The organism is Streptomyces sp. NPDC001270 (assembly GCF_042896695.1).
Taxonomy (GTDB): Bacteria; Actinomycetota; Actinomycetes; order Streptomycetales; family Streptomycetaceae; genus Streptomyces.
Map to the genome: position 1 here is coordinate 1 of NZ_JBIAXM010000016.1, position 56,734 is coordinate 56,734.

At 71.1% G+C, this 56,734-nt stretch carries 49 protein-coding genes and 5 pseudogenes (1 of these 54 cut by a window edge); 24 read left to right on the forward strand and 30 right to left on the reverse strand.

What is annotated here, in order from left to right:
* Positions 1-223: pseudogene (locus ACFY2B_RS25760) on the forward strand (hypothetical protein); the annotation flags it as partial.
* Positions 224-583: 360 nt separating this feature from the next.
* Here the strand turns inward: ACFY2B_RS25760 and ACFY2B_RS25765 are convergent.
* Positions 584-1,150, reverse strand: coding sequence for a TetR/AcrR family transcriptional regulator (locus ACFY2B_RS25765; protein ID WP_390765440.1), 567 nt, complete (start codon positions 1,148-1,150; stop codon positions 584-586).
* A 100-nt stretch (positions 1,151-1,250) separates the two neighbouring features.
* Here ACFY2B_RS25765 and ACFY2B_RS25770 point away from each other — a divergent pair, with 100 nt between their 5' ends.
* The gene (locus tag ACFY2B_RS25770) at positions 1,251-3,473 is read left to right on the forward strand and encodes an MMPL family transporter (RefSeq protein ID WP_390765441.1); all 2,223 of its coding nucleotides are present in this window, start codon (positions 1,251-1,253) and stop codon (positions 3,471-3,473) included.
* 163 nt (positions 3,474-3,636) lie between these two features.
* Here the strand turns inward: ACFY2B_RS25770 and ACFY2B_RS25775 are convergent, their stop codons facing one another.
* The gene (locus ACFY2B_RS25775; RefSeq protein ID WP_390765442.1) at positions 3,637-4,050 is read right to left on the reverse strand and encodes a zinc-binding dehydrogenase; all 414 of its coding nucleotides are present in this window, start codon (positions 4,048-4,050) and stop codon (positions 3,637-3,639) included.
* Here ACFY2B_RS25775 and ACFY2B_RS25780 point away from each other — a divergent pair.
* The gene (locus ACFY2B_RS25780) at positions 4,012-4,911 is read left to right on the forward strand and encodes a zinc-dependent alcohol dehydrogenase family protein (protein WP_390765443.1); all 900 of its coding nucleotides are present in this window, start codon (positions 4,012-4,014) and stop codon (positions 4,909-4,911) included. The genes ACFY2B_RS25775 and ACFY2B_RS25780 overlap by 39 nt on opposite strands.
* 76 nt (positions 4,912-4,987) lie before the next feature.
* On the opposite strand, the gene ACFY2B_RS25785 is transcribed toward ACFY2B_RS25780, so the two are convergent.
* Complete coding sequence (locus tag ACFY2B_RS25785) at positions 4,988-5,116, reverse strand: hypothetical protein (RefSeq protein WP_390765635.1); 129 nt, start codon at positions 5,114-5,116, stop codon at positions 4,988-4,990.
* A 110-nt stretch (positions 5,117-5,226) separates the two neighbouring features.
* A complete protein-coding gene (locus ACFY2B_RS25790) occupies positions 5,227-6,093 on the reverse strand; it encodes an oxidoreductase (RefSeq protein ID WP_390765444.1) in 867 nt (288 codons plus the stop codon).
* Positions 6,094-6,202: 109 nt separating this feature from the next.
* Here ACFY2B_RS25790 and ACFY2B_RS25795 point away from each other — a divergent pair, with 109 nt between their 5' ends.
* From ACFY2B_RS25795 to ACFY2B_RS25805, 3 genes are all read left to right on the forward strand, one after another.
* Positions 6,203-6,850 carry a TetR family transcriptional regulator gene (locus tag ACFY2B_RS25795; RefSeq protein WP_390765445.1) on the forward strand — a complete coding sequence of 216 codons (648 nt, stop codon included), beginning with the start codon at positions 6,203-6,205 and terminating at the stop codon, positions 6,848-6,850.
* 163 nt (positions 6,851-7,013) lie between these two features.
* A complete protein-coding gene (locus ACFY2B_RS25800; protein WP_390765446.1) occupies positions 7,014-7,475 on the forward strand; it encodes a hypothetical protein in 462 nt (153 codons plus the stop codon).
* Positions 7,475-12,010, forward strand: coding sequence for a cation-translocating P-type ATPase (locus tag ACFY2B_RS25805; RefSeq protein WP_390765447.1), 4,536 nt, complete (start codon positions 7,475-7,477; stop codon positions 12,008-12,010). The genes ACFY2B_RS25800 and ACFY2B_RS25805 overlap by 1 nt, the downstream gene beginning before the upstream one ends.
* Positions 12,011-12,286: 276 nt before the next feature.
* On the opposite strand, the pseudogene ACFY2B_RS25810 reads toward ACFY2B_RS25805, so the two are convergent.
* Positions 12,287-13,023: pseudogene (locus ACFY2B_RS25810) on the reverse strand (glucose 1-dehydrogenase).
* Positions 13,024-13,229: 206 nt separating this feature from the next.
* Between ACFY2B_RS25810 and ACFY2B_RS25815 the strand changes: the two are divergent.
* The 3 genes from ACFY2B_RS25815 to ACFY2B_RS25825 all read left to right on the forward strand — a co-directional run bounded on the left by ACFY2B_RS25815 (position 13,230) and on the right by ACFY2B_RS25825 (position 14,175).
* Positions 13,230-13,412 carry a hypothetical protein gene (locus ACFY2B_RS25815; RefSeq protein ID WP_390765448.1) on the forward strand — a complete coding sequence of 61 codons (183 nt, stop codon included), beginning with the start codon at positions 13,230-13,232 and terminating at the stop codon, positions 13,410-13,412.
* 5 nt (positions 13,413-13,417) lie between these two features.
* Positions 13,418-13,756, forward strand: coding sequence for an ArsR/SmtB family transcription factor (locus ACFY2B_RS25820; protein WP_390765449.1), 339 nt, complete (start codon positions 13,418-13,420; stop codon positions 13,754-13,756).
* Positions 13,757-13,947: 191 nt separating this feature from the next.
* A complete protein-coding gene (locus ACFY2B_RS25825; protein ID WP_390765450.1) occupies positions 13,948-14,175 on the forward strand; it encodes a DUF6126 family protein in 228 nt (75 codons plus the stop codon).
* Between the two features lie 294 nt (positions 14,176-14,469).
* On the opposite strand, the gene ACFY2B_RS25830 is transcribed toward ACFY2B_RS25825, so the two are convergent.
* The 6 genes from ACFY2B_RS25830 to ACFY2B_RS25855 all read right to left on the reverse strand — a co-directional run bounded on the left by ACFY2B_RS25830 (position 14,470) and on the right by ACFY2B_RS25855 (position 18,811).
* Positions 14,470-14,820: an ArsR/SmtB family transcription factor gene (locus ACFY2B_RS25830; RefSeq protein ID WP_376529112.1), complete on the reverse strand. Its 351-nt coding sequence runs from the start codon at positions 14,818-14,820 to the stop codon at positions 14,470-14,472.
* A 232-nt stretch (positions 14,821-15,052) separates the two neighbouring features.
* Positions 15,053-15,478 carry an ATP-binding protein gene (locus tag ACFY2B_RS25835; protein WP_390765451.1) on the reverse strand — a complete coding sequence of 142 codons (426 nt, stop codon included), beginning with the start codon at positions 15,476-15,478 and terminating at the stop codon, positions 15,053-15,055.
* Positions 15,478-15,891 carry a pyridoxamine 5'-phosphate oxidase family protein gene (locus tag ACFY2B_RS25840; RefSeq protein WP_390765452.1) on the reverse strand — a complete coding sequence of 138 codons (414 nt, stop codon included), beginning with the start codon at positions 15,889-15,891 and terminating at the stop codon, positions 15,478-15,480. The genes ACFY2B_RS25835 and ACFY2B_RS25840 overlap by 1 nt, the downstream gene beginning before the upstream one ends.
* Positions 15,888-17,612, reverse strand: coding sequence for a SulP family inorganic anion transporter (locus tag ACFY2B_RS25845; RefSeq protein ID WP_390765453.1), 1,725 nt, complete (start codon positions 17,610-17,612; stop codon positions 15,888-15,890). The genes ACFY2B_RS25840 and ACFY2B_RS25845 overlap by 4 nt, the downstream gene beginning before the upstream one ends.
* A complete protein-coding gene (locus ACFY2B_RS25850) occupies positions 17,609-17,950 on the reverse strand; it encodes an ArsR/SmtB family transcription factor (protein ID WP_390765454.1) in 342 nt (113 codons plus the stop codon). The genes ACFY2B_RS25845 and ACFY2B_RS25850 overlap by 4 nt, the downstream gene beginning before the upstream one ends.
* 222 nt (positions 17,951-18,172) lie before the next feature.
* Positions 18,173-18,811, reverse strand: coding sequence for a TetR/AcrR family transcriptional regulator (locus ACFY2B_RS25855; protein WP_390765455.1), 639 nt, complete (start codon positions 18,809-18,811; stop codon positions 18,173-18,175).
* Positions 18,812-19,326: 515 nt separating this feature from the next.
* On the opposite strand from ACFY2B_RS25855, the gene ACFY2B_RS25860 reads away from it, so the two are divergent.
* Together ACFY2B_RS25860 and ACFY2B_RS25865 are read left to right on the forward strand one after the other, a co-directional pair.
* A complete protein-coding gene (locus ACFY2B_RS25860) occupies positions 19,327-19,986 on the forward strand; it encodes a nuclear transport factor 2 family protein (RefSeq protein WP_390765456.1) in 660 nt (219 codons plus the stop codon).
* Between the two features lie 555 nt (positions 19,987-20,541).
* Positions 20,542-20,934: a peptidase inhibitor family I36 protein gene (locus ACFY2B_RS25865; protein WP_390765457.1), complete on the forward strand. Its 393-nt coding sequence runs from the start codon at positions 20,542-20,544 to the stop codon at positions 20,932-20,934.
* A 382-nt stretch (positions 20,935-21,316) separates the two neighbouring features.
* On the opposite strand, the gene ACFY2B_RS25870 is transcribed toward ACFY2B_RS25865, so the two are convergent.
* Positions 21,317-21,793: a MarR family winged helix-turn-helix transcriptional regulator gene (locus ACFY2B_RS25870; protein WP_390765458.1), complete on the reverse strand. Its 477-nt coding sequence runs from the start codon at positions 21,791-21,793 to the stop codon at positions 21,317-21,319.
* 47 nt (positions 21,794-21,840) lie between these two features.
* On the opposite strand from ACFY2B_RS25870, the gene pip reads away from it, so the two are divergent.
* Positions 21,841-22,824, forward strand: coding sequence for a prolyl aminopeptidase (pip, locus tag ACFY2B_RS25875; protein WP_390765459.1), 984 nt, complete (start codon positions 21,841-21,843; stop codon positions 22,822-22,824).
* Positions 22,825-23,011: 187 nt separating this feature from the next.
* On the opposite strand, the gene ACFY2B_RS25880 is transcribed toward pip, so the two are convergent.
* Together ACFY2B_RS25880 and ACFY2B_RS25885 are read right to left on the reverse strand one after the other, a co-directional pair.
* The gene (locus ACFY2B_RS25880) at positions 23,012-23,821 is read right to left on the reverse strand and encodes an alpha/beta fold hydrolase (RefSeq protein WP_390765460.1); all 810 of its coding nucleotides are present in this window, start codon (positions 23,819-23,821) and stop codon (positions 23,012-23,014) included.
* 46 nt (positions 23,822-23,867) lie between these two features.
* Entirely contained in the window at positions 23,868-24,326 is a 459-nt protein-coding gene (locus ACFY2B_RS25885) for a cupin domain-containing protein (protein ID WP_390765461.1), read from the reverse strand.
* A gap of 122 nt (positions 24,327-24,448) precedes the next feature.
* Between ACFY2B_RS25885 and ACFY2B_RS25890 the strand changes: the two genes are divergently transcribed.
* A complete protein-coding gene (locus tag ACFY2B_RS25890; RefSeq protein WP_390765462.1) occupies positions 24,449-25,054 on the forward strand; it encodes a TetR/AcrR family transcriptional regulator in 606 nt (201 codons plus the stop codon).
* Positions 25,055-25,222: 168 nt separating this feature from the next.
* Positions 25,223-25,387, forward strand: a pseudogene (locus tag ACFY2B_RS25895) (aminoglycoside phosphotransferase family protein); the annotation flags it as partial.
* A 279-nt stretch (positions 25,388-25,666) separates the two neighbouring features.
* Here the strand turns inward: ACFY2B_RS25895 and ACFY2B_RS25900 are convergent.
* On the reverse strand, positions 25,667-26,263 hold the full coding sequence (locus tag ACFY2B_RS25900; RefSeq protein ID WP_390765463.1) for a TetR/AcrR family transcriptional regulator: 597 nt from the start codon (positions 26,261-26,263) through the stop codon (positions 25,667-25,669).
* Positions 26,264-26,427: 164 nt separating this feature from the next.
* Between ACFY2B_RS25900 and ACFY2B_RS25905 the strand changes: the two genes are divergently transcribed.
* The 4 genes from ACFY2B_RS25905 to ACFY2B_RS25920 all read left to right on the forward strand — a co-directional run bounded on the left by ACFY2B_RS25905 (position 26,428) and on the right by ACFY2B_RS25920 (position 30,006).
* Positions 26,428-27,684 carry a cytochrome P450 gene (locus tag ACFY2B_RS25905; RefSeq protein ID WP_390765464.1) on the forward strand — a complete coding sequence of 419 codons (1,257 nt, stop codon included), beginning with the start codon at positions 26,428-26,430 and terminating at the stop codon, positions 27,682-27,684.
* Positions 27,684-27,881, forward strand: coding sequence for a ferredoxin (locus ACFY2B_RS25910; RefSeq protein ID WP_390765627.1), 198 nt, complete (start codon positions 27,684-27,686; stop codon positions 27,879-27,881). The genes ACFY2B_RS25905 and ACFY2B_RS25910 overlap by 1 nt, the downstream gene beginning before the upstream one ends.
* 6 nt (positions 27,882-27,887) lie before the next feature.
* On the forward strand, positions 27,888-29,078 hold the full coding sequence (locus tag ACFY2B_RS25915) for an NAD(P)/FAD-dependent oxidoreductase (RefSeq protein WP_390765465.1): 1,191 nt from the start codon (positions 27,888-27,890) through the stop codon (positions 29,076-29,078).
* A 208-nt stretch (positions 29,079-29,286) separates the two neighbouring features.
* Positions 29,287-30,006 carry a hypothetical protein gene (locus ACFY2B_RS25920; RefSeq protein WP_390765466.1) on the forward strand — a complete coding sequence of 240 codons (720 nt, stop codon included), beginning with the start codon at positions 29,287-29,289 and terminating at the stop codon, positions 30,004-30,006.
* A gap of 127 nt (positions 30,007-30,133) precedes the next feature.
* On the opposite strand, the gene ACFY2B_RS25925 is transcribed toward ACFY2B_RS25920, so the two are convergent.
* Positions 30,134-33,019: an AAA family ATPase gene (locus ACFY2B_RS25925; RefSeq protein WP_390765467.1), complete on the reverse strand. Its 2,886-nt coding sequence runs from the start codon at positions 33,017-33,019 to the stop codon at positions 30,134-30,136.
* Positions 33,020-33,193: 174 nt separating this feature from the next.
* Here ACFY2B_RS25925 and ACFY2B_RS25930 point away from each other — a divergent pair, with 174 nt between their 5' ends.
* From ACFY2B_RS25930 to ACFY2B_RS25940, 3 genes are read left to right on the forward strand one after another with little or no spacing between them, the layout of a single operon-like run.
* Positions 33,194-34,108 (forward strand): MBL fold metallo-hydrolase, encoded by a 915-nt coding sequence (locus tag ACFY2B_RS25930; protein ID WP_390765468.1) that lies wholly within the window; start codon positions 33,194-33,196, stop codon positions 34,106-34,108.
* A 22-nt stretch (positions 34,109-34,130) separates the two neighbouring features.
* Entirely contained in the window at positions 34,131-35,609 is a 1,479-nt protein-coding gene (locus ACFY2B_RS25935; RefSeq protein WP_390765469.1) for a carboxylesterase/lipase family protein, read from the forward strand.
* Between the two features lie 41 nt (positions 35,610-35,650).
* Positions 35,651-35,887 (forward strand): Rid family hydrolase, encoded by a 237-nt coding sequence (locus ACFY2B_RS25940; protein WP_390765470.1) that lies wholly within the window; start codon positions 35,651-35,653, stop codon positions 35,885-35,887.
* A 14-nt stretch (positions 35,888-35,901) separates the two neighbouring features.
* Here the strand turns inward: ACFY2B_RS25940 and ACFY2B_RS25945 are convergent, their stop codons facing one another.
* Complete coding sequence (locus ACFY2B_RS25945; RefSeq protein ID WP_390765471.1) at positions 35,902-36,900, reverse strand: helix-turn-helix domain-containing protein; 999 nt, start codon at positions 36,898-36,900, stop codon at positions 35,902-35,904.
* A 227-nt stretch (positions 36,901-37,127) separates the two neighbouring features.
* Here ACFY2B_RS25945 and ACFY2B_RS25950 point away from each other — a divergent pair, with 227 nt between their 5' ends.
* On the forward strand, positions 37,128-38,012 hold the full coding sequence (locus tag ACFY2B_RS25950) for an aldo/keto reductase (RefSeq protein WP_390765472.1): 885 nt from the start codon (positions 37,128-37,130) through the stop codon (positions 38,010-38,012).
* Between the two features lie 461 nt (positions 38,013-38,473).
* Here ACFY2B_RS25950 and ACFY2B_RS25955 read toward each other — a convergent pair whose 3' ends face one another.
* The 3 genes from ACFY2B_RS25955 to ACFY2B_RS25965 form a co-directional block, all read right to left on the reverse strand.
* The gene (locus ACFY2B_RS25955; RefSeq protein ID WP_390765473.1) at positions 38,474-39,637 is read right to left on the reverse strand and encodes a twin-arginine translocation signal domain-containing protein; all 1,164 of its coding nucleotides are present in this window, start codon (positions 39,635-39,637) and stop codon (positions 38,474-38,476) included.
* 271 nt (positions 39,638-39,908) lie between these two features.
* Positions 39,909-40,775 (reverse strand): GNAT family N-acetyltransferase, encoded by an 867-nt coding sequence (locus tag ACFY2B_RS25960; RefSeq protein ID WP_390765474.1) that lies wholly within the window; start codon positions 40,773-40,775, stop codon positions 39,909-39,911.
* 122 nt (positions 40,776-40,897) lie between these two features.
* The gene (locus tag ACFY2B_RS25965; RefSeq protein WP_390765475.1) at positions 40,898-42,589 is read right to left on the reverse strand and encodes a protein kinase; all 1,692 of its coding nucleotides are present in this window, start codon (positions 42,587-42,589) and stop codon (positions 40,898-40,900) included.
* Positions 42,590-43,297: 708 nt separating this feature from the next.
* Here ACFY2B_RS25965 and ACFY2B_RS25970 point away from each other — a divergent pair.
* Positions 43,298-44,203 carry a MerR family transcriptional regulator gene (locus tag ACFY2B_RS25970; protein WP_390765476.1) on the forward strand — a complete coding sequence of 302 codons (906 nt, stop codon included), beginning with the start codon at positions 43,298-43,300 and terminating at the stop codon, positions 44,201-44,203.
* A gap of 9 nt (positions 44,204-44,212) precedes the next feature.
* Here the strand turns inward: ACFY2B_RS25970 and ACFY2B_RS25975 are convergent.
* Positions 44,213-45,698, reverse strand: a pseudogene (locus ACFY2B_RS25975) (NF041680 family putative transposase).
* 109 nt (positions 45,699-45,807) lie between these two features.
* On the opposite strand from ACFY2B_RS25975, the pseudogene ACFY2B_RS25980 reads away from it, so the two are divergent.
* Positions 45,808-46,243: pseudogene (locus ACFY2B_RS25980) on the forward strand (glutaredoxin domain-containing protein).
* 64 nt (positions 46,244-46,307) lie between these two features.
* On the opposite strand, the gene ACFY2B_RS25985 reads toward ACFY2B_RS25980, so the two are convergent.
* From ACFY2B_RS25985 to ACFY2B_RS26025, 9 genes are all read right to left on the reverse strand, one after another.
* Positions 46,308-47,342: an alpha/beta hydrolase gene (locus ACFY2B_RS25985; protein ID WP_390765477.1), complete on the reverse strand. Its 1,035-nt coding sequence runs from the start codon at positions 47,340-47,342 to the stop codon at positions 46,308-46,310.
* A 346-nt stretch (positions 47,343-47,688) separates the two neighbouring features.
* Positions 47,689-48,264, reverse strand: coding sequence for a hypothetical protein (locus ACFY2B_RS25990; RefSeq protein ID WP_390765478.1), 576 nt, complete (start codon positions 48,262-48,264; stop codon positions 47,689-47,691).
* Complete coding sequence (locus ACFY2B_RS25995) at positions 48,261-49,658, reverse strand: hypothetical protein (protein ID WP_390765479.1); 1,398 nt, start codon at positions 49,656-49,658, stop codon at positions 48,261-48,263. Before ACFY2B_RS25995 ends, ACFY2B_RS25990 begins: the two co-directional genes overlap by 4 nt.
* A complete protein-coding gene (locus tag ACFY2B_RS26000; protein WP_390765480.1) occupies positions 49,655-50,488 on the reverse strand; it encodes an ABC transporter ATP-binding protein in 834 nt (277 codons plus the stop codon). The genes ACFY2B_RS25995 and ACFY2B_RS26000 overlap by 4 nt, the downstream gene beginning before the upstream one ends.
* Positions 50,485-51,303, reverse strand: a complete 819-nt coding sequence (locus tag ACFY2B_RS26005) for a zf-HC2 domain-containing protein (RefSeq protein ID WP_390765481.1) — start codon at positions 51,301-51,303, stop codon at positions 50,485-50,487. The genes ACFY2B_RS26000 and ACFY2B_RS26005 overlap by 4 nt, the downstream gene beginning before the upstream one ends.
* Positions 51,300-51,860, reverse strand: a complete 561-nt coding sequence (locus ACFY2B_RS26010; RefSeq protein WP_390765482.1) for an RNA polymerase sigma factor — start codon at positions 51,858-51,860, stop codon at positions 51,300-51,302. Before ACFY2B_RS26010 ends, ACFY2B_RS26005 begins: the two co-directional genes overlap by 4 nt.
* A gap of 196 nt (positions 51,861-52,056) precedes the next feature.
* On the reverse strand, positions 52,057-54,390 hold the full coding sequence (locus ACFY2B_RS26015) for a hypothetical protein (protein WP_390765483.1): 2,334 nt from the start codon (positions 54,388-54,390) through the stop codon (positions 52,057-52,059).
* A 39-nt stretch (positions 54,391-54,429) separates the two neighbouring features.
* Entirely contained in the window at positions 54,430-55,371 is a 942-nt protein-coding gene (locus ACFY2B_RS26020) for an ROK family protein (protein WP_390765484.1), read from the reverse strand.
* Positions 55,368-56,734, reverse strand: the 3' portion of a protein-coding gene (locus ACFY2B_RS26025) for a class I mannose-6-phosphate isomerase (protein WP_390765485.1). 337 nt of this gene lie beyond the right edge of the window; only the last 1,367 of its 1,704 coding nucleotides appear in the window; its start codon lies beyond the right edge, outside the window — the gene reads right to left on this strand; the stop codon is at positions 55,368-55,370. Before ACFY2B_RS26025 ends, ACFY2B_RS26020 begins: the two co-directional genes overlap by 4 nt.

Consider the following 56,734-nt stretch of genomic DNA (forward strand, 5'->3'; position numbering starts at 1 on the left):
CACCCTGCGGCTGCGGATGGCCGGCGAGGAACACGAGGTCGTCGAGCACGTCCTCCTCGGCGGGCAGGACCTCCTCGCGACGAACTCCAAGGCCGGGCCGCGCCGGGTCGAACCGCGCAGCTCCACCCACCACCAGGTGGAGCCCACCGGCCTGTCCGCGCAGCTCCCGCCGGTCTCCTGGTCCATGATCCGCACAGCACCGCGCGCCGTCGCGGCACCGTAGCCGCGTCCGGGGCCCACGGAGGCCGGGCCGTACCGAATCTGCCGGTGAGCCTCCGTCGCCGGCAGAGCACGATCCGCCGGGAGCACCACGAGGCCCGGTACGGCACGTACTTCCGCTACCGACAGCCCCTACCGACAGCCCCTACTGAGCACACCGTGTCCGCTGGTCAGCGACCGCGCCTCAGCCGGTCGACCCAGCGGCCCACACCCCGTCGTGACCGGCGAGGACGCCGCTGAAGCGGTCGCCGATCCGCTGCCCCCGCACGACCACCCGTCGATGTCCCCGGCAGCGCAGATGTCCCGGCCGGGCCGACGACACCGGGGCGAGGGGCGTGACCCCTGCGGACGGTGGGGCGGGGAGTCAGCGCTCCGACAGCGTGGCGAGTCCGGCACGCAGGAAGGCCATCGCCGCCTCGATGCCGGCTGTCTCGCGGGTGCGGAGCAACTCCGCGACGATGGCGGCCGCCGCCGCGGCGACCATGCGCGGCCCGAAGTCGTGGGGCGTGCCCCCCGTCTCCTCCGCGAGGCGGCGGGCTCCTTCCTCCACGACCTCGCTCACCCGGGCGTTGGCGATGGCCTTGAGATCCGGATTCAGGTCGAGCATGCGCTCGCAGACCTCGTCGAGCGCGTTGCCGCTGGTGAGTTCCTCACGCAGCCACTGTTCGAGCGCGTCGAGCGCCGACTGGTCGACACGCCGGACGCGCAGAGTGGCGGCCAGACGCTCCGTCATCGAGGTCACCTGGGTCAGCGCCAGGTCGAGCTTCGACGGGAAGTACAGCGTGACCGTGCGTGCGGACACTTCCGCGCGCTCCGCGATGTCCGCGATGGTCGTCGTCTCGAAGCCGCGCTCCGCGAACAGCGTGATCGCCGCTCGCAGAATCGCCTCTCTGCGCCGGGCCTTGCCTAGCTCTCTCACCCCGTCGCTCATGACTCGAAGTTTACCATCGAAAGCGAATTTACCATCAAGTGTAAAAATACCTTAGGGTGTAACCGGAGATGCTCGCACTGGACAAGGACGAGGACAGAACATGGCGTCACGCCTCTACACCTGGGCGCGCTGGGCGACACGGCGGCGCGGCCGGGTCATAGCCGTCTGGCTGCTGCTGCTCACCGTGGTCGGTGGCCTGGGCATCACGCTGCACGGCAAGGTCACCACCGACTTCACCGTGCCGGGCATCGAGTCACAGCGTGCCCAGGACCTGCTCAAGGACAAGTTCCCGCAGGCAGCCGGCGGCACCGTCAGAGTCGTTTTCGCCGCGCCGAAGGGCACCCAACTCACCGGGTCCGGGCCCGAGAACGCCGTACGGACAAGCCTGAAGAAGGCCGCCGGGGTCGAGGGCGTCGTGCGCGTCACCGATCCGGTCGAGACCCGTACGATCTCACCGGACGAGCGCATCGGCTACGCGGACGTCCTGTTCAGGGATCCGGCGCCCGACGTTCCGCAGAGTGCCAAGGACTCCCTGTCCGACGCCATGACCGCGGCCCGCCAGGCCGGTGTCGAGGTCGAGTTCGGCGGCTCCGCGATGCAGCCCAAGACCGAGGTCGGCGGCCCCGCCGAGATCGTCGGCGTCGTCGTCGCCTTCGCCGTCCTGGCGCTCGCCCTCGGCTCGCTGATCGTCGCCGGACTGCCCCTGCTGACGGCGCTGGTCGGCGTGGCCGTCGGTGTGCTGGGCGTGCAGTTCGTCTCCCGCTTCGTCGAGATGACCGGCACCGCCACGGTGCTGGCACTGATGATCGGCCTTGCCGTCGGCATCGACTACGCGCTGTTCATCATCTCCCGCCACCGCGAACAACTCGCCGATCCCGGGCAGGACGTGGCGGACTCCATCGCACGAGCCGTGGCCACCGCCGGCAGCGCGGTCGTCTTCGCCGGTGCCACTGTGATCATCGCGCTCGCGGCCCTCGCCGTGACCGGCATCCCCTTCCTGACCGTGATGGGGCTGGCCGCCGCGGCGACCGTCCTGATCGCCGTCCTGGTGGCCATCAGCCTCGTGCCGGCCGCGCTCGCCCTGTTCGGCGAGCGGCTGCGCCCGCGTCGCCGTCGCGACAAGGACCGTACCCGCGACTCCTGGGCCATGTCCTGGGCGCGTGCCGTCACGAGCAAGCCCGTGATCGTCCTCGTCGTCGGCGTCATCGGGCTGCTCGCCCTCGCGCTACCCGCACGTGAGCTGCGCCTGGGCCTGCCGAGCTTCGCCTCCCAACCGGCCGACAGCACCGAGCACAAGAGCTATGACCTGCTGACCGAAGGCTTCGGCCCCGGCTTCAACGCCACGCTCACCGCCATCGTCGACACCGCCGCGATACCCGGCGCCGAACGCGAGTCCACTCTGGCGCACCTGCACACGGCACTGGCCGCCGAGCCGGGCGTCGCCACCGTCTCCGCACCGGTCACCAACCCGGCGCGCACCGTCGCGGTGATGGCCGTCGTGCCGGAGACCGGCCCCGACGCGCAGGCCACCACAGATCTTGTCCATCGCCTGCGCGACACCGGGCCAGGCATCGCGAAAACGGGCGGCACCCTCTACATCGCCGGTGCCACCGCCGCCGGGATCGACGTCTCCGGCAAACTCTCCGGCGCACTGCCGCTGTTCGTGGCCATCGTGGTGATCCTCGCGCTGCTCCTGCTGGCCATCGCGTTCCGTTCGCTGCTGGTCCCCGTCAAAGCCGCGCTCGGCTTCCTGCTCTCGGTCGCCGCGTCGCTCGGCGCCACCGTCTGGGTCTTCCAGCAGGGCCACCTGAGCGGCCTGCTCGACATTCCGGCCGCGGGCCCGGTGACCAGCTTCCTGCCCGTCCTGCTGATCGGCGTCCTGTTCGGACTCGCCATGGACTACGAGGTCTTCCTCGTCAGCCGGATGCGCGAACACCATGAGCACACCGGCAAGGCGGCCGACGCCGTCGTCCATGGGGTGGCCGCGAGCGGCAGGGTCGTCAGCGCGGCGGCGCTCATCATGGCAGCCGTCTTCGGCGGGTTCGTCTTCAACCACGACCCGATCATCAAGTCCATCGGCTTCGCCCTCGCGTTCGGTGTCGCGGTCGACGCGTTCGTGGTCCGTATGACCCTCGTCCCCGCCGCGATGGCGCTGCTCGGCCGGCACGCCTGGCGCCTCCCCCGTGCTCTTGAGGCCCTCCTCCCGCACGTCGACATCGAAGGCGCCAAGCTGCCCGCACGAAGCACGCCGAGGCGAACCGACACCCAAACGACCGGCACGAATGAGTTTGACCAGCATCGGAATCCGACGATCGCCCGCTGAACCGCGGCCGTCCCTGGCGCAGTAGAAGCAGTAGAAGCAGTAGAAGCAGTAGAAGAAGGCACCTGTGCCGTGGAACCGGGGCTCACGGAACCCGGCACAGATGCCCTTCTCCGTCCTGGCTCCGGGCGCCGCGGCCGGACCAAGGGGTGGTGTCAGCCCGCGGTCATGTCGATGACGGTCTTTCCCCGGGCGCCGCCCGCCGGTTCCGCTCGAACGCCTGGGCCGCCTCGCCCAGCGGCACCCGGCGCTCCACGACGATGCCGAGGGTTCCCTCGACGGCCATGCGGCCCACCTCGGTGATCCGGTTCAGCTTGTCGTCGTGGACGTGGTTGACCGCCCTGATCCGGCCCGACTTCTGGAGTTCCTCGGTGGCGGCGAAGTCGATGGACACGGCGTTGCGGCCGTCCTTGAGGTGGGCGGCGACGGCCTCGAAGGCGGCGACGACCTCGCCGACCGGCCGGGCGCGGTAGTCGACGGTGTCCTGGGCGCCGCGCGCACGCACCCCGGCGTCCGCCTGCGGAGCGGCCGTGGCGATGACGTGGACACCGCGGGCCGCGGCGATCCGGGTGGCGAACACACCCTGCTGGGCCAGTACGGCACCGACCCCGTCTTCCCCTCCGGTATCGGCTACGAGGCGGCCGGGGTGGTCGAGGCCCTCGGAGAGAGCGTGAGCGGGCTGAACGTGGGCGACGCGGTCAGCGTGGTGCCGTCCTTCACCATGACCGACTACCCCGTGCACGGCGAGGCCGTCCTCGCCCCCGCCCACGCGGTCGTCGCCCACCCCGATCGGCTGTCTTTCGAGGAGGCGGCCTCGGTGTGGATGCAGTTCATCACCGCCTACGGGGGTCTCGTCGACCTCGCGGGCGTCCGCCCCGGTGACACCGTCCTGATCTCCGCCGCCTCCAGCAGCGTGGGCCTCGCGGCCATCCAGATCGCCCACAAGGCCGGCGCCCGCGCCGTCGCCCTCACCCGTACCAACGCCAAGCGCCAGCAGCTCCTGGACGCCGGCGCCGACGAGGTCATCGCCACCGCCGAGGAAGACGTCCCGGCCCGCGTGCGGGAGCTGACCGACGGCGAGGGAGCCCGCGTCATCTTCGACCCCGTTGGAGGAACGGCCCTGGCCGACCTGGTCACCGCCGCCGCCCGAGAAGCCCACATCGTCCTCTACGGCGTACTGGACCGAACCCCCACGCCGCTCAACGTCGGTGAGGTCCTCTTCAAGCGCCTCACCATCCGCGGCTTCGAACTCTTCGAGATCACCACCGACGACCAGCGCCGCGCCGAAGCGGTCGCCTTCGTCACCGACGGCCTCGCCAAGGGCGAGCTGACCCCCGCCATCGACAAGACGTTCGCGCTGGAGGACATCGCCGAGGCCCACCGGTACCTGGAGGCCGGGGGGCAGGTCGGCAAGATCGTCGTCACCGTCCCCACCAGCTGAACGCCCGTGTGAAGCAGACGTCAGCCACCCACGGCGACGCGGCACCGCGGCGGGCCTCTCAGCCGCCCTTGCGTGCTCACTCGTCGCCGGTGGCGTCTCTGCCACGCAGGGGCCGCAACCCGCCGGGCGGGTCGGGAAGCTGGAAGGAGTACCGGCCGGGCACGCTGATGTGACGCACGAACGGCGACAGCCGGACAACGTCCATCTGCTGCCCTCCATGCTTTCGTCGATCTGTGGCTGGTGGTGCCGCGGAGTCATGGGGAACCCGAGCGGCTCCCTGAGGTGCGATCCCCGATCCGATCCGTCGAGGGCCGGTCACCGGCCGATGGCGTCCAGCTCCGCGACCGCATCCGCGGGCAGGGTCAGCTCGGCGGCGGCGATGTTCTCGCGCAGGTGGGCCACCGACGAGGTACCGGGGATCAGCACGATGGACGGCGAGCGTTGCAGGAGCCAGGCCAGGGCGACCTGCTGGCGGGAGGCTCCCAGACGGTCGGCCACGTCGGTCAGGGTCTGCGACTGCAACGGGCTGAAGCCGCCCAGCGGGAAGAACGGGGCGTAGGCGATGTTCTCGGCGGCGCAGCGGTCCACCAGGGCGTCGTCGGCGCGGTTGGCCACGTTGTACAGGTTCTGCACGGTGACCACGGGGGCGATGCCCTGGGCCTCGGTGAGCTGGGCCTCGGTGACCCCGCTCAGCCCGAGGTGGCGGATCAGCCCCTGCTCGCGCAGCTCGGCCAGGGCGCCGAACTGCTCGGCGACGGAGTCGCCGTTGCCGCCGTCGAGAGCGGCGGTGCGCAGGTTGACCACGTCCAGGGTGTCCAGGCCGAGGTGCTGGAGGTTCTCGTGCACCTGGGCCTTGAGGTCGGCGGGGTCCAGCGAGGGGATCCAGCCGCCCGTCTCGTCGCGGCGGGCGCCGACCTTGGTGACGATGTGCAGGCCGGCGGGATAGGGGTGCAACGCCTCCTTGATCAGCTCGTTGACCACGGCCGGGCCGTAGAAGTCGCTGGTGTCGATGTGGGTGAGGCCGCGCTCGACCGCCTCGCGCAGTACGGCGACGGCCTGGTCGTGGTCCTTGGGTGGTCCGAAGACGCCCGGGCCGGCCAGCTGCATGGCGCCGTAGCCCATACGTGTGATGGTCAGGCCGTCGGCGAGGGTCAACGTCTGAAAGGTCGGGTTCGTGGTCATCGCGGTGTCCTTCGAGGTCTGCCGTCCAGTCGTATCTAACTGGATAGATACACCGTAGGCCGGGTGTCCGCGCAAGTCAAAAACTAGTTACTTACGCTAGGTTGGCATCATGACGACGCGACCGAACGGCATGGACCGCCAGGCCCCCCGCCCGCGCGATTCCCGGGCGACCAAGGAACTGCTGCTCTCCGCCGCCACGGCGGAGTTCGCCGAGTACGGTCTGGCCGGGGCCCGGATCGATCACATCGCGGAGCGGGCCGGAGCCAACAAGCGCCTGCTGTACGTGTACTTCGGGGACAAACACCAGCTCTTCGACGCGGTGCTCCAGCGCGAGGTCGGCAAGCTGGCCGAGGAGACACCCCTGGTCGACGGCGACCTCGTCGCCTTCGCGGCCACCCACTTCGACTACATGCTCGCCCACCCGCAGACCGCCCGGCTGGCCGCCTGGCGCCGCTTCGAGCGCGACTACCTCACCCCCTCCGAAATCGCTGGATACCGGATCAAGGTGGACGCGGTCGCCGCCGCCCAGCGCGCGGGCCGCATGGACGACTCCCTTCCCGCGGTCGACCTGTTCGCCATGGTGCTGCGGATCACCGAGAGCTGGCTGGACGCCCCGCCCGGCCTCCAGGCCGTCGCCGGCCCGGAGGCGCGCGCGGCCGAACGCCTTGCGGAGCACCGCGCGGCACTGATCGAGGCCGTACGCCGCATCACCGCGCCCCGCGGCCGCGCCGCGCCGGACGACACCCGAGGCGCGTGAGCCGCTCGGGTGCCCCCACACCCGTTGATCATCAGGAGCTGTCCTCCCGCCGGGCCGGGGTCCGCCAGGTGTGCCGTGGTTACGTCATAAGACGGGTCGAGGGACGGGGTCGCTTGCCGCCCCGATATGCCGGGTATGTGAAGTATGGGAGGCGAGGTGGACCATGAGTGAGAACAGTAGAGCGTCGTCGACGTCCCGATCGGCGTCCCCGTCGGCGGCGGAGATGCTGCTGCGCCCGGTCGACATGGTGAAGACGACCGTGAGTCACGTGCCCGGCGCCGCCACGGTCAAGGGGGCCCTCGACAGTGTCCTGGACACGGTCGGCATCGTCTCGCCCCGCTCGCGCCGGATCGCGGCCTACGCCGGCGTGGGCGTGCTGGGTGCGGCGGGGGTGGTCGAGTGGCCGGTGGCGGCCACGGGCGCCGCGGTGGTGTGGCTGACCCAGTCCCGCCCGGGTGCCGGCGGCGCGGACGCTCCGAAGACCGGAACCCGGGCGGCCGAGACCCGTCCCGCGGCGGCGAAGCCCTCAGCCGGGCGGCGTGCGGCGACGAAGCCGGGCGAGGCCGGGACGGCGGCCAAGACGGCGACGGCTAGGACAACGACGCCCAGGACGCCGAGGCCGTAATGATCCCTCGCCTGCTCACCCGGCTGCCGGCGGCCGGTCTCGGCCTCGCGCTGGGGGCACCCGTTCGGGCGACCCGGCGGGTCGTGCCGACAGCAGGGGCCGCCGTGCGGGGAGTGGTCGATGCCGCCGAGGCAGGCGTGCGGACGAGCACGCGCGGGGCGGCGGCGGTGTCGGCGTCGGCGGCACGGGTGGGCCGCGTCGGCCTGAACGCGCTCACGCCCGGCCGCGGGTACTGGCAGGCGGGTTCCCGGCTACAGCTTCCGTTGCGCCCATGCCGCGGTGCCACCGTCCGGAACGCGGAGACAGCGGCACGGCAGGTGGCCGCCGCGCTGGCCAGACGCCCGGACGTGCTCGCCGCCTACTGGGACGGCGGCCTGGCCCGCCTGGTGGTGCAGACGACCCAGGACGCGGTCACCGACCGGGTGGTGGACCGGGCGACCGAGCTGGCGGCCCGGCAGCAGCTGGAACGTCCGGACGAGGACGTGCTGGAACCGGTGCACCCCGGCCACACCGGTGGCATCCGCTCCGGTGCGCTCGCCGTGGTCTGCGACGTGGTGGGCATCACGACAGCGGTCGCCGCGAGGACCGTCTGCCTGAAGAGCACGCCGCGCCTCGTCACCGCCGGTGTCACGCTGATGCGTGAAGACCCCCGGGTCCGGGCGGTGCTGCGACACCGGCTCGGCCGCTCCGCCACCGACCTGGTGCTCGCCGCCGCCAACGCCGCCGCGCACGGCATCGGGCAGTCGCCCACCTCCCTGGCGCTGGACGCCGTCCTGCGGGTGAGCCAACTGACCGAGGCCATCGCACGGGCCGCCGCCTTCGACGCCGCGCACGACACGGTCTGCGCGGCCGGGCGGCTGAGCCTGGCCGGCCGGCAGGTCGCCCGCCCGCCGGTCCACCGCTACCCGGGCGAGCAGTACCGGGACCAGGCCATCACCGGCACTTTGCTCGGCGCTACCGGAACGCTGCTGCTCACACGCGATGTGCAGGAGACCGCGGAGGCTCTGCTCGCAGGCAACCCGAAGGCCGCCCGCTACGGTCCGGCCGCCTTCGCCGCGGCACTGTGCACCGTGCTGGCCCGCGAAGGCGTCCTGGTCCGCAACCTCGATCGGCTGAGGCAACTGGAGCTCGTCGACACGGTGGTGCTCCACCCGGAGGCGCTGCGCGGCACCCGCCGTACGGTCCTGGACGCCAACCCGAACGTGGCCGGCTGGGACCACGACCGGCTGTGGCAGGCGGCGACGGCCGCGTTGGAGCAGGGCGGGCAACTCGACCTGCGCCCGGTACCGGACCGGGGCGAGCCGGACACCGGGCTGATGATCGCCTCGGACGCCGGGAGGGACATCGGCACCGTCCTGGTCGGATGGGAGATCGACCCGCTGGCCGAAGCCGCCCTGGACGCGGCCCGCCGGGCCGGCCTGTACGTGGTGGTGCTGGACGACGGATCGCTCGGTGACTTCGGCGCGCTCGCGGACGAACTCGTCGGCGCCGAAGTCCCGTTGGCCGAACTGATCAGAAAGCTCCAGCGGGACGGCCGCGTCGTACTGACGGTGGCGCACGTCCGCAGCGGGGACGCCAAGGTGGAGCAGCAGCTGAGCGACGAGAGCCGCGAGGTGCTCACCGGCCTGCTGCGCAGCGACATCGCGGTCTCGCTCACCGACGACCGCAGCGCGGTGGTGTGGCCCGCGGACGTACTGCTGCTGCACGGGCTGCGGGGGGCATGGCGGCTGCTGGACGCGATCCCGGCGGCACGGACCGTCGGCAGGCACTCCAAGACCTTCGCCGAGGCGGGCGCGGCGCTCGCCGGACTGCTGGTGGTCACGCGGGGGACCCGCGCGAAACGCCTCGCCTTCCCGCTCGGATTCCGGGTCAGCCCCGTCAACGCCGCCGCCGCGGCCGCGCTCCTGTCCGGCTGGCGCGCGGCCCTGCGCGTGAGCGCCGACCGCGCGCCGCACCCGCTGCCCCGGGTGGCCTGGCACGCCCTGCAACCCCAGGAGGTGCTGACCCGGCTCAAAGCCCGCGCCCGAGCAGCGCATCCGGGCGCGCTCGAACCCGTCAGGGAGACCCTCGTCCGGGCCTACCGCCTGCCGGTCTTCACCCCCATCCGCCTGACGGTCCGGCTGATCGCCGCGGTACGCGGCGAACTGCGCGACCCGCTCACTCCGCTGCTCCTGGTCGGGGCGATGGCCTCCGCGCTGCTCGGGTCCCCCGTCGACGCGCTGATGGTGCTCGGGGCGATGGGCATGAACGCGCTCGTGGGCGGGCTGCAACGGCTGCGGGCCGAGCGAGCACTCTCCGGGCTCAGGATGGGCCAGCGCCAACAAGCCCGCCGGATGGACGACTTGGGCGCGGACGAGGCCCGCCTGGTGGAGGCCCGACGGCTGACGGCGGGTGACCTGATCGAGCTCTACACGGGCGACGTGGTACCGGCCGATGCCCGGCTGCTGGCAGCGGACGATCTTGAGGTCGACGAGTCCTCGCTGACCGGCGAGTCGCTGCCGACCGCCAAGCAGGTCGACCCCACTCCCCAGGCTCCGGTGCCCGATCGCCGCTGCATGGTCTTCGAAGGTACGACGGTGGTGGCCGGCCACGGCCAGGCCGTGATCGTGGGGACCGGCGACGAGACCGAAGCGGGCCGGGCGGCACATCTGGCCTCGCGCGCCCAGCCGGCGCCCGGCGTGCAGGCCCGGCTGCACGAACTGACCGGCCGCATGCTGCCGTTCACCCTGCTGGGCGGCGCCGCCGTGACCGGTCTGTCGCTGCTGCGCGGTCGACCGGTACGGCAGGCGGTCCGCGGTGGGCTGGCGGTCGCGGTGGCGGCCGTCCCCGAGGGCCTGCCGCTGGTCGCCACCGTCGCGCAGCTGGCCGCGGCCCGCCGGCTCAGCCGGATCGGCATCCTGGTCCGCACCCCCCGTGCGCTGGAGGCGCTCGGCCGGATGGACACCATCTGCTTCGACAAGACCGGCACGCTGACCGAGAACCGGCTCCGGGTGGTCCGGGTCGTCGCCGACGACGGCACCGAGCACCCGGGCGACGCTGCCGAGGCGGCACCACTGCTCCACGCCGCCGCGCTGACCTGCCCGACCCACGGCCAGAACGCGGGCATCCACACCCACTCCACCGACGAGGCGATACTCGTCGCGAGCCCGCCGGGGTCACCCTGGACACCCGAGGAGATGCAGCCCTTCGAGGCCAGCCGCGGATACGCCGCCGCCGTCGGCACCGACGCGGACGGCGGGCGCTTCCGGGTGGTCAAGGGCGCGCCGGAGGTCGTGCTGCCCGGCTGCCGGGACATCGACGGCGACAGCACCGTGCGGACCCTGGCCGCCGAGGGCCTGCGGGTGCTCGCCGTGGCCCGTGACCCGCTGAAGCCCCACGACGAGCCCGACGAGGCACTCGGCCGGCCCCTCGCGGACATGGACCTGCTCGGCTTCATCGCCCTGGCCGACACCCCGCGCCCCAGCTCCGCGCCGCTGGTGGCCGACCTGCGCGAGGCCGGCGTACGACCCGTCATGCTCACCGGCGACCACCCGGAGACCGCCCGCGCGGTCGCCGTACAGCTCGGCTGGCCCGATGACGTAGCAGTCGTCACCGGCGAGGAACTGGCCGCCCAGGACCGGTCCGGCCGGGCCCGCCTGCTGCGCGACTGCGGCGTGGTGGCCCGGGTCGCGCCGGAGCAGAAACTGCACGTGGTGGAGGCGCTCCAGGAGGCCGGTCAGGTGGTCGCCATGGTCGGGGACGGTGCCAACGACGCCGCCGCCATCCGCGCCGCCGACATCGGGGTCGGCATCGCGGCACGCGGTTCGGCCGCCGCCCGCAACGCGGCCGATCTGGTGATCACCAGCGACGACCTGTCGATGCTGGTCGCCGCCGTCGCCGAGGGCCGCGCGCTGTGGCGCAGCGTCGCGGACGCGATCAGCGTGCTGATCGGCGGCAACACCGGCGAGATCGGCTTCTCGGTGCTCGGCACACTGCTGTCCGGCTCCTCGCCGCTCTCCACGCGCCAGATCCTGCTGGTCAACCTGCTCACCGACATGTTCCCCGCGATGGCGGTCTCGGTGACCCCCCGGGACGAGACGGCCGACGCGCGGGCGGGCGACGAATCCGCCCTCGCCGACAGCATCCCCGTGGGCCTCGCCGCGCTGGGCGATCCGCTGAGCCGGCAGATCAGGAACCGGGGCGTCGTCACGGCACTCGGCGCGAGCACGGCCTGGCTGATCGGCACGGTCACACCGGGCTCCGCGCGGAGAACCAGCACGATGGCCCTGTGCGGGGTGGTCGGCGCCCAGCTCACCCAGACCGTGACCGGCCGTCGGCACAGCCCGCTGGTGCTGCTGACCGCCCTCGGCTCAGCCGCCGTCCTGGCCGTCCTGATCGAGACACCGCTGGTCAGCCAGTTCTTCGGCTGCACTCCGCTCGGCCCGGTCGCCTGGGCCGGCGTCACCACCGCGCTGGTCGTCGCCGTACTGGCACCGCGCGCGATGCCGTCGATCGAGCGGAAGCTGTCGGGGCTCGGCGTGCGGCTGGGCGCCTAGCCCGACGCGAGGGATGCGACCTCAGGGACGCCGGGGAGACGGCACGTCGGCGCCTCCACGGTCCAGGCTCCGTACGGCACATGCGATGACTGCCTCCCGCCGACGAGCCGGGTGGACGCTCCGGGCCGTGGCCGGCCCCGACTCAGGATCACGAAGGCCGGGGCCGGGACACGGTGACCGATCCCTGTGTTCCTCGACCGGTGGGGCGGACGCCCTCCCGACCGACAAGGAGCCGCTCCAACGGGACGCCCCTGGCCGGGGATGACGATCGTCCACTCACACCGCGGTGTTTCCGCCATCCACGACGAACTCGGCTCCGGTGGAGAAGCTGGACTCGTCGGAGGCGAGGTAGACCACCAGACCGGTCACCTCCTCGGGTTGTGCGGCACGCCGCATGGGGGTGTTGCGGACCGCGGGATGGTCGAGGGAGAAACCGTATTCCTCGGTCATCGGGGTCACGATGTAGCCGGGGTGAACGGAGTTGGCCCGGATGCCTTCGGACGTCAACTCCGCGGCCACGGTCTTGGTCATGCCCCGCACGGCGAACTTCGAGGCGTTGTAGGCGATGCCCCGGGGATGCCCACCAGTCCCGCGGCCGAGGAGATGTTGGCGATCGAGCCGCCGCCGGCCCGGCGCCTGGACGGGATGACCGCCTTCATGCCCAGGAACACACCGACCTGGTTGATGTCGACAATGCGGCGGTACTCGGCCTCGGTCGTGTCCAGCAGCGGGGTGCCCTGGCCGACTCCGGCGTTGTTGACGAGCACGGTGACCGGGCCGAAGGCTTCCTGGGCCGTTTCGACGACCGCGTCCCACCCGGCGGCGTTGCTGACGTCGTGGACCACGAAACACGCCTTCTCTCCCGGCCGGGCGGCGAGGGCGTCCCCCTCGTCCTTGAGCAGGTCGGTGAGTACGACGGACGCGCCCTCCGCGACGAAGCGCTGCGCGTGGACGGCCCCCATGCCGCGTGCCCCGCCGGTGATGACGGCGACCCTACCGTTGAGACATCCCATGATCCTTCACTCCTTTCTGCCCGGGGCCTCTGTCCCAGGGGCGTTCCGCACAGTCATGCTGGCGGACAGGTCACGAGGCCGAGAAACGGCAGAGACCGGCGAGGGCGTCCGCACCGAAGCGGCGGCGGATCCCTCTACAATCAAATTGAAGAGTTCTTCAATTGGCAAGTTGCTGTGGTCCCTAGATCCACTGTCCGGAGGTCGGAGTGAACGAGGTCGCCGAGGCGTTGCTGGCGCGGGTTCGTGCGGCGCGGGCGGCTCTGGCGGCTGCCATGAGCGCCGGGGACGCGTATGAGGTCGCCGTGGCCCAGGACGAGCTGGACGATGCGGTGCGGCTGGCGCGGCGGCACGGGCTGGACGTCGATGAGCCGGAACTGGAAGAGGGGTGATCGGGATGCCGGTTCCGCTGTACGAGGCGAAGGCCGAGTTGTTCCGGATGCTGGGCCACCCGGTGCGCATCCGGGTACTTGAGCTGTTGCAGGACGGGCCGAAGCCGGTGCGTGACCTGCTGGCCTCGATCGAGGTCGAGCCGTCGAACCTGTCCCAGCAGCTGGCGGTGCTGCGCCGCTCGGGCATCGTGACCGCGACGCGTACCGGGTCGACGGTGGTGTACGAGCTGGCCGGGGGCGATGTGGCCGAGCTGCTCGCCGCCGCCCGCCGGATCCTGGCCACCCTTCTGACCGGCCGGCAGGACCTGCTGGACGAACTGCGTGCCACGGGGCCCGCGCGTTGAGCGGCGGCGGAGAGCCGCGAATGCCGCGGCGGAGGCGACGAGGCCATGGGCGCGGGGCCGCGAAGGGTGGCCGAGCCGACTGCTGACCCCGACGGCGACGTCAGTGCGGCACGCACCGCCGATCAGGACGGCCAGGTCTTGTCGGCGCGGTTCAGCCCGCCGTCGTAGGGGCGGGGTCATCAGCGGATTTCATGGGAGAGCAGGGAGACGACACGGTGACCGACCAGGCATCTGACCAGGCATCCGACCAGGCAACGGACCCCTCCGCGGGGAGGAAGCGGAAACCGAAGACCAGGGACAGGGAGCAGTGGATCGAGCGGGGTGTCGCGATCCGGGCGGGCTTCTACATCTTCGGCACGCATCTGCTCGCCGGGTTCGTGTGGCTGTTGTTCTACCTGGGCGAGCACGCACAGAAATGACCCGACGGGAAGGCGCGCGCACCGTACCGCGGGGCTTCACCGTCCGGGCGGGGCGGGTGCAGCCACCCGCCCGGTGGTGCGGATCTCGCGCAACAGGCCCATGAGCCCCTCCCCGTCACGGTGAGGACTCCTCCGCTGTGTGACCAACGAGCCGTCAGACGAACGGAGTTACGACATCGTCTCCGGGCTCCGCCTCCGCGGCGCACCCGCGTCGACCGGGGAGGCGGCCGTCTCCCCATGCCGTAGAGCCCTGTCCAGTTCAGGGGGAGACGGCCGCCGGTCACGCGGCCGTCGCTACGACGGCGGCTTCGCCTCTCCCTGCGCGGCCCGCAGATCGGCGAGAAGCTCGGCCTGCCCGGCCAGCACGCCGGACAGGATGGTGCGGGCCACCCGCAGCAGCTCGGCGACGTGCGGGCTGGTCAGCGAGTAGTACACGGTCGAGCCCTCCTTGCGGCTCACCACGAGATTGGCCCGGCGCAGCACGGCCAGCTGCTGCGAGAGGTGCGCGGCCTCGATGCCCACCTCGGGCAGCATCTCCGCGACCGCGTGTTCGCGCTCGCTCAGCAGCTCCAGGACCCGGATGCGGGCCGGGTGGCCGAGAGTTTTGAAGAACTCGGCCTTCAGCTGGTACAGCGGCGTACTCACCGTGCCGTCCCCTTCCCGATACAACGGCACGGCACTACCGGCCGGGCCTCGACGCCTCGCATCCACCCACTCGTCAAGAACATGCGCCCCATCCTCGCCCGTGGCACCGGCCAGGCCGAATCCGTACCGAGAAAGAGGCCCGCCGCATCCGGCGGTGACGGACCCGCCGGCTCCGGATCCCGCGGGCCGGCCGTCGACCGGACGGGATCCGAGGGAGTCCCAGGCGCTCCGGTCAGAGGGGGAGAGTGATCCAGACGGCCTTGCCGTGACCGTCGGCGTCGGCGCGGACCACCGCCGTGCCGTCCAGGGCGAGCACGAGTTCCATGACGGTGGCCAGGCCGCCCGTACCGGCGCGGGTGACCGCCTCGTACAGCGCGGGCCGGTAGGGGTGGCGGTCGTGGACGGCGAAGGTCAGCCGGTCCGGGCTCGCCGCGTAGACCACGGTGACCTGCGGGGAGAGGACGGCGGTGTGGCGGACGGCGTTGGTCACCAGCTCGCTCAGGATCAGCAGGGCCGGGTCCACCACGGGGTGGCGCAGGCTGATCCCCCACTCGACGAGCGCCTGCTCGGCGGTCTCGCGGGCTGTCCGCACGGCGGACGGTTCGGTGGGCATGGTGAGCACATGCCGGTAGGGCAGGGCCCCCAACTGCGTGAACATCAAGCCTCCGCGCGGGCGAGGCGGAATCCGGCGACGGTCTCCGGGCGCAGGCTCAGCAGGGTGTCGTGCGGACCGGGGGACCAGCCGGAGAGGGCGCGCCGGTGGCAGGCGGCCTCGTCGGGGTCCGTGATCACCTCGGCCGGTCCGTGGACCGTGACCTTCCAGCCGGGGCCGGGCACGGCGCGGCTCTCGTCCACCTGGTACGTCGCCGTCACGGGCACCGCCGCGGCCGGGGCCGGGGCCGGCGTACGCACGATCAGGCGGCCGTACTCCCACACATGCCGGCCGGGCCGGATCACGGTCAAGTCCCGCTGTACGCACACCAGTCGGCCCGGACCGCTGCCCTCCAGCAGCCGCAGGGCCTCCGCGCCGGAGACCTCGACCATGCGCAGGGCGGCGGGCGGAGTACTCATCGCGGAGCCTCCTGGACGGAGGTGCGGGGCTCGTGCGCGGGAAGGGCGGACCAGACTCCGGCCGTCTCCAGGTGATCGCGGGCGGCCCGGATCGCCTCGGGGGTGGTGGCGTACTCCCGGCCCTCGTCTTGCAGCAGGTCCAGCGCGCCCACGGAGTCCAGCACCCGGCGCTGACCCGCTCGTATGCCGGAGGCCAGGACGACGATGCCACGGCGGTGCAGCTTCGCCACCGCGTCCTTCAGGACCAGGGCGCCGGTGGCGTCCATGGTCGACACCCGGGACATGCGCAGGATGACGACACGGACGTCGGCGACCTCGGTCAGCTCCAGCAGGAAGCGGTGGGCGGCGGCGAAGAACAGCGGGCCGTCGATGCGGTAGGCCACGATGTGCTCGGCCAGCAGCGCGTGTTCCTCCGCGCTGTGGTCGCCCCGGTCCAGGGGCACCTGGTCGATTCGGGCCTGCTTCGCGACGGCGCGCAGGGCGAGGGCACCGGCGACGGCCAGGCCGATGATCACGGCGTAGACGAGGTCCAGAGCCAGGGTCGCGACGGCGGTGAGGACCAGGATCAGCGCGTCGGAGCGCGTCGCCTTCACCATGGCCTTCAGCGAGCCGACCTCGATCATGCGGACCGCGGTGGCCAGCAGGACCCCGGCGAGGGCGGCCAGCGGGATCCGGGAGACGAGGGGTGCCGCCGCGAAGACGATGACGGCGAGGACGGCGGCGTGGATGAGCGCGGCGAGGCGGGAACTCGCGCCGGTGCGGACGTTGACCGCGGTGCGGGCGATCGCGCCGGTCGCCGGGACCCCGCCGAACAGCGGGGCGGCGATGTTCGCCAGCCCCTGCCCGAACAGCTCCCGGTCCGGATCATGTTTCTGACCCACCGTCATACCGTCCGCGACCGAGGCGGACAGCAGCGACTCCAGGGCCGCCAGGACGGCGACCGCCACCGCGGGGGCTAGCAGGGTGCCGAGCGAGCCGAGGTCGAGGAAGGACAATGACGGCACGGGCAGCCCGGCCGGCAGGTCACCGATCGGCTGCGCCGCGTCCAGATGTGCCAGCCGGGCCACGGCCGTCGCGGCGATCACGGCGACGATCGAGAACGGCACGCTCGGCCGCCACCGCGCCCCGACCAGCATGACCGAGGCCACCGCGACCGCGAAGCCGACGGCCGTCCAGTTCGGGGACTTTACGAACTCCTCGGCCGCCCGCCAGGCCACCACCAGGACCCGGTCGCCCGCCGGCTTGGGTACGCCGAGCGCGTTCGGGACCTGTTGCAGGCCGATCACGCAGGCGATGCCGAGGGTGAAGCCCTCGACGACCGGGGCGGGCACGTACCGCATGTACTTCCCGGCACGCAGTACGGCCAGCGCGACGAGCAGGACGCCCGCCAGCAGACCGACGGTGAGCACACCGGTCGGCCCGTACTCGCCCACGAGGGGGACGAGGACCACCGTCATGGCGCCGGTCGGGCCGGACACCTGCAAGTTCGATCCGCCGAAGACCGCTGCCAGGGCGCCCGCGACCACGGCGGTCGCCAGTCCGGCCTCGGCACCCAGCCCCGAGGAGACGCCGAAGCCGAGCGCCAGCGGCAGCGCCACGATCGCCACCGTGAGGCCCGCGAGCAGATCTCGGCGCGGATCGCGCCGGATCTCCGCGAGATCGGCGCGAGCGGGCAACAACGCGCCAACGCGAGCCCGCACCCGGCTCAATGGCAAGGTCATCGCGCCGTGACCTCGGCTTCCCGTAGCTCGGTCAGCAGCTCGTCGCGCCCTGCCGGCAGCTCGGTGAGGATGCGCCGGGCGGCCTTCAGCAGGTCGGCCACATCCCCGCCGGCCGGCGCGTAGACGACCGTCGAGCCCTCCCGCGTCGAGGTGACGATCCCCGAGCGGCGCAGCACGGCCAACTGCTGGGAGAGGCCGGAGGGTTCCACCTCGATGGCAGCCGGCAGATCCCGTACCGGCAGCGGCCCGTCCCGAAGCAGCTCCAGCACCCGTCTCCGCACGGGATGCCCCAGCATCCGGAAAAACTCGGCCTTCGCCTCGTACAGCGGAACGGACACGACCCCTCGGCTTCCCCTACGAGCCCCACCCGGGGCGGACACCAGAGGCCGTGCCCACGGCTACCTGCGAGCACGGCCAATACAGCATCTAACCAATTGCGAAATTTTGCAATTCGGCATCAGCTTGCCGCACCGGTGGCCGGAGTGGCCACTGCTTCGCATGATGGGGGCGGTCTCACCCGGTTTATATGAATTGCCCAGAGTTGGCAGTATCGGCCCGCGTCAGCCCGCGGTCGGGGAGGGGGAGCCGCGGAACGCTCCTGCCAGCACGGGGACCAGCCAACGCTCGATCTGCTCAGGGGGCTGGGCGGCCAGTTCGGTGCCGATGGGTGCCAGCGCGAGCCAGTTCAGCAGGCCGGCCGCGCACCGGATGCGGAAGTCGAACTCCTGCTCGCTGACTCCGGGAAGCCGCGCCGAGAGCACCCGGACGACGTCCTGCCGGGACTGCTGGAACTTCGCAGTCAGCCGATCCCAGCTCTCCGGAGGGTCGATCCCGACCCGCGCTACGGTCCGCATCACCGCCAGATCCCGGCCGCCGGCCGCCAGCGCGTGCATCATCGGCCCGGCGAACGCCGTGGCCAGGTCCTCGACGCTCGACGTGGCGTCGAGCGAAGCGACCGTGTTGATCTGCGCGTCCAGATACCGCTCCAGCGCGTGCTCGATCGCTGTATCGCACAGCCCCTTCAGTGACCCGAAGTGGTAGCTCACCGCGGCGACGTTGGCTCCGGCGTGGTCCGTGATCTCGCGGAGGGTCACCCCCTCCTGGCCGCGCCGCGCGAGCAACTCCACCGCGGCGGCCAGCAGTCGGTCCCGCGTCCGCTGGCCGGCCTCGCGGCGTTGATCTGTCCGTTCTGTGGCCATGGGTAGAATTCAAACAGCTGCTTGATTTTGCTGTCAAGCGGTCCAGTGTGAGGCAAGTAGCCTGTCGCAGGAAATGCTGCTATGTCGTGAGGTATTGGACATCAGGGCGTCGGGGCGTCGGGTGTCGAGGTCGCTGAGGCCGCTGGGGGCACGAGGGCCACTGGGGCTGCCGGGGCCGCCAAGACCGCCGAGGCCGCCAAGACCGCCGGGATGTCAGGCCGGCGATGGCCTGCTCGCCGGCCGCACCGACCGCCGGACTGCCGCCGGTAAGCCGAGCGCCGGCGAACCGGAACTCGTCTTGCCCGGCCGCCTGTTGGTCGCCCGCCAGTCGGCCCGGGCAGGGGTGCTCCCCGAAGCGCGATGCCTGCGCCGCACATAAATCAATCAATCGATTGACAACTCTGGCCGTCGTCCATACAGTTCAAGCGATCGATTGATTAGTTAAGCGCCCCCGCGCGGCGCGAAACCGTTTCGGCGGTTCTCGGATCCCGGGAACCAACCTGGAGGAACACGACATGAAGTCGCTCGGATGGAAGACGATCGTCGCCACGACCGCGGTCGCGAGCCTGGGCAGCCTCGCCATCGCCGCCGCGCCGACCCAGGCCGCGAGCCCCGCCGCCGGTGGCACGCAGGCCCGCACCGTCAGCAGCTCGGAGGCCCACGCGGACCTGAGCCCTCGCGAACTGTCGGCGCTGCCGCTCACGAACCGCCACCTGACCCGGCATGAGATAGCCAGTCTCGCGGTCGTGCTGAACGCGTACCACGTGGCGGAGGGCAAAAGCCTGGACGTCGACGCGTTCATCAACAGCTTCACCAAGGACGGCGTCTTCAACGACGAGGTCGCCGGCCAGACCTACCAGGGCAAGGCACTCGGTGACGTGCTGACCCGCATGGCCGGCATCTTCCCCGACGTCCACCGTGACCTCAAGAGCATCACCGTGAACGGCGACGTGGTCAGCCTCGAGCTGTCGATCCAGGGCACGTTCGAGGGACCGGTGCAGACGCCGGCGGGCACCCTCAAGCCGACCGGCGCGAAGATCGACGCGCCGACCGCCGACTTCTGGTACTTGCAGGATGGCAAGATCAAGAAGTTCGACTGCTACGTCGGATACACGGCCATGTACGCCCAGATGGGTGTGAACCTCGACTGGGCCGGGGCGGTCGCCAAGGGCTGAGCCACACCCTGGCGGGTGATGCCCGGCACCGCCGGTCGTGCATCACCCGCCGGGCTCGGCTGCCGACACGCTGAACTCAATGGCTGCTCGTCCTGGACGTGAGACGGCTGTCGCTCTGCTGCCCTCGGCAAAGGAACTGCCCGCCGACCGGCTACTGGAGCGCACCGGCTCCGAGCGGCCGCGGCACGTCCGCGTCGGCGCATTCCGGTTGCTCGACGCGCATGGCGACATCGCGGCGCCGCGGGCGGCGGTCGGTTTGTTGGAGGACCCGGATGTGAAGCTGCGCACCTGGGCCGGGCAAGCCGTGCAGCACTGGCATCCGTCGGCAGACGTGCGGCACCGCACCGCACCGGGGCACGGAACACCCCTGTCGGCTGACGACGGCACCCGCAAGCAAGAGACCGCTTATGAATCATTGCCGGAATTGGCCCACTCGTTTGAGGGATGGTGTAGCCGGCATTCCACATCGATACTTTCGGCCTTGCTTCCCGAAGGGGAACAAGGCGGCGGCCGGACTTCCCGGCGCCGCACGAATCGAAGGAGGGCACTACCCTCATGCAACGATTCTCACGACTGTGCGCCGCACTGGGACTCGCCGTGGTCGGAGTAATGGCATCCACGACCACAACCCAGGCGGCCACGGCGACCCCCGGAACGGGCACGTCGATCACCGCGTACCAGGACTGTCCGGTCGGCTGGTTCTGTGCCTGGGAAGACGCAGGTGGCTGGGGCAGGATGGCGCGCTTCCAGATGGGCTCCGACGACCTCCGCGACTTCAACTTGAACGACCAGATCTCCTCGGTGTGGAACAGGACCGGCAAGACTTTCTGCACGTGGCTGAACATCAACCGGGACGGCGCCACGTGGCCAGTGGGGAACTGGCAGGGCAACACCTCCCTGTACAACCGAAACGACAACATCAGCTCCCTGTGGGTAGGGGCATGCTGATCACCCAGCCCGAACAGACCTGGTCAGGGAATAGCACGTCTCCCTTTGACGGGTCGATCGGTCGATCGGACGGGTCTTTCCGACCAGTGATCACTGCTGCGGTGAGGGACCGGATCGAGCCGCTGATGCGGGCCGATCCGGTCCGCGCGCGGTAGCGGGCCGGCCACGGCCTACGGCTGCCCGCGGAGTTGAGGGTGGTGCGTGCCGGTTCCGCTCGTCGGGGGGAGGGGGAGTGGTTCTGCCTCTGCTCGGGGAGGAGAGCCCGGGCGGTGCCGGCGTAGGGGAACGGCAGGCAGTTGCGGACGGTTCATCTTTCTCCCCCCTGTGTGGTGTGCGGCTGACACCTGGCACCTACCCCAGCCGGCGTTTGCGGGACAGCCCTTCAGAGCCGATACGCCGCCGTGATCCGCTCCCGGAACGGGCGGCGGCGTACCGCCTCCGCCACCTCCGTCAGCAGATCCGCCAGCGGCATGGAGAGCTCCGCGTCCAGCTCCGCCATCGCCGCCACCGTCGCGTCCCACTCCGCCTCGATCTGCGGCAGCAGGGCATGGGCCTTCGGCGTGAGCTCGATCAACCGGCGGCGGGCGTCCCGCGGGTCGGGGGTGTGGGTGACCAGGCCCGCGCGGGCCATCTCGGCCGCCGTCTGGCTTGCGGCGGAGTGCGTGACACCCACCGCCGCGGCCAAGTCGCGGACCGGGAGCGGGCCTTCGGCCAGGAGAGCCCGTACGACCGGAGAGAAGCGGGGCCGGTACTCGGCGAGGTCCTGCTCCTGGTAGACCTTGGCCACGTCGCCGTCGAGCAGTTCGAGGAGGTGGCGGAGCAGGGTGCCTACGGCGGCCGGGTCTGGATGATGGCTCACGCTGCTAATGTAACAGCGCTGTCATATCCACGGGAGGCGCGTCTCACATGGCCGAGCTGTATCCGCCCATCGAGCCCCACGAGCACGGCATGCTCGACGTCGGCGACGGCAACAGCGTGTACTGGGAGACCTGCGGGAATCCCGCGGGCAAGCCCGCCCTCGTCCTGCACGGCGGGCCGGGGTCCGGCGCGGGGCCGTTCTGGCGCCGCCTGTTCGACCCCACGGCGTACCGCATCGTGCTCCTCGATCAGCGCGGATGCGGCCGGAGCACGCCCGACGCCGCCGATCCGCGGACCTCGCTCGCCGCCAACACCACTCCTCATCTGATCGCCGACATCGAGCTGCTGCGGCAGCACCTCGGCATCGAGAAGTGGCTGGTCATCGGCGGCTCCTGGGGAGTGACCCTGGCGCTGGCATACGCCGAGCAGCACCCCGGACGCGTATCCGAGCTGGTCCTCTTCAGTGTCACCAACAGCACCCGCCGTGAGGTGGAGTGGGTGACCCGGGACATGGGGCGGGTCTTCCCCGAGGAATGGGCCCGGTTCCGCGAGGCCGTACCGGAACCGGAGCGCGACGGCAGCCTGGTGGACGCCTACGCCCGGATGCTCGCCGACCCCGATCCGGCCGTACGGGAGCGGGCGGCGCGGGAGTGGTGCCGGTGGGAGGACGTGCACGTGTCCACCCACCGGGGGTACGAGCCGGATCCCCGCTACGAGGACCCCCGCTTCCGGCTGCGCTTCGCCCGCCTCGTCACGCACTACTGGCGGCACGCAGGGTTCCTGGAGGACGGGGCGCTGCTGCGCGACGCCGGGAAACTCGCCGGCATCCCCGGCGTGATGGTCCACGGGCGGATGGACATCAGCGGGCCCCCGGACGTCGCGTGGCGGCTGGCTCAAGTGTGGCCGGACGCGGAACTCGTGCTGATCGGTGAGGAGGGGCACGGGCTGTCGGGGGACGCCACGACGAAGGCCGTCCTGGCGGCTACGGACCGGTTCCGGCCGGTCCGGGAAGGGACGGCCGCCACGGTCTGAGTCATCGACTCGGCCCAGGGGAGGATTGGTCAAGTTCTTTGGATCAGTCAGGCTGCATGGTTTCGGGGCGTTCGACGAGCTGTCCGCGTTCGAAGCGGGCTCCGGCGCGGTGTCGAGCAGGGCGGCGGGTACGGCGCGCAACTCGGCCCAGCCGGCCTCCCCGAGGGTGACAACTCTCTCTCCGGGATCAGTGCCGCGGCCGGCCGGTGGCATGGGCGTCGGCGAAGTCCCAGAGGATCGGCAGGAGTTTCTCGGGCGTCTCGCTCTGCGGCAGGTGACCGGTGCCCTCCATCAGACGGAACTCCGCGTCCGGGATGGCCTGTGCGTAAGCGTGTCCGTAGTCGGCGTCCACGACCTGGTCGCTCGCGCCCCATACGACCTGGACCGGATGGGTGACCTTGGCGAGACGCTCGGGCAGGGTGGGGTCGGCCATGGCGTGGAGGCCCGCATACACCCGCAGGGCGGTTCGGTTGGCGGCCATGACCGCGCGCTGCGCATCGGTCAGCGTGCCGGGGTCGAAGCGGAACTTCGCGGGGTCGTGGAAGGAGAGGCGGGACAGCTCGATGGGGGTCAGGGAGAAGGTGTCGGCGATGGGATGGCCGGGGACGGGGATGCCGACCGCGTTGACGAGGGTGACGCTGCTGATCCGGTCGCTGCCCAACGCCGCCAGTTCCGCGGCGGTCCAACCGCCGAGCGAGTTCCCGACGACGGCGACGTCCTCCAGGCCGAGCGCGTCGAGGAGGTGCGCGTACACCTGGGCCAGGGTCGTGACGTCGGTCAGCCATGCGGGGCGGACGGTGCCGTCGAAGCCGGGATGGACGGGGGTGAACACCCTGGCCGGGCGCTGTGCGGCGAGGAGACCGGCGAACGGGGTGACAGTCTGCGGGCCGCCACCTCCGTGCAGGAGCAGGAAGGGGCGTCCCTGCTCGCCGTGGACGTCGACGGCGATGTCGAGGGTGCCCTGATCGAGGGTGAGGGTGTGGGTGCTGCGAGTCAATTCCCTGCTCCTTGAGCGGATGATCTGAGTGGAAGTCGGACAGCCGTCACGCGAAGTCGGTCGCGGGGACGGTGGCGTAGCGGCTCATGATCGCGACAGTCGACTCCGGGGTCGGTTCCCGGCCGCCCGCGATCATGTTCCGCAGGTCGCGGAAGTACTGCACGTACAGGTCCGGCGTGAAGGTGTTGACCATCACCGCCGGCTCGTCGCCGAGGTTGGCGAAGGTGTGCGGGGCGCCGGGCGGGATCATCGCGAGCGTGCCGGCCGGCGCCGCGTGGACGGTCTCCCCGACAGTGAAGTGGACGGTGCCGGAGACGACGTAGAAGCCCTCGTCGTGCTGGGCGTGCCGGTGCTGCGGCGGGCCCTGGGTGTGCGGGGCGAGGGTGATCTCTGCGATGCCGAGGCGGTGCGCGGTGGTGCCGCCGTCCTCAAGGATGCGTATCTGCGTCGGTCCCAGCCGGATGGTCTCGCCGTCGTCCGGGCCGACCACGGACACCGTGGTCATTGCTCCTCCTTCGTGAGAGCTGACTCTCACGACATTAGATAGGACGATCGCGTAATGCAAGTGAACTCTCATAAGGAGAGGTGACTGCTATCATGCCGGGAGTCGACAGGAGGAGTCGCGCGATGACGGCGCAGACAGGTGCCGGCCGCACCAACCAGAAGCAGCGCACACGGATGGCGATCGTGGCCGCCGCCCGTGAACTCATCGGCACGGGTGCCGAGGTGGCCATGCCCGCGATCGCCCGCGCGGCCCTGGTCTCCGAGGCCACCGCCTACCGGTACTTCCCGGACCTGCCCTCGCTGATCTCGGAGGCGCTGGCCGGTGTCTGGCCGCCCCCCGCCGAAGCGCTCGCACCGGTGGCGGACTCCGCCGACCCCGTCGAACGCGTCGCCTTCGCCTGCGAGTTCCTGCTGCGCGGCGTCCTCGCCCGCCAGGGCTCGGTGCGGGCGATGATCGCCGCCACCATCACCAGGCCCGAGGCGGTGCCCATGCGTCCCGGTATCCGCTTCGGGCTCATCGAGCACGCGCTCCTCCCGCTGGAGGAGACGCTCGGCGTGACGGACCCGGACGCCTTCACCCAACTGAAGCGTGACCTCGCGGTGGTCGTGAGCGCCGAGGCGCTCTTCACCCTCACCGATCTGTGCGGGCTGGGCCCCGACGAGGCTGTCTCCAGCGCCGTACGGACCGCGTCTGCCCTCACCGCGGCCGCGGTGTGCTCGACCAGGTAGCGCACCAGGACGGCGATCGTTCTCTCGTTCGAGGGGCGATCGTTCTCTCGGTCGAGAAGAACGGCTGGTCACTGACAACAGTGCCGGATGCGAAGCGGTCTTTCGAGCAGGAACGATTGTTCACGAAAGCCTTTGCACGGGTCGTCGTCCGGATGATGGTGTGGCGCGGTGATCAACCACGATGAGGCTGCGGCTGTCCGGCCGCTGACCCTGGCCTGGGTGGGCCGGCACCTGGAGGTCGGCGAACGGATCGTCAGGACCGAGGCGCTGCACGGCGGCATCACCGCCGAAATGCGGAGGCTGACCATCGGCACGCGGGACGGCGAGCGCCGGGCCCGCGCCGGCGGACCCGGTGTTCGGGGAAAACCGTGGGTGACTCCAAGGGCCACTTCATGAAGCGCTTCCCGGCGCAGTGGGACGGCTACTGGCGCGCGGTGTGGCGCACCCCGCACCCCCAACGGCTCCTACGTCGATGCCGTCAGCGGCGAGGACCGTGCCGAGGTCGACCACTGGTGACCGCGGCCCACGATGCGGCCCGCCGCTGTCGCGATAGTGGTTCCGCACCATGATCTGCCGCAGGACTCGGCCCCGGCGGCCGAACAGACGGCGCCGTCAGGCGGGTGTGGGGACCGGGATCGCGTTGGTGTGCACCAGATGCAGTGTCTCGCGCGCGATGTCGCCCACATCGACGGTGCCGCCGCTGTCGATCCACTTCTGCAGGATCACCTCGATGACGTTCACGGTCCCCGCGGCCGCCAGCGCGGCGACCACGTCGGATCCGGTGTCGCCGATCCGGCGCAGGATCTCCCGGGTCAGTTCCTGACGCCAGCGCCAGTTCTGGTTGGCGAGGCCGGCCCGCAGCACGGCGGTCCGGTTGGTGATCTCGTACAGCGCGATCAGCCGTCCGGAGTGGGCCGTGATGGTGTGCTGGACGCTGTCGATCACCGTGTAGAGCGCCTGCGGCAGTGGCAGGTCGTCGGGCTGTTCCAGGAACACCGCCAGCGCTGTGTTCAGGCCCTCCTCCACGAAGTTGATGACCAGCGCTTCCTTCGTCGGGTAGTACCGGTAGAGCGTGCGGGTGCCGACTTCCGCCGCGGCGGCGATCTGCTCGACCGTCGTGTTGTCGTAGCCCTGTGTGGCGAACAGCTCGAACGCCTTGTCCGCGATGAACTGCCGGGTGCGTTCCATCTTGGTTTCGCGCAGTCCCATGTCCCCCACCTCCGCCCGCGATGACCGCGGCGATCCTAGCACTGCCAGGTGGCAGTCGCTGTCACCTGGCAGTGGCGTGAATGCTTCCTTGCGGCAGTACCTGCCCCATGGCAGCCTTGGCCGTATGGCAATCACTGCCACTTTATGCCGAGGAGCTGGGCACCATGAGTGAGACGACCACCGACATCCCCGCTGCCGTGGGCAGCTTCCCGGTCACGCGGGACGGGACGTGCCCGTTCGACCCGCCCGCCGAGTACGCCGAGCTGCGCAGCCACGACGGGACCATGGATCTGCTCTCCTGCCCGGCGGGGATCAACGTCCAGGTCGTCAGCAAGTACGACGACGTACGGTCGGCGCTGATCGACCCCACACTCAGTTCGCACGCCGCCCCGTCCACCCATGTGGTGGCGGGCGGCGACGTCGACAGGCCGGTGGTTCCCGGCTCGATCCTGCACATGGACGGTGCGGAGCACGCGAGGCTGCGCAGGCTGCTGACACCCGAGTTCACCGTCAAGCGCGTCGAGGCCATGCGCCCCTACATTCGGCGCCTGGTCGACGAGCACATCGACGGGATGCTGGCCAGTACCGGGCCCGTCGACCTGTATCACGACTTCGCGCTGCCCATCCCTTCGATGGTGATCTGCGAGCTGCTGGGAGTCGCCTACGCCGACCGGGACCGGTTCCAGCAGCAGACCGGCGTGATGCTCTCCGTGGACCGCGACCCGGCCGAGTTGGAGCAGGCCAACGCCGAGGTCATGCGGTTCATGGAGCAGCTGGTGGTGGCCAAGGCGGCCGAGCCCACCGACGACCTGCTGGGCAGGCTGATCGTGCGGGCCAGGAAGACCGGACAGGAACTGAGCATCGAGGAACTGACCACACTGGGCATCTCGCTGCTGGTCGCCGGGCACGAGACGACCGCGAACATGATCGGACTGAGCACGCTGGCCCTGCTGCGCCGGCCCGACCAACTCGAAGCGCTGCGGGCGGATCCGGGGCTGGCCGGCACCGCCGTCAACGAGATGCTGCGCTACATCTCGCCCGTGCAGTTCGGGCTGCTGCGCCACGCCACCGAGGACGCGCAGGTCGGTGAGGGGACACTCAGGGCCGGGGAGTGGCTGGTGGCCGCTCTGGCCTCGGGCAACCGGGACGAGTCGGTGTTCCCCGACCCCGACCGGATCGACCTCAGGCGCCACGCCACCGCACACCTGGCTTTCGGCTACGGCATCCACCAGTGCCTCGGGCAGCAACTGGCCAGGGTCGAACTACAGGAGGTGTTCGCCCGGCTGTACCGGCGGATCCCCACGCTACGGCTGGCCGTGCCGTTCGAGGACATCCAGTTCAAGGACAACGCGCTGGTCTACGGCGTGCGCGCGTTGCCGGTCGCCTGGGACAAGTCGGATGGTGCGGAGGCCGGCGAATGATGCGGGTCAGTATCGACGTGGAGGCGTGTGTCGGAGCCGGGCAGTGTGTGCTGGCCGCCCCGGACGTCTTCGACCAGCGTGACGAGGACGGCATGGTGGTCCTGTTGCTGGAGAACCCGCCCGCCTCCTTGGAAGAGGCCACGGAGCAGGCCGCGCTGCTCTGCCCGGCGCTGGCCATCCGGACGTCGGACGAGTAGGCGTCCGTGGACAAGATCGTCATCGTGGGCGCCTCGGCGGCCGGTCTGACCACCGCCGAGGCCCTGCGCCGAGAGGGCTGCACCGGGCAGCTCATCCTGGTCGGCGACGAACAGCAACCCCCCTACGACCGGCCGCCGCTGTCCAAGCAGGTGCTGGCGGGCACGTGGGAACAGGGCAGGACACAATTGCGCCCGGACACCGTCTACCGCGACCAGAACATCGAGTTGCGGCTGGGCACCCGGGCGATCGGGGCGGACCTGGACAGTCGCACGGTGGAGCTGTCCTGCGGGCGGCAACTCGGCTTCGACCGCCTGGTCATCGCCACCGGGGTGACCCCGCGCAGGCTGCCGTTCGGCCATGACCTGGCCGGTGTGCACGTGCTGCGCACCCTCGACGACACCCTGGCGCTGCGCGCCGATCTGCTGCGCTCGTCCTCGCTGGTGGTCGTCGGCGCCGGGTTCCTCGGCTCCGAGGCCGCTGCCTCGGCCCGGCGACTGGGGCTGGAGGTGACACTGGTCGATCCGCTGCCGCTGCCCCTGGTCCGCCAGTTCGGCGACCGCATCGGCCGACTGGTCGCCGACCTTCACCAGGAGCAGGGGGTCCGGGTACGCACCGGCGTCGGAGTGGCCGCGCTGCTCGGCGAGGACAAGGTGTCCGGAGTCGAGCTGACCGACGGCACGGTGGTGCCCACCGAGGCAGTGCTGGTGGCGATCGGCTCGACGCCGGCGACCGACTGGCTGACCGGCAGTGGGATCCCGGTGGAGGACGGCGTGCTGTGCGACGCCACCTGCCAGGCCGCCGAGGGGGTGTACGCGGCGGGCGACGTGGCCCGCTGGTTCAATCCGCACTTCGGCACGCGGATGCGGGTCGAGCACCGGATGAACGCCACCGAGCAGGGCATCGCGGTGGCCCGCAACCTGCTCGGCGCGAGCGTCCCGTTCGCGCCGGTGCCGTACTTCTGGACCGACCAGTTCGACGCGAAGATCCAGGCGTACGGCATCTTCCCGGCGGGCGGTGAGATGGTGATCGCGCACGGTGAACCGGCTGACCGGCAGTTCGTGGCGCACTACCGCGTGCGGGAGCGGATCACCGGGGTACTGGGGTGGAACATGGCCAGGCAACTGCGCCAGGACCGGCTCCTGATCACGGCACGGGACAGCGGGCCCGCCGGAGACCGTCCGCTCCGTGACCTTTGACGTCCCGCTCGACGGCATCCGCCGACGCGTTGACGACACCGACGGGACGGCCGGGCCGTCCAGCGGGCCGCCGCTCAAGGCGTGGCACACGGGTCCAGCGGGCGCGGCGACCCGGACCGCACGCGACTCCGGGTCGCCGATTCCGTGTCCTGGCCGGTACGTTCTCGACGGCGTACGGGTGGGACCGCTGTGAAGGAGGACGCAGAGGGTGAAGACGAAGGTGTGGCTGCAACGGCCGTTCTGGACGAGCGAGGGCGTGGCGGTGCCGGAGGACGACGGAGGAATACGCCTGAAGATATGCGTCGCCGACGCCACCCTCAAGGCCCGCGAAGCCCAGGAACAGGCCACTGCGTTGGCGTATCCCGAGCGGGTGCTGCCACCCGGCGGTGCGGAGGAGTACTGCAAAGCCCGCGAAGAGGGCGTTCGGTCCTTCGTCCTCTGGGCGGACCGGCACCGGCAGGGTGTCCAGGCCCGTGTCGTCACCAAATCCGCCGCGAAGGGCAGGGCGGCGACGTACGAAGTCCTCGGCACGACCGGCGAGTCGGTGGCGCTCATCGTCCGCGAACGGGCACTGAACGGTGGATTCAGGACACGCTGGACCGTGCAGCCGACCGGAGGCCCCACCGCCGTCGGACGCAAGGGAAACCCCTTCTGGTGGGGCATGTGGTGGCTGCTGCTGCCCCTGCAAGCCGTCTTTTTCGTCGGCATCGTCCTCGCGGGCCAGGGTGACCTGATGGGAACGCCGCGCCGCACCAAATGGCGGGCCGGCGGCAAGACCGTGCTCGACTGGGCGAGCGGGGCCAGTACCTTCCAGCTCACCGTGGCCGACGACCGATGGGACCCCCGGGTCACCGCGGCGCTGGTGCTCCTCCTCGACAGCCACAGCGGCCCCTTCGACGGCTCCTGGGACGACGGTCTGCGGGACTGACCCGCCCCCGGGTCAGGTCGCGCCGGCGACGGGCGCCGGGGTGCGGGTCGTGCCGCCGTGTCTCGTGCACGTCCGGTCCTGGCGGCGAGCATGCGTCAGGTGGCTGCCTCCGCGGCCGGGCCCGCCCTCATTCCAGGCGGTCGGCCGTCGCGAGGGTGCCCTCGATGAGGCTGCGGAGCTGGGAGCGGGCGGTGATGCCCAACTTGGGGAAGCTGCGGTAGAGGTGCGAGCTGACCGTGCGCGGAGAGAGGTAGAGCTTCTCGCCGATCTCGCGGTTGGTCAGTCCATGGGCGGCGAGCCTGATGATCTGCTGCTGTTGCGGGGAGAGTTCGGCGAGCGCGTCGGGAGCCGTGTCCGTGACGCCGAGGCCGGCGGCGCGTGATTCGGCCCGGGCGCGCTCGATCCACGGGCGTGCGCCCAGGCGGCGGAAGGTCTCCAGGGCCTCGGTGAGCGGCGCCCGCGCCTCGGCGATGCGCCGCCGGCGCCGCAGCCGTTCGGCGAGGTCGAGGAGGGTCTGGGCGCGTTCGAAGGGCCACTGCTCCAGGACCGGGTCGGCCAGGGCGGCCCGGAAGTGCGGCTCGGCGTCCTCGGGGTCGGCCAGCAGACCTCGGGCCCGGCTGATCAGCGCACGCAGCCGGGGTGAGGCGTTCTCCGCGAGCGTGCGTGCGCACCGCTCGACGATCGTGGCGGCCTCCTCACGACGGCCGCAGCGGACAGCGGCGGCGGCCAGATCCGCGAGGGCCGGGTAGGAGGCGTGGTAGTGCACGGGCGCGCCGTCCGCCGTGAAGACCATGCGGAGGTGCTCGTACGCGGTCTCGTACGCGCCTTCCGCGGCTGCCGCGGCACCGAGCGCACGACGGGCATAGACACGGACCGAGCGGTTCTCCAGCGGATCGATCAGGGCGAACGCCTCCTCGGCGCGGGCGCGGGCCGCGGTCGCGTCACCCCGGTAGGCCAGCAGGGTGGCGTCCACGGTCGCCGCACAGGCCACGGCGTGGCCGAGACCGGCTGCCCGGCCGACCGCGATGACGCGGGCGCAGGCATCACGGGCCTGGTCCCACCGTCCTCGTTCCACATAGGCCCAGGCGACCGCGCCGCTCAGCCCCTCCGGCAGGGTTCCCCGCGCCGCCCAGCGGTCGAACGCCTCGTCGAAGGCGCGGACGGCCCGCGGGGTCTCGTCCAGCAGCCACGCCATGATCCCGACGGTGGTGAGCAGCTCCGGCCGGGCTTCCGCCTCGGAGACCGACCGGGGGAGCAGGGAGAGGAATTCGGCCCGGTCGTGGAACGGGTCGGCCACGGCCCTCACCCAGGTGCGCAAGCCGGCGGCCGAGGTGTCCTCGGGAAGGCGCCCCAGGATGTCCAGGACGCGGTGGCGCTGGGTGTCCTCCCCGGAGTAGAAGCGGACCACGGCGGCGCCGGCCAGGAGGTCCAGCGCGGCGGCGGGCCGGACCACCGCCAACTCCTCGGCGGCGTCGGTCAGTCGGGAGAAGACAACGGTGTGGCGCACGGTCAGGACCGCCAGCCGTCCGGCCTGCACGGCGGCGGACGCCAGCAGCGAGGTGTCGTCCGTGCGCGCACGCGCCGCGGCGGTCAGTTCCTCGACCCAGGCGAGGTCTCCGGTGAGCACGGCCGCCGCGGCGGCCTCGACCAGCAGCCGTGCGCTGTCCTCGCGTCGCGGCGCGAGTCCCGCCGCGCGCTGGAGGGCCTTGGCCGCGGCCGCGTGGCCGCCGCGGCGACGGGCCCGGGCGGCGGTCCGCTCCAGCTCCGCCGACACGGCCGCGTCCGGGCCCGGAGAGGCGGCGGCCAGGTGCCAGGCACGCCGGTCCGGTTCGTCCCGCAGCAGCTCGGCGAGCGTGAGGTGAGCCTCGCGCCGCTCCTCGAAGGGCGCGGAGTGATACACGGCGGACCTGATCAGCGGGTGGCGGAACCGGAGGTCCCGGCCGGTCCGCCGGACCAGCCCGGCCTGTTCGGCGGGCCGCCAGGGGTCGTCCTCGGTGTTCTTGGCGTTCCCGGCGTTCCGGGCATTTCCTGCGTTCCCGTCGTTCCCGTCGTTCTCGTCGTTCCCGTCGTTCTCGGGTTTCTCGGCGTTCGCAGGCCCGGCCGGGACGGCGATCGGGAAGTCGACGCTGTCCATGGCGGCCAGGAGCAGCAGAGCCGAAGCCGTGGCGGCGGGCAGGCCGTGCAGGCGGGCGGCGAAGACCCGCTCCAGATGGTCGCTGAGGGGGAGCGGACCTTCGGACCCCGACCACACGGCCGCGTCGTGGGCGGTGGCCGCTCTCGTCAGTTCCACCAGTGCCAGGGGGTTGCCGCCTGCCTGGTCGAGGATCCGCGCCCTGGTGCGGCCGGTGGGGCGCTGCGGCTGCCGGTCCAGCAGCCGGCCGGCCGCGGCCTCGTCGAGCGGTCCCAGGGTGAGCGTGGGCGCGTGCCGGTCGAATCCCGGGAGGTCATCGCCTGCACGGGCCGCGATCAGCATCGTGATCGGTTCGCCTTCTAGCCGTCTGGCGGCGAAGGACAGCGCGTCCAGGGAAGCACGGTCGAACCACTGCGCGTCGTCCAGCACCACGAGCACGGGATGCCGGTCGCCCAGGGCTGACAGCAGGCTCAGGACGGCGACCCCGATCAGCATGAGGTCGGGTGCGCCCGCCTGCCCGGGGGTGGCCGGTCCCGTGCCGAAGGCGGCGTGCAGGGCTGCCCGCTGTCGCTCCGGCAACCCTTCCACCTCGGCCGGCAGCGGGCGCAGCACCTGATGCAGCGCGGAGTACGCGAGGCTCGACTCCGACTCGCTGCCCTCGGCACGCAGGACGCGAGCACCGCCGGCCGCGGCCCGACGCACCGCACGGTCCAGTAGCGCGCTCTTCCCCGTGCCCATGCCACCGACCAGTATCACCACCGGGTCGGCCGACGCCGGGTCCACCGCGCAAAAGAGGCTCGCCAGCTCCGCGTCCCGGCCGACGAGCGGCTCCCCCGGATCCGGTCCCGTGACCGGGCCGAGGTTGCCTGCCTGCTCGTCCACGGGGTCTCCAGGAGGTGTGTTCTGCGCACGGGAGCCGTCTGCCCTGCCCACCCAGGCTACAAGCGGCCGGGCGCGGTGCCCGGAGCGCGCGGGTGCAGTCACGTTACGGATACCGCCCTCACCAGGTCCGCTCGTACGGTTCCAGGAAATCCGCCACATTCCCGAGGACGCGCCATGGACCACATCACGCTCGGCAATATCAGCATCATCCGGGTCTGGGAATACTTCGGTTCCGTCGACATGGCACCCGACGCCTTCTTCCCGGAAAGCCCGAAGCACGTGTGGGACGACGGCGCCTCCTGGCTGACCCCGCATTTCCTGGATGCCGGGACCAACACCGTGAATTCCGCGATCCAGACGTGGCTGCTGCGCAGCGAGGGCAGGACCATCCTCGTCGACACCGGCGTCGGCAACCACAAGGAGCGCCCGTACGCACCGGTCTGGAGCCACCTCAGGACGGATTTCCTGACGAATCTCGCCCGGGCCGGGGTCGAGCCCGAGGACGTGGACATAGTGATCAACACACATCTCCACATCGATCACGTCGGCTGGAACACGTATCTGGACGGCCGGCAATGGGTGCCCACTTTCCCCAACGCCACCTATCTGATGCCGAAGGACGACTTCGACTTCTGGAACCCGGAGAACGGCCACAAACCGCTGCTCGGCCGCGGCAACCAGAACGTCTTCGAGGACAGCGTGGCCCCGGTGCACCAGGCCGGCCGGACGCGGCTGTGGGAGAACAGCCACCGGATCGACGCCGGCCTGCGCCTGGACGCGGCACCCGGACACACCCCCGGCTCCTCCGTCCTGACCCTCACCTCCGGGACGGACCGCGCCGTGTTCGTCGGGGACCTGCTGCACAGCCCGGTGCAGATCCTCGAACCCGACGCCAACAGCTGCTTCTGCGAGGACCCCGCCGGCGCCCGCGCCACCCGCCGCAAGGTGCTGGGCTGGGCCGCCGACAACAACGCACTCGTGATCCCCGCACACCTGGGCGGCCACGGCGCCGCCGAAGTGGTGCGCGAGGGAGACAAGTTCGCCGTCAAGGGCTGGGCGCCCTTCGCCCCGTACACCGAGCGTGCCTGAGGCCCGCGGAAGGACACGAGACATGAGCAGCCACTTTGACCCCGTCGTGACCACGGCGCAGGGAGCCGTCCGCGGCCTGCGCCAGGGCGACACCGCCGTCTTCCGGACCATCCCCTACGCTGCCCCGCCCCGGGGCGCCGCCCGGTTCGCGCCGCCACGGCCGCACCAGCCGTGGGACGGCGTACGAGACGCCACCACGCCAGGACCCACCGCGCCGCAGTCCGAACGCAAACTCGGCAGCATCGACATGTCCCCCTACTTCGGGGCCGGTTGGAGCCGCGGCGAGAACTACCTCACGGTCAACCTCTGGACGCCCACGGCCCCCGAAGCCGGCCTGCCTGTCATGGTGTTCGTCCACGGCGGCGGATTCGTCGCCGGATCGACGCGGTCCGCGCTGTACGACGGCTCCGCCTTCGCCCGCGACGGCGTCGTCCTCGTCACCCTCAACTACCGGCTCGGCATCGCCGGTTTCCTCGACCTCCCCGGCGCGCCCGCCAACCGCGGCCTGCTCGACGTCGTCGCCGCGCTGCGCTGGGTCCGGGAGAACATCGCTGCCTTCGGCGGTGATCCGCACAACGTCACCCTCTTCGGCCAGTCGGCCGGGGCGACCGTCGTCGGCGGCGTCCTCGCCGCCGCGGAGGCCGCGGGCCTGTTCCGCAGGGCGATCGTGCAGAGCGGCAGCGGCCTGGGCGCGTTCACCACCGAGCAGGCCGCCCGCGTCACCCACGCGGCGGCCGGGATCCTCGGCGTCGAACCCCACGCCGACGCCTTCGCGGAGATCTCCGACGAGCGCCTGGTGGCGGCCGCCTCCCGGCGCGCGGGCATCGACCTGCGGACCGAGACGCACCACGACCCGCTGATCGGACTCAGCCCCTTCAGCCTGGTCCTCGACACCCAGCCCGCCCACTCCGTCGCCGCCGATGTCGACCTGCTCATCGGGACCAATACCGAGGAAGGGAACCTCTACCTGGTCCCCGTGGACAAGTACGCCACCTCGACCGCCGAGGATGTCGACGACACGGCGGCGCGCTCGCACCCGAATCCGGCGCGGCTCGTCGAGACCTACCGGAAGACACGCCCCGGGGCGTCCTTCGGCGCGCTGCGCTCCGCCATCATGGGCGACGCGCTGTTCGGCGCGGGCAGTTGGGCCCTGGCCGACGCCCATGCCGCGCATCCCCGGTCCGCCACCTACGCCTACGAGTTCGCCTGGCGCTCCCACGCCCTGGACGGGGAACTCGGCGCCACCCACGCGGTCGAGCTGCCCTTCGTCTTCGACCTCGCGCACCAGCCCCGACTCCATGGCCCCGCCGCCCTGCTCGGCCCGGACGGACCCCCTGCCGATCTTGCCGCCCGGATGCACGAGACCTGGGTCCGGTTCGCCAGGACCGGTGACCCCGGCTGGGACCCGTACGACACCGAGCGCAGGCCCACCATGCGCATCGACGCCGAGTGGACCCAGGAGGACGACCCCCGCGGCCAGGAACGACAGGCATGGAACTGACCCTCGTACGCGCCCGCCCGCACCCTCGTGAAGGACACACCGTGTCCAGAACCGTCATCACCACCGAGCATGCACCCGCCCTGCCGGCCCCGCTGTCCCAAGGCATCCGCAAGGGTGCCGTCCTACAGGTCTCCGGGCAGCTCCCGCTCGACCCCGACATGGGCGAGGTCGTCGGCACCACGGTCGCCGAGCAGACCACACAGACCCTGCGCAACGTCACCGCCGTACTCGACGCGGCCGGCGGGACCCTCTCGTACGCATCCGGGCCGGCAGGCTAGGCTACGGCCCCCGGCTACGCTCGCGGGTGCCTGCCGGACGGGTCGGTGGAGCGGGCGTAATCGGTGGGGGTCTGACCGTAGTGCGCCTTGAAGGCCCGCGTGAAATGGCTGCTGTCAGCGAACTGCCAGTAGGCGGCGAGTTCCGAGATGCTCACGCCGTTGGACGGTGAGGCGAGGGTGAGCCGCGCCTCTTCCAACCGCCGGTGCCGGATGTACGCGGCCACGGACTCTCCCCCCGCGGCGAACGCCCTGTGCAGAGTGCGCACCGAGACGTGGAGTTCACGGGCCAGCATCGCCGGCGACAGTTCGGGATCGGCAAGCCGGCGCTGGACGAGATCCTTCGCGGCCTGGGCCAGTGCGGGCGCCAGCAGAGGCTCCACGCCGTCGAACCGGCCCCCGGCCACTCCTTTGGCCAACTCGATCAAAGTGCTGTGCGCGGCCTGCACACCGGCCGGGCCGAGATCGTTCACGGTGGTGTTGACCATGGTGGTGTGGGCCACCAGCAGCCGCACCTCGGCCGCGTCCGCCGACCCGGTCACCGTCCGGTTCCCGAGCAGCGGCACCAGTGGGGGCGCGGGCAGCACCGCGACCAGCGCCGCCGTGTGCGGCACCGTCTCGAACGGCGACGACCGTCCGACATGCCGGAGCAGGAACTGCCCAGCCGACACGGTCTGTTCGCCGTGGTCCCGCGAACTGCCCAACGTCCACGAGCCGCGCCGCACGACGTACAGCCGTACCCGGTCCTCCACACTGTGCGGAGTGTCCGCGGTCCGCATCGGCGACTCGCTGTGGGCCTGGACGATCGCCACATCGCGCACCCGGGCTGCGCGGGCCCTGACCCGGTAGTCCCCTGCCATGGCCGGGCTGAAGGCCGGCAGCGGGAAATCATCGCCGATCTGCGTCTCCCACGCGTCCAGGAACGCATCGAATCCCTGCCGCACGGCACGCCGGGCCATGGTGTCCAGGGAGAACGCGCCCCGCGACTCGTCTGCCTGCTGCCCCGTGCTGGTCATCGGCGGGCCACACTCCTCACGCTCGCGTCACACGCGTTTCGTACTCGTTGCTCCGGCGCCAACGGGTGGCACTGATCTTCCGACCCTATGACGCTGTCGTCCAAGTGTGCCGCCGACCGGACGTCCTACGCTGCTTGGAAAGGGGCGATGCCGGACCGTCCGGCACCACCAGGGCGAATCGCAATTAACCGGAACTAACCGGAAAAACTGGGAAAGAAAAGGGAATAATGGACCTGCACTCCTCCGATCAAGCGAGCACCGGCGAGGGCGTCGCGTCCGGGACGATCGAGATCGCCGGGAAGACCGTCCACCGGCTCGGCTTCGGAGCCATGCGCCTGACCGGCCCCGGCGTCTGGGGCGAGCCGGCCGACCGCGGCCCGTTCATCCAGCTCATGAGGCGCGTGATCGAGCTGGGCGTCGACTTCATCGACACCGCCAGCGTCTACGGGCCGCACGTCAGCGAGGAGATCATCCGCGCGGCGCTGCACCCCTATCCGGCGCACGTGCTGATCACCACCAAGGGCGGTCAGACGCAGTCCGGCCCCGGCTCCTACGCCACGCTCGGCCGCCCGGAATACCTGCGGCAGGAATGCGTACTGAGCCTGCGCCGCCTGGGCGTCGACCACATCGACCTGTACCAGCTGCACCAGGTCGACCCCACCGTCCCGTTCGAGGACCAGATCGGCGTGATGAAGGAACTCCAGGACGAGGGTAAGATCGCCGCGATCGGCCTCAACGAGGTCACGGTCGACCAGATCGTCGCCGCCCGCCAGATCGTCGACATCGCCTCCGTCCAGAACCAGTACAGCGTCACGACACGCAAACACGAGAACGTGCTCGACCACTGCACGCGTGAAGGCATCCCCTTCATCTCCTGGTTCCCCCTCGACATCGGTGCGCTCGCCCAAGCCGGCGGCCCCCTGGACACCATCGCCGCACAGACCGGCGCCACACCGGCCCAGATCGCGCTGGCCTGGCAACTGGCCCACTCCGAGAACCTGGTACCCATCCCCGGCACCGCCTCGATGGCCCACCTCGAAGAGAACGTCGCCGCGGCAACCGTCCGGCTGAGCCCGCAGCAGATCGCGGAACTCGACGCCCTGGCCGGCTGATCACCCTGGTCGACGCGGCAGCGCCTCGGTGCCTCGGGCAGCCCGGCGTGGGTCGATTGTGCGGTCGTCGCCGGTTCGGGCACCGCCGGCCGGCAAGACCTGGGGCTGAGCCCCGCGTGGCCCTTGCCCGCTGAGGCTTCCCCGGCGAAGTTGATTCTCGGATGGCCCACGGGGCCGGGCAGGCGTGAAGCCCCTGGCAGGACCGGTCCGCCAAGACCATGTCCGCTCGAACCAGAGGCTTCACGTCGGTCACCCGCGCTGCCGGACTCGACGTCCCGAGCCGCATCGTGGAGTTCCTCGCCCGGCTGTCGGCCGCTCACCGGCGCGTGATCGGCACGCCGAAGGGCGGTCACGCCCTGGGCCTGTTCCACCAGGCGGTACCGCTGCCGCGCCGGCTCCGAGCACACGGCTGCGTGCACTGCCCGGCCCGGGATGCCGGGCCCTGCCGCAGACAGCTTCGCTCAGGAGCCGGACACGACCGTCACCGGCCCGGACTCGACGGTGCCCGACGTCCCGTCGGCCCACGTGCCGGTCACCCGGACGGTCACCGTGTCGTGGAGGTACTTTCCCACGAGGTGGAACCGGGCCCGGTTCGCGCCCGCCACCGGTTCGCCGTTCACGAGCCACTGGTAGCTGAACTTCGCAGCCGGGACCCACTTGCCCGGGTCGGCCGTCACGTACCCGCCGACCTTCGGCGAGCCCTTGATGACCGGTGTGCCCGTCACCTTCAGCCGATAGTGGTAGAAGGTGACGTTGCCGGGGCCGTTCGGATCCGGCTGCTCCCGGTTGAGGATGCTGAGGGTCAGACCGTCCCGTGTCTCCAGGAACGACAGGCCCTCGACCTCTTGGTCGTAGGGAACCTTGAGGTCGAAGAGGACCTGGACCTCGCCGGTCGTCAGGTTGGCGCGGGAGATGTTCTTCCCCGCGTCGTCCGAGGCGAAGTACATCCAGTCGTCATGGATCTTGCCGCCCTGGGCCTGGTCGATCGTCTGCGACAGCGGAATGTATCTGTTGAACGTCCAGTCGCGCAGGTTGTAGACGGCGATTTCCGTCGCGTTGTCATAGGCCATGCCGTAAGCGAGGCCCTTGCGGGCGTCGACGGCCACCCAGCTTGCGATGTCCTGCACGCCATGCGGTGGGTTCAGGGCGGCGGCCTGACCGGTGAAGCTCAGATCGGCCGCGTTGTAGACGGCGAACACGGGTGTGTCGTAACGGCTGCCGGTAACCGCGTCGCGCGTGCTCGTGTCGAGCGAGATGTAGAGCTTGCCGTTGGCGTAGTCGATGTCGCCGATGTGGTTCAGGCCCTTGTGGGCGAGCGGCGAGGGGTCGGCCAATTCGGACGGGATGGCCGGCGAGCTCTTGAAGAGGGTGTTGTACTGCATGTCCGTGATCTCCAGCCCGTTGGTGCTGGAGAAGTACCAGTGGGTGCCGTCAGTGGTGACGCCCTGGCCGCGCGAGCTCTCGGCGTCGCCGGTGAACACGTCCTTGCCGATGAACTCCCACGTCTCGACCCCCTGCGCGGGTGTTGCCGCCGCCACCGATGCCGCCACCACCGGTCCCGCCGCCACGGCCGCGCCGGCCACGGCGAGTCTGCCGATGAACTTCCGTCTGGTGAAACTTCCCATGATGGCTCCATGCGATCCGGTGGCGGACGACCCGTGTCCGCCGTGTCGGCCTTAAGTCGTATGAGGGCGAGTTTGCGCCGCCGCGGCGGCAGCATGACCACGCGCTGAACCTCGATTCGCCGGCGGCCGCGCGTGCGTAAACGGGTGGCTGGGACGCCCGCCAACTGGCCGACGTCCTGCGGCTCTGCGGCGAGAAGCGCGCCCCGCTGCTCTTCCTCTGACGAAGCCCGAGCTGACAACGGAACGCGCTCACGGACAGCTTCTAGCCGGCTTACGGTGTGGAGAAGGCGAACTCGTAGGGGGCCCAGTCGGCGATCCGGCGGTACCCGAGGCGCTGGTAGAGGGCGTTGCTGGTGGGGTTGCCCGCGTCCGTGAACAGCACGACCTCTGTGGCGCCCGCGGCGAGCGCGGCCCGGCTCACCGCTGTGGTGACGGCGGCCGCGTAGCCGCGCCCGCGGAGGTGGGCCGGGGTGTAGACGGGGTCCACCCGGACCATGCCGGCGATCATCGGGTTGAGCCCTGCCATGGAGACGGGGGTGCCGTCGGGGGTCTGCCAGAAGGTGTAGCGCTTCTCGGCGAAGCGTGTGCCGGCCCAGGAGCCGGCGTCGATGATGACGGTCTCGCCGAGATCTGCGGCGAGTTCACGGCACCAGTGCATGAGGTGTTCGTGATCCTGCTCGCCCACGGGTCGGCTGTGGCCGTCCGGGTGCGGCTTCGGAGGGGTGAGTGTGTCCAGGCGGTACAGGTGCATCCGGACGGGGAGCGTCGGCGTCGCGCCGGTGTACCCCTGCCAGGCTTCGGCGAACGCGGTCGCGGTGTCGTGGTCCGCGGTGACGCCGGCGAGGGTGTGGCCGAGGCCGGCGAGCTGGGCGGCGAGGGCGTCGGCCCGCTCGGGTGAGAGCGGGGTGAGGGTCAGCCGACGGGACAGAGGGCGGTAGAAGATCGCCCGGGTATCGCCATCCGACTCCAGTCGGCCGAAGAGGACGGTTCCGGGAACGAACGCGCCGGGGCGGGTTCGCCATTTCTCCAGCACGGTGAGCGGCGTGTTGTGCAGGGCGGGGCGCGAGCGCAGGAAGTCTGCGGCACGGGCGAGCAAGTCGTCGATGTCTTCGGTGAGGTGCCAGGTATCTGGGCGCATGGCTCATGGTCCCGCACCGGTGTCCGCGGACGGTCTTGCCGTCGACGGCCGGTCCGGTCAGGCGGTCGCTGCGCCCCGTCCCTGATCCCGGCGGCGCACGGGACCGCAGGGTCCGCCGGAGGTCAGAACTGTGTGCCGGTGGCCCAGATCGGCTGTTGGCCGGAGGAGATGACGACGTTGCCGTCGGACTGCAGGGTGAGGACGGCACCATGGTGTCCAGCGGTGTTGGTGGCCCATATCGGCGTGTCGTCCTGGTCGTAGACGACCAGGTTGCCGTCCTCCTGGAAGACGGCGTACGAGCCGGATCCACCGGTGTTGCTGGCCCACACCGGCTGGTTGTCGTTGTCGTAGACGACCAGGTTCCCGTCGTCCTGCATGATCAGCTTCTCTTTGGTGTTCTCGACGGACTCGTTTCCCTTCAGGGTCGTCGGCCCGTTGACCACAGTGACGTCCCCGGTTTCGTCCGGGCTGTCCTGGCCTTCGACGGGCGGTGATGCGCTGGGATCCTCGTCGGGGGTGGCGGACGGCGTGCTGTCCGGCCCCTCGGCCGTCGTACTGCCCGGCTGATGGGTGTCGACCTTGCCGCTGTCCGCGGGGGCAGAGCGTGCGAGGGAGACGTCCTTGGCGTGGCTGTCGCCCTGCCCGGAGTTCTGCGTGACGATCAGAACAGCCGTGACGGCGACCGCGGCCGCTGCGGCCGCGGCCAAGAGGTAGCGGCGGCCACGGCGCTGACGGGCGGGGCCTGCGGGCGCACCCTGCTCGGGGAGATTCGGGTCTCCGCCTGGAACCGCGAAGACCGCTGTGGCCGGCAGGGGGCCGGCGGGCGGTACGGCGGCGGGCAGCACCGTGGTTGCCGCCTCTGGTCCCGACGGTGTCTCCGGCGGGATCGGGGCGTGCTGGAGCACGGTCGGATCCTCGCCGGGGACGGCCGGTACCGACGGCGGCGTGGGCAGGGGTGTGGTGGTGGTGAAGGACGTGAGGACGTGCTTGTAGGCCGGATGCTCCACGAGAGACGCCTGCGCCGGGCAGCGTGCGACGATCTCGTCCGGACTCGGGCGTTCCCGCGGGTCACGCGCGACGCAGGCGGAGATCAGTTCCGCGAGGGCCGGATCCACGCCCTGAAGGTCGATGTTCCCATGGACCGTGCGGTACGCGATGGCGGTGGGGATGCCTTCGCCGTACGGGGCTCGCCCGGTGGCGGCGAAGGCGAGGGTCGCACCGAGGGCGAACACATCACTGTCCGCGCCGACCTGATCGAGGGTCAGGGTCTCCGGCGCGGTGTAGCCGGGGGTGCCCATCGCATGGCCGGCCTGCGTCAGAGCGCTCTGCTGCGAGCTGCGGGATATGCCGAAATCGATGAGCTGCGGGCCGGTCGGGGAGAGGATGACGTTCTGCGGCTTGACGTCCCGGTGCCAGATCATGAGGGAGTGGATGTCGCCCAGCCCTTCGGCCAGGGCGGCCAGCAGCGCCCAGCACAGATCGGTGGGCAGCGCTCCGTCCCCGGTGACCACCCGGTCGAGGGTCGGCCCCGGCACGTATTCGGTGGCCAGCCAGTAGGGCGGGGCGGCGACACTGGCGTCGATGAGGGCCGCCGTGTAGGCGCTGCGGACCCTCCGCAGCGTCTCTGCCTCGCGCCGGAACCGCTCCAGGGCCGCTGGATCGGCACGGAAGTGATCGCTGATCACCTTGACGGCGGCGGGACGCCCTCCCGGTGTCCGGCCGAGGTAGACACTGCCCATCCCACCCGCGCCCAGGCGGCCGACGAGACGGTAACGGCCGATCTCCCGGGGATCGGACTCATCGAGCGGCTGCATGCGACGACCTCCAAGTCGCTGTTACAGGTCGCCCGGCTCCGCACATGCCACGACCCATCGATTCTCCGGCGACGCTGGTCGCATCACGGTGCGGCACCCGCGGAACATGCAGCGTCGAGTGACGGATCTGCATGGTCTGATCATAGTCACGTCGCCTGTGGGCCGTACGACGGCTCCGTCGACCCAAGTAGCATGCCGCTGGGCGGAGTTCGCGCCGCGGACCACATCCATCGACCACATCCGTCGACCACATCCGTTGACCACATCCGTCGACGACGTCCATGGACGACGTCCATCGACCGCGTCCATCGACCGGATCCACCGACCGGATCCGAAGCGGGTGGCGAAGCCCGTTCGGCCACGATCGGTTCTCCTCGAGTGAACATCAGGAGAGGCCGGCCGGAACAGCCCTCCGACTGCTTGGCCACCATCACGGCGGTGGAGCCTCCCGTGCCGCCCCCTCCGGACTGCACCTGTACCGGCGGGGGTCAGCGCCTGTTCCTGAACTCGGGTGGTGGCCGTAGCTTCGTGACCATGCGATGGGTGCGGTCATGAGGGTGAGGCCGAAGGCGCGGGCGGGGGGCTTGGCTGGTGCTGTTCGGGACGGTTCGACGCTCAGGGGCAGGTGCAGGTGCAGGTTTGCACCTGCCGTAGCGTTATGTGATCAGGTGGAGCTGTCCTCGTTCGTTTGTGAAAGGTCCTTCACTGATGCCCATGTCCTTCTTCGTGTCACGCCAGTCCAAGATCGGTGACGTGGCGGCCCTCGTGGGCACGACACCGCGGGCGATCCGGCACTACCACGACATGGGCCTGATCCCCGAGCCCGGACGGGGCGGCGACGGCCGCCGCCGCTACGGCTTCCAGGATGTGGTCCGGCTGCTGTGGATCCGGAAGATGGCCGGCGCGGGAATCGCCCTGGACGACATCCGTGAGGCATTCACCACCACCGTGGCCGGGACCGTGGCCGGGACCGGGACCGGGACCGGCGAAAGTGAAGGTGACGGCATCGAGGCCACCCTGGCCCGGCTGGAGGAGGCCCTCGCCGCCCAGGAGGCGGAGCTGGCCCGCCAGCGGGCCCGCGTGCAGCGGATGCGTGCCGAGGGCAGCCGGATGGGCCTGCTCTCCGAGGCAGTCGCCGGCCGTCTGAAGAATCTTCCCGAGGGCTCGCTGCGCCAGGCGGACCTGGACACCCTGCTCGTCACCGAGCGGATCTTCGGCCCTCTCGGCGCGGCCGTGCAGGCATCCCGGTTCATCGCGCTGGCCACCCGTCCCGAACTTCGGGCCGAGTCCGACCGCGTGGACACCGCCGAGGAAGCACTCGACGACACCGTCGCCGTCGACGACCCGCGCGTCGCCGAGACGGCCGCCCAGCGCCACGCCTTCGAGAACACCCTGATGACGATGATCGAAGAGTCAGGGATCGCGGAGGACGAAGCAGCCCTCCTCGACGCCCTGGACACCGCTCACCCCGAGGACGCCGAAGACACACCGGAGCCGAGTGCCCAGGATGGTGGCATGAGCGCGTTCGAGGCGGTCACCAAGCTGCCCCACGACTTCTCCCCGGCCCGAGTGCGCTGCGCGGAACTGGCCCAGGAACTCGCCACCCGCGGCTGAGCTTGTTCTTTATGGTCTGAGTAGGTTTCGTTCGGTGATGCTCTCGGGTCGTTTCACGGTCTTGCGCACGTCGTAGCGGGTGACGGGCCGCCGGTTCTTCGAACTAAGTGGCCTTCCAGGGCCAGGAGTTGACGGTTTCGGTGCACGGGCCGGACAGTGCGAGCGCGGGCGGAGGTTCCGAAACCCCCGGCGGACTCGGGCCGGGGTGAGCCGGCCGGGCTCGGCGGGCTTCTCCCATGGTCGCCGCAAGTCGGCGGCGGCCTCGCGCAGGAGACGGATCTGCGTGTGGGCGGCGATGATCAGCCAGGTCCAGCGCTCGCCGGCCTCGGGGGGTCCGCAGCTTCGGACGGGTCCACCCGAGGGTCTGTTTCATCAGCCTGAAGAGGTGCTCGATGTCGAACCTCCTCAGGAACGCCTGCCAGCGCATGTCGACGTCCTCGCTGTTCAGGCCGGTGGCGGACGACCAGAGCCAGAGTGGGAGCGGGTCGCCTCCGCCGGGCAGGCGGTCGGTCTGGAAGCGGATCAGCGTGCCTTCGATGATGAGGAGTTCGCCGGTGTGGTCGATCCAGGCGGAGCGGGTGGTCAGGCGGGGGTGGATGCGATCTCAGGCCATCGCGCGGGCGGTGCCGTACCGGTCGGTGACCTGCACGGTTGCCGCGTCCGGCTCGCCCCAGGTGTCCGGCTTGGCGAAGCGGAACTCCTTGCCGTGCTCCGGCGGTCGCCCGCCCTGGGGAGAGGACAGGGCGTACTCCTTGAGCGAGGGCGTCGGCCGTCGCATGACGCGGTCGGAGCGCATCCGTCCCAGCACCTCGACCGGGAGGCCGTCGAGGAGACAAGCCATGCGCGGGGCGTCGTAGCCGGCGGCGAAGACGATGAGGATGTCGCGGTCGCCGAAGTGCCAGCGGCCCATTTCGATCAGGTCCGTGACCACACGGCGGAGTTGGGTGGCGGTGACCTCGGCGACGTCGTCCTCAGGACCGAGACGGACGGCGTCCAGCAGTTGGCACCAGGACGTCCGGCCCGACTCCAGGGCGGCGACGAATGAGTACGGCCAGCCAGGGATGAACTGGTCCGAGGTCCGTCGGCTGCGGCCGTAGACGTGGCAGAACAGGCGGTCGGCGCTGGTGGGAGCGTCGGGGCGGAGCCAGTTGCTGACGCCGACCGCGAGGACCAGTCGGCCGTCGGCGGCCTGCGGCATGGGCAGGCCGGCCAGCACCTGCCGCAGTCGGGGCACGTCGATGTTCCCGCTGTTCAGGGCGTCGTACATGGCGTCGTGCCCGCGCCGGTGCTCGGCCACCGACGTCAGGTCCACCGGCGCCCTCACCGGCCCGTCCGCACACAGCAGCGCATCCGTGAGGTCGAACAGTTCGTCCCCGCGCGGGGTCAGGCAGTCGAATAGGTCTTCCCGGAAGCATGACGCTTTCGCGAACGCTTCCGCTGGAACATGATCAGGCAGCAGACTCACCTTCACGGCCTTCGTCGTGGTCACGTGCATCCTTGGTCGGAGCACATGATCAGACGAAGGGCGCCTCACCGTCCGGCGAACTCCCAGGCGAGCGGCCTAGTTCGAGGAGTATTTCGACTCACCGACAGCCTGCGTCACCATGATGCGCGCTTGGATCCTGCCGATGCTGCTTGTGCTCTGCGGCTCGGCCGTCGCGACAGGGCTGATCTTCAAGGGGAGCCCCGGCACAGCCGCAGCACTCCTGCTGGCCTTCCTGGCGCTCGCCGGCGTGAACTCGCCCCTGATCTTCCCGAGGTCGATTGACACGCGGGAGGCACAACGCCGTAGCGCGGTCGACGGTCGGCCGGTCGTCTTCTGGCGTCCGGGCTGCAAGTACTGCATGCGCCTGCGTATCCGGCTGGGCCGCAGCGCCCGTCAGTTGCACTGGGTCAACATCTGGTGACGCGGCAGGAGCTGCAGCGGTGAGAGCAGCCAACGACGGCAACGAGACCGTGCCGACCGTCGTCGTGGCGGGCCAGTCTCACACCAACCCCGATCCAGAATGGGTGCGCGGACAGCTCTCCCCTTCCGCGTGATCAGAAACCGTGTCCTACGGAGAGGCGCCCTCAGACCCAACCGGACAGCGGTTGAATGACAAGCTCAGCTTCCTTGCCGGGATCGTGCGAGTAGGCGGGTCAGCCACTGGGTTCGGGCGTGACGGGCCTGGTGCGTGAGGGCCGCGGCGGGGGCGAAGGAGTCGAAGCCGTGGAAGGCACCCGGCCAGACGTGGAGTTCGGCGTCGCCACCGGCACGCCAGATCGCGTGCGCGTAGGCGATGTCCTCGTCCCGGAAGGTCTCCGCCGACCCGACGTCGACGTAGGTGGGAGGCAGACCGCTCAGGTCGGTGGCACGGCCGGGTGCGGCATACGGCGACAGGTCGGGGGCCGCGTAGTGGTCGCCCAGGTACGCCTGCCAGCAGACGGTGGTCGAGGACCTGTCCCACAGGCCGATCCCCTCCATCTGGTACGCGGAAGGGGTGTCGAGGCGGTCGTCGAGCATCGGGCACAGCAGGAACTGCCCGACAGGCGCCGGCCCGTCATTCCGGTCCCGGTTGAGCAGGGTCAGAGCCGCGGCGAGCCCCCCGCCCGCACTCTTGCCCCCGATGATCACACGTTCCGCGTCCAGACCGAGTTCGTCCGCGTGGGCGGCGGTCCACAGGAGTCCCGCGTGGCAGTCGTCCAGCGGTCCCGGATACCGCGTCTGAGGCGCCAGCCGGTACTCGACCGACACCACGGCCATGCCGAGGGGAGCGGACCAGTCGCGGAGGATCTTGGGCAGGACGGACCAGGCATTTCCCATGATCAGCCCGCCGCCGTGCAGGTAGTACAGCACCGGCAGCCGACCGGTCGCACCGGCGGGCCGCGCATGCACCAGGGTGACGTCCGGACCGCCCCCGACGCCAGGCACGCTCAGTTCCTCGACGGCGAAGAGACCCTCCGCACGGAGCTCGGCCACCGTCGGCCGGGGCCGGCTCGCGGCGTCTCGCTGCCGGTGCGCAGCGAGATTCTCAGGAGTGAGCCGCTCCCGGGACAGGTCACCCAGGGCCTCCAAAGCGGCACCCAGCTCCGGGTCGAACGGCGGAGGCGTCCGTACCGCGGCACTCCGGGAGACCGCGGAGTCCCGGCTGCCGCTCACGAAGCACCACCCTGACAAGCACAAGCACAAGCACAAGCACAACCGCAGCCGCCACCCGGCTCCCGCCTTCCGACGGACACGGCCGCGACACCAGGTATCGACGTCGTCGAGATCACGAACTCAGCAAACCACAGCCGGCGCTGGGAAGTTGTTGCTCTGGCGATCAGGGTGAGCATCGATCGCGCTGCACCCGCTGCGGTTCGGTCCGGCCTCGCCCACGTCGGCACACCGCTGCTCCAGCAGGTCGGTTGAGCCGAAGCGGGCGGAGGGGCTCAGCGCGAGGAGGCCGCGTGCTGGGTGCTCGATCCGATGCGTGCGCGTGCCGCACACGACCGCGCCGCGGACGTCACCGTCTCGGTCCCGCCACAGCGTAGGCCGCGGTGCCGGCAACCGCGAGGACCAGGGCCGTCCAGGTGCCCGCCGCCGTACCGGCCGGCAGCAGCATCCAGCTCGCCACCCGCGTCGCCGCACTCGTCGGGGGCGGGGCGATGAACGAGAACGACAGCCAGGCGAACGGCAGCGTCCAGGCGTACTGGCCGCCCCAGAGCGCCGCACCCAGGGCGACGAGTCCCAGCAGGCCCGCGCTGTCCCGGACGACGAACGCCGTGCTCGCCCTGTCCTCGCCCATCGCCTGCACCGTCAGCAGTACCGCGCCGACGACCGCCCCGCCGAGCAGCACGTGCGCCGCTCTGCGGGGCACCCAGCGGATCGCGGCCGTCCGGTCCAGCGCGAGGTCCTGCCCGCCGAGCCCGACCGAGGCCGCCATCGCCCCGGTGGCGAGGACGAGCACGGGCAGCCGCGGATCAACGGGCCCCCCGCCGCCGTCCCGGGCGAGCGCCCATACCGCCACCGCGCTGATCACCACCGCGGCGAGCGACGCGGGTATCTGACGCGAGCGCGCGTACAGCGTCAGCCACCTCACCGGGACGCCCCGCCCTTCAGCGCGTCGAACGGGTCGCCCTTGCAGGAGAACGCGGCGGCGCGCATCGCGTTGATCCGCGAGAGCTGCTCGGCCCGCGGCAGCGCCGTGAGTTCCTTCCACACCGGGCGGGTCTCGGCCTCGGCCTCGCGGCGCAGACCTGCCGACAAGGAGGTGGGAAGCGGCCTGAGGTCCCCGAGGACCCAGCCCGTCGCGACGGTCTGCGCGAACTCGTCCACCCCGACGCTGCTCCAGCCGACGGGGGAGCACCCTGGCACCATGCCTTTGGCGACCAGCGCTCGGGTCAACTCGTCGCCCTTCGCGGCGCCGATGATGTCGTCGTCGAAGTCGAAGGGCACGGTCGTGCGGGACCACCGCGGCGTGGCGCCGTCCGGCAGCACGGTCGCGTTCTCCCGGACCGAGACCGGCGCCTGGCTGCCCAGGGCACCACGCAACAGGCGCAGCGCCTCCTTACCGGGGCCCGCGAGGTCGGCGAGTCGCGCCTGCTGCATCTTCGTCACGCACACCGGGCCGTCGCACACCAGCTCCGCGGCGGCCTCGTCGACGACATAGATCCGGCGTGGATCGGAGGGAAGGACGAGCAGGGCGATCACCGCGCCCGCCAGGAGGGGCACCAGGGCGATCAGCCGGGCGCGCGGGGTCGCGGCGACCAGCAGCGCGAAGCCGGTCGCGGCCATGGCGAGCAGCCAGATCGTCTGCCCGACGTGCACGGAGGCGGAGAGCGTGACGAGTGCGTCGCGCACGTCCGACACCGCGGGTGACAGCAGGGAGATCCGGTTCGGCTCCGAGCTCGGGAGTCCTGTCTCCGCGGTCGTCACCGTACGGCCCAACGACATCTGCATGAGGGCCGTGAACACGAAGGCGCCCATGGCCAGCGCAGGCGGGGTGAGCACGGACGGCAGGGCCCGCCCGGCCCCCATCCCCAGCACCGCCCCCGCGACCAGAGAGAGCGCCCCTACCAGCGAGATCGGCAGCCACCTGAGGTGCGTGTACTCGGTGTTGGCGACCACCTGGACCGCGCCCACGAGGACGAGGAGCGCAAAGGCCGCGGCCAGCGTGATCGCCGTGGCGCCCGCCAGCGGGGCCGCGCGGTGCCGGGCGGGCCGCGGCGTGCTCGTCAGCAGCTCGGCCATCTTCGAGCGGCGGTCGCGCAGACCCTGCAGCGCCCCGAGCCCCACGGCGAGCGGCCACAGGTAGAACAGCACGGAGCGGGTCCACAGGGCCATGGTCGTCCACTGGGCCGTCCACGCCGCGGTACCCGTCCACCACGATCCGGAGATCAGGTACAGGAACGCCAGCGCCGTCGCCAGGACCACGGCGCCCGCCCACGGGGCGACGGAACGCTTCAGCTCGATGTGCAGGACGCGGACGTTCACCAGGAGCCCCTTCCCTGCGCGGGGTTGATCAGCAGCGCCGAGTAGCCGCGCTCCAGCGGGCTGTCACCCGCGTCCTCGGGGCCGCCCATCGACGCCAGTTCGTCCGGAGCGCCCTGGAAGACCAGCCGCCCCTCGGCGAAGACCATCACGTCGGTACAGGCGGCGGCGACGTCCTCCACCAGATGGGTCGAGACGAGCACGCAGGTGTCCGTACCCAACTCCTGCAACAGCTCACGGAAGCGCAGCCGCTGTGCCGGGTCCAGGCCGACCGTCGGCTCGTCCAGCAGCAGGATCGCCGGGTCGTTGACGATGGCCTGGGCGATGCCGACCCTGCGCACCATGCCGCCCGACAGGGCCTTCATCCTCTCGTCGGCGCGGTCCGCCAGACCCACCCTTTCCACGGCGCGCTGCACGGCGGCGGGGATGTCCGCCTTGGGCATCTCCTTCAGCCACGCCATGTACTCGACGAACTCGCGCACCGTGAAGCGCTTGTAGTAGCCGAACTCCTGCGGCAGGTAGCCGATCCGGCGGCGCACCGCCCGGTGCTCGCCCATGCCGCCCGCGGACTCGCCGAACAGCTCCAGGCTGCCCTCGGTGGGGCGCAGTACGGTGGCCAGTGTGCGGATGAGGGTGGTCTTGCCCGCCCCGTTGGGGCCGAGGAGTCCGTGGACGCCGGTGCCCAGCGACAGGTCGAGCCCGTTGACGGCCATCCGGTTCCTGCCGACCCTTACCTTCAGCCCGGTGGCCTGGATCTGCCAGGCGTAGGCCGTCGGTGCGAGGCCGGCCGCGCTTACCGCGGACATACTGTGGTGTTCCTTTCCATTGGTCATCGATGGGCTCCCAACACGGAGTAGGCGCCCCTGCGGGCGATCACGACAGCGGTACCGAGCGCGAGGACCAGCCCCCACACGGGCAGGCTGCCCGTCTGCAGGGCGTACGCCGTACGGCTGGTGACCAGGGTCGGCGCCAGGACCGCGGCGGCCCACACGGCCGCCAGCGCGACAGCGGCGCGGGTCACGCCTACGACGCCGCCGAGCGCCAGGGTCGTCGAGGTGAAGGCCAGTGAGGGCAGCAGCCACTGCGCGGCCGTCACACCGGTCACCCATCCGGCCACCAGCAACGCGGGGACGACCACGGCGAGTACGGACGCGGTGCGCCGCAGCACCAGGTACAGTCCCGCTCTCGGCGCGGAGGCCGTCAGCTCGTACGCCGGGTCCAGGCCGCGCGACCACGAGGCCGCGACGCCGAGGACGGGCAGGATCGGGGCGAGCAGCAGCACCAGCGACACCTCGCCCCAGCCGGTGTCGAGCAGGTCGAGCAGGAGCGCGAGCAGTGTCACGCCCACGACCATGGCCAGCCACGGCACCATTGTGGGCGTCATCCACCGCGACAGCCACGCCGACCGGCGCCGTCGGCGCGGCATCGTGGCGGTGGCGGCCAGTCGGGGTTCGAGGCCGGACCACACGGTGCCGACCAGCGCCGCCACGGCGGGCGCCTCGGTGGTGACGGCGGCGGACAGCCGGTCACGGCACACCCCGCATGCCTCCAGATGGGCCTCCAGGGCCCACATCTCGTCGGCGGCGATGTCCGTGTCGCCGCGTGCGTAACCGTCGATGATCCGCATCGACGCGTGTTCCACGCTCATGCCAGCGCCTTCCGCATCGCGATCCGGGCCCGGCGGGCACGGGTCTTGACCGTGCCCTCGGGCAGCCCGAGCAGGACCGAGGTCTCCCGGACGGACAGCCCGTCGAGCACCATGGCCTGCAGTACCTGTCTGAGTTCCGGCGCGAGGCGCCGCAGCGCGTCGCCGACGTCACCGTCGACGGTCGTCGCGAGCGCCTCCTCCTCGGCGCCGGGCGCCGCGTCGGGGAGAGCGGCGGCCGTCGGCGGCTCGGCGTGGTGGGCCCTGCGCCGGAAGGCGTCGACGAGGCGGCGTGCCGCGATCGTCCACAGCCAGCCGGCGGCCGTCCCGCCCGCCGGGGCCCCCGCGAACGCGCCGGCCGCGCGCCACACCGCCAGATATGTCTCCTGCATGACCTCGGCGACGATCTGCTCGTCGGCGCAGCGACGGCGCAGCCGCAGCGCCAGCCACGGCGCGGTGCGCCGGTACAGCTCCTCGAACGCCGCGCGGTCGCCCTTGGCCACCAGTTGGACGAGACGCTCCTCGTCCGGCGCGCGCGGTGTCTTCCTGACTGATCTCACACCGGCTAGACGCCCGGGCCGGGCCGCAGGTTTTCCTCCAGATGTGATCCCCGTCACATGTGGGAGAACTCGTGGGCCCACCCGGCAGAAGTCTCATCGCCACGCAGTGACCGGCTGCGGAATGGGCGGTGGGCCGGCGCCAGGCGCCGGCCCACCAACGGGCACCGGCGTCAGCCGATGCCGCGGATCGCTGCCGTCAGTGAAGATCAGATCGACGGCGCGGCAGCTGCTGTCGTCCGTCGAGGCCCGCGGCGGGCGAACCGGTCGTCGAAGCCTCGGCCGGCTGGGCCGGCTCACGGTGGATGGTGGCCAGGCCGGTGCCGGCCGGGGCGAGGTCGATCGTCTCGCCGACGGAGGTGTCCAGCTTGATCGTGGTACCCGAGAGCGTCCCCCTGCGGACACCGTCGGCGTAGTACTCCACGGACCGTCCGGGCCACGGGTTGGTGACCGTGAGCTTCCCGCCGGACCGGCTGGTGATCCCGAGGTACTCGACGGTGTTGTCCCGGATGCTGCTGGAGACCTGGAAGTTGCCGTAGGCGAGCAGGCCGCCGAACTTGGCGTCGGAGCCGGCGGGCCAGTTCGGGAAGACCTTGATGTCGTGCTGGAACGACTGCAGGAGCATCTCGTCGAGCCCCGAGGTGGTCACGTTGAGGTTCTCGACCCCGCCGCCGTAGTGGTGCACCGCCATGTTCGGGTACGAGTAGGAGGTGGCCTCGGCGTGCAACTCCTTCATCAGCGTGCTCGGGTCGTACCCCACCATCGCCGCGGCCGCGTACAGGGTGGCGGGGGAGTTGTCGCTGTGCCAGTTGTTCAGCTGCGCGACGGTGTTCCGTGCGGTCTCCAGCAGGTCGGCGCCACTGTTCAGCCCGACCTGCAGACCGGGGTACACGGCCTGGATGGCGATGTCGTTGCCGTCGCTGACCCAGCCGGAGCCTTCGGAGGTCTGCCGGAAGACGGTCTGCCCGTTCCTCGTCATCGTGGGCAGCGGTGCCAGATTGCTGTCGATGTGCTGCCAGGTGGGGATGAGCGACTGGTTGACGCCCAGGTCGCGGCTGATGTCGATCAGCCCCTGGAACAGCAGGTGCACCAGGCCGAGCGAGAGGATGCTGTTGGTCTGCGGATAGACACCGCCCTCCTGCGGCGCGTCGTTGTGGATGTGGTACGTGTGCGTGGCCTCGTCCCAGGTCAGGTAGTCCTGCCAGAACAGCCCGACCTGTTCGAGGTAGGGAAGGACCTTGCGCGCGTAGGAGGCACTGCGGGTGTACTCGTACTTCATGACCATGTCACTGGCCAGGTTCACGGCGTTGGACTTCTGGTTGTACAGGTCGTCGGCGGCGCTGGTGCCGTTGGGCGAGATCCCCACCGGGTACAGGACGCCCTGGTAGCCGTTTGCCGCGGCCTTCGCCTTGCCCCTGGGCATCCAGTCCAGCACGGGGTCGTCGTAGGAACCCATCTGGGCGACGTGGTTGGTCGACAGCGCCGGGTAGAACGCCGCTTCGTAGTTGTAGTTGGCGTGGTAGTCGCCGTACCAGTTCATGTTCCCGGTGATCCAGTTGCCCCACAGGCCGGGGGCGTACTTCCCGGCGCGGGAGGCCGAGCCGAGCAGATAGAGCGAGCCGTACCAACTCTTCTCGACGGCCTGGTCGGGGATCTGGACGAAGGACCGGGACCAGTACTCCCGCCACCAGGACTCGTGGGCCGCGTACAGCCCCGCCAGCGAACCATCGGTCAGCGAGGCGGCCGCCGCGTGCGCGACGGACTGGTAACGGGGTGTGTCATGGCTGCTCTGTATCGCCGCCGCGACGGTGTAGGTCACTCCCGGCTTGAGGGTCAGGCTGATCCGGTTGCCCGACACACTCGCGGATCTGCCCCGCACGGTCGTGGCGATCCGAGCCTGGGGGTTCCCGGGGGCGGCGGCGGTGCCGGCCTGCACATCGGCGTCGAGTACGGCGCCCCCGCCCGACGTCGCCGGGGTCTTCCCGAGCCCGTCCTGCACGGTGATGGTCGCGTCCTGCGAGCGCGAACCGGAGAGCCGCAGGGTGGTGACGAACAGGTTCTGGGTCGCCGCGACCCAGCTCCTGGACGAGAGTTGCTCGCCTCCCAGGGCGTAGGTGCCCTCGACCTGCGCCCGGGCGATGTTCTGTACGACATGATGACCGGCGCCGGCCAGGCCCGGAACGGACAGCACGATCCGGCCCAGCGGTTCGATGCCGTTGGTGGCGGTGGAGAAGAAGTCGTTCTTGCCGATGTAGAAGGTCTGGTCGTCGACGGAGCCACCGACCGCGACGCCGACGTCGCCGTTGCCCATCAGCGGGGCGTCGACGGTCCCGCCGTTCGCCAAGGTGGTGGGCGGGGAGTCCCACACGCCCTGGAACTGCGCGACGGTGCGCAGGGCCTGGGCCGGGGTGGCGTCGCTGACGGTCTGTGCGACGGCGGACGAGCCGCCTTGGACGGTGGTCAGGCCGAGGGCCACGAGGGCCGAGGCCAGCAGGGTGCTGATGCGTCTCCGGTGCCGGAGTGAGGATGCCACTGCGGTGTGACCTTTCTTCTCGTCTTCTCGATGGGCGTTTCAGAGTGGTCCGGTACGGCCGTGCGGCTGACCGCACGCCATGGCCAGGTAGGCCGCGCCGAGCAGCGGGGCCTCGGCCGGCTGCCGAGCCGCTGTGACGACGATGCGTCCGTTGCGCGCCGGACCGGCCGCCGTGAGCCCGGCTCGCAGGGGTTCGGCCACGAGATCCCAGGCCCCCGCGATGGCGCCCCCGACCACCAGAACCGTCGGTTCGAAGGCGGCGAGCAGCGGCCCCAGCACGCTCCCCAGGGCGGTGAACGCCTCGGCGAACACGCCGACCGCGGCACGGTCGCCGCCCTGCCGTGCCCGCCGGGCGATCTCCTGGACGTCGGGCGGGGACGCGCCGGTGGCCCGCGCGTAGGCTCGCCGCAGGGCACGCCTGGACACCGTCTCCTCCAGCGGCTCGTCCGCGTACCGCAGGACGTGGACCCGTCCGTCCGGCGGAACTCCCGGCCCGTGCCGCTGGATCCGGCCGTCCCGCAGGAAGCAGGAGCCCACCCCGGTACCGAGGGTGATCCCGACGACGGACCGGTGCCCGCGCGCCGCCCCGGCCCACCACTCACCGAGTACGAACGCATCCGCGTCGTTCCAGAAGCTGACCGCGGCAGCGCCGGGCAGCGACGCCGTCAGCGCGGCCCGGAGATCGAACCCCCGCAGCGCGTCGAACTTGCCGACCCCTTCGTACCGTCCGATCCCGCGCTCGTAGTCGAAGGGACCGGGCAGCGCCACGGCCCATCGCACCGGACCCTGCTGCGCGGGCAGGTGGGCAGCGGCGCGGACGAGGGCCGACACGAAGTCCCCGGTACTGCCGTCGCCGTCCACCACCTCGCGGAAGGACCGGCCGGACCGGAGGCTGCGGGCACCGAGGTCCACGCCCGCCGCGGTCACATGGGTGCCGCCGACCTCCATCACCGGCACGACGGTCCCGTCGCCCGGATTCATCGCACCAGCGCCTTCACGTAGCGCACCGGCCCCGCGCCGAGGGCTCGCACGCGGTAGGCGCCGACCGACGCGGGCAGGGTCAGGGTCTCCGCGTAGGCCAGCACCTGACAGTGTCCGCCGCTCGTCTCCAACCGGATTCCGTCGCCCTCCACCACGTTGATGACATGGAAGCGGTGGTCCGTGTCGTCGTCCACGACGGAGTCCGGTGCCAGTTCCAGGCGCCGGACCTCGAAGAACATCTCCGGGAGCCGGCCGATGAGGTCCTCGCGCCAGCCCTCGCCCGAGCGCAGGGTCCGCGGCTGCTGGACCAGCTCCCTGGCCACCCTCTCTCCCGACCTGGCGCGGTCGAGGTTCTCGAACGCGTGGCCCACGTGGACCGGCCGCGGCTTCCCCGCGCGGTCCTTGCGCAGCCAGTCGTAGAAGCGAAGGCTGTACAGGTACGGCGTCGCACTGATCTCCAGTACGACATTGCCCTCGCCGCTGCCGTGCGGGGTGCCGCCCGGGATGAGGAAGAGCTGGTGCTGCTCGGCCGGGAAGGTCTGGACGTAGCGCTCGATGTCGAACGGCACCCCGTCACGGACCGCCCGGTCCGCCTCCCGCCGGAACGCCGTGAGGTCGGCGTCGTCGCGCAGGCCGAGGAACACCTGGCGGTCGGGCCCGCCGACCATCATGTAGTAGGTCTCGTGCTGGGTGTACGGCCAGCCGAAGACCCGCGACATGTAGTCCGACTGCGGGTGGCAGTGGACGGACAGGTTGCCGCCGCCGACGGTGTCGAGGTAGTCGAAGCGGATCGGGAACGAGGTGCCGAACGTCGTGTGCACGGGTTCTCCGAGGACGTCCTCGGGGTGCAGCGCGACCAGTGCCTGGAGCGGGACCTCGACGCGCGGGCCGTCCGGTGTGCCCACGAGGATGCCGCTCTCCGGCGCGATGAGTTCGTACCCCAGGGCGGTGTTGGCCGCCTCGCGGTTGAAACCGAGCCGTTCCTGCGCCCAGTGCCCGCCCCAGGACGTGACGTTGAAGGTGGGGCGGGTGCGGAAGGGCCGCCCGGCCAGGTCGGCGAGGGCGTCGCGCAACTCGGGACCCGTCAGCCAGGTCGGGGTCTCGCTCTCCTGGGTGTCCAGCCAGAGGTCGACCTTCGGGACGAGGGCGTCGCGGTGCCGGTCCAGGACGGGCCAGTCGATGTAGAACAGCCGGCGTGTCGTGCCCGCCCCGGTGCCGGCCGGCTGTCCCAGATTGCGGCCGGTCCCGCCGGTGATCCCGGCCTCCGCGTAGCGCTTGGGCAGGTCCGCGTACCAGAGCCGGTCGTACGGCACGAGCGACGCCCCCGGCCCGAAGACGACGGTGACGGTGCCCTCGACTGCCT

Coding starts and splice junctions, on each gene's coding strand:
- ACFY2B_RS25765 (WP_390765440.1), bottom strand. CDS start 1,150: ATGAGCGACGGGGTGAGAGAGCTAGGCAAGGCCCGGCGCAGAGAGGCG.
- ACFY2B_RS25770 (WP_390765441.1), top strand. CDS start 1,251: ATGGCGTCACGCCTCTACACCTGGGCGCGCTGGGCGACACGGCGGCGC.
- ACFY2B_RS25785 (WP_390765635.1), bottom strand. CDS start 5,116: ATGGACGTTGTCCGGCTGTCGCCGTTCGTGCGTCACATCAGCGTGCCC.
- ACFY2B_RS25790 (WP_390765444.1), bottom strand. CDS start 6,093: ATGACCACGAACCCGACCTTTCAGACGTTGACCCTCGCCGACGGCCTG.
- ACFY2B_RS25795 (WP_390765445.1), top strand. CDS start 6,203: ATGACGACGCGACCGAACGGCATGGACCGCCAGGCCCCCCGCCCGCGC.
- ACFY2B_RS25800 (WP_390765446.1), top strand. CDS start 7,014: ATGAGTGAGAACAGTAGAGCGTCGTCGACGTCCCGATCGGCGTCCCCG.
- ACFY2B_RS25805 (WP_390765447.1), top strand. CDS start 7,475: ATGATCCCTCGCCTGCTCACCCGGCTGCCGGCGGCCGGTCTCGGCCTC.
- ACFY2B_RS25820 (WP_390765449.1), top strand. CDS start 13,418: ATGCCGGTTCCGCTGTACGAGGCGAAGGCCGAGTTGTTCCGGATGCTG.
- ACFY2B_RS25825 (WP_390765450.1), top strand. CDS start 13,948: ATGGGAGAGCAGGGAGACGACACGGTGACCGACCAGGCATCTGACCAG.
- ACFY2B_RS25835 (WP_390765451.1), bottom strand. CDS start 15,478: ATGTTCACGCAGTTGGGGGCCCTGCCCTACCGGCATGTGCTCACCATG.
- ACFY2B_RS25840 (WP_390765452.1), bottom strand. CDS start 15,891: ATGAGTACTCCGCCCGCCGCCCTGCGCATGGTCGAGGTCTCCGGCGCG.
- ACFY2B_RS25845 (WP_390765453.1), bottom strand. CDS start 17,612: ATGACCTTGCCATTGAGCCGGGTGCGGGCTCGCGTTGGCGCGTTGTTG.
- ACFY2B_RS25855 (WP_390765455.1), bottom strand. CDS start 18,811: ATGGCCACAGAACGGACAGATCAACGCCGCGAGGCCGGCCAGCGGACG.
- ACFY2B_RS25860 (WP_390765456.1), top strand. CDS start 19,327: ATGAAGTCGCTCGGATGGAAGACGATCGTCGCCACGACCGCGGTCGCG.
- ACFY2B_RS25865 (WP_390765457.1), top strand. CDS start 20,542: ATGCAACGATTCTCACGACTGTGCGCCGCACTGGGACTCGCCGTGGTC.
- pip (WP_390765459.1), top strand. CDS start 21,841: ATGGCCGAGCTGTATCCGCCCATCGAGCCCCACGAGCACGGCATGCTC.
- ACFY2B_RS25885 (WP_390765461.1), bottom strand. CDS start 24,326: ATGACCACGGTGTCCGTGGTCGGCCCGGACGACGGCGAGACCATCCGG.
- ACFY2B_RS25890 (WP_390765462.1), top strand. CDS start 24,449: ATGACGGCGCAGACAGGTGCCGGCCGCACCAACCAGAAGCAGCGCACA.
- ACFY2B_RS25900 (WP_390765463.1), bottom strand. CDS start 26,263: ATGGGACTGCGCGAAACCAAGATGGAACGCACCCGGCAGTTCATCGCG.
- ACFY2B_RS25905 (WP_390765464.1), top strand. CDS start 26,428: ATGAGTGAGACGACCACCGACATCCCCGCTGCCGTGGGCAGCTTCCCG.
- ACFY2B_RS25910 (WP_390765627.1), top strand. CDS start 27,684: ATGCGGGTCAGTATCGACGTGGAGGCGTGTGTCGGAGCCGGGCAGTGT.
- ACFY2B_RS25930 (WP_390765468.1), top strand. CDS start 33,194: ATGGACCACATCACGCTCGGCAATATCAGCATCATCCGGGTCTGGGAA.
- ACFY2B_RS25935 (WP_390765469.1), top strand. CDS start 34,131: ATGAGCAGCCACTTTGACCCCGTCGTGACCACGGCGCAGGGAGCCGTC.
- ACFY2B_RS25945 (WP_390765471.1), bottom strand. CDS start 36,900: ATGACCAGCACGGGGCAGCAGGCAGACGAGTCGCGGGGCGCGTTCTCC.
- ACFY2B_RS25950 (WP_390765472.1), top strand. CDS start 37,128: ATGGACCTGCACTCCTCCGATCAAGCGAGCACCGGCGAGGGCGTCGCG.
- ACFY2B_RS25955 (WP_390765473.1), bottom strand. CDS start 39,637: ATGGGAAGTTTCACCAGACGGAAGTTCATCGGCAGACTCGCCGTGGCC.
- ACFY2B_RS25960 (WP_390765474.1), bottom strand. CDS start 40,775: ATGCGCCCAGATACCTGGCACCTCACCGAAGACATCGACGACTTGCTC.
- ACFY2B_RS25965 (WP_390765475.1), bottom strand. CDS start 42,589: ATGCAGCCGCTCGATGAGTCCGATCCCCGGGAGATCGGCCGTTACCGT.
- ACFY2B_RS25970 (WP_390765476.1), top strand. CDS start 43,298: ATGCCCATGTCCTTCTTCGTGTCACGCCAGTCCAAGATCGGTGACGTG.
- ACFY2B_RS26000 (WP_390765480.1), bottom strand. CDS start 50,488: ATGACCAATGGAAAGGAACACCACAGTATGTCCGCGGTAAGCGCGGCC.
- ACFY2B_RS26005 (WP_390765481.1), bottom strand. CDS start 51,303: ATGAGCGTGGAACACGCGTCGATGCGGATCATCGACGGTTACGCACGC.
- ACFY2B_RS26020 (WP_390765484.1), bottom strand. CDS start 55,371: ATGAATCCGGGCGACGGGACCGTCGTGCCGGTGATGGAGGTCGGCGGC.